The 41,205-nt window shown below is 71.3% G+C and carries 34 protein-coding genes and 2 pseudogenes (1 of these 36 cut by a window edge); 31 read left to right on the top strand and 5 right to left on the bottom strand.

The genetic code is table 11. The features are described 5' to 3' along the window. Window positions 1-193: 193 nt before the first annotated feature. Together smc and ABEA26_RS02835 are read left to right on the top strand one after the other, a co-directional pair. Complete coding sequence (smc, locus tag ABEA26_RS02840) at window positions 194-3,796, top strand: chromosome segregation protein SMC (RefSeq protein WP_345588845.1); 3,603 nt, start codon at window positions 194-196, stop codon at window positions 3,794-3,796. Window positions 3,797-3,998: 202 nt separating this feature from the next. Continuing rightward, on the top strand, window positions 3,999-5,417 hold the full coding sequence (locus ABEA26_RS02835) for a sugar porter family MFS transporter (protein ID WP_345588844.1): 1,419 nt from the start codon (window positions 3,999-4,001) through the stop codon (window positions 5,415-5,417). A gap of 184 nt (window positions 5,418-5,601) precedes the next feature. On the opposite strand, the gene ABEA26_RS02830 is transcribed toward ABEA26_RS02835, so the two are convergent. Next, on the bottom strand, window positions 5,602-7,056 hold the full coding sequence (locus ABEA26_RS02830) for a cytosine permease (protein WP_345588843.1): 1,455 nt from the start codon (window positions 7,054-7,056) through the stop codon (window positions 5,602-5,604). Between the two features lie 378 nt (window positions 7,057-7,434). Here ABEA26_RS02830 and ftsY point away from each other — a divergent pair, with 378 nt between their 5' ends. Beyond that, entirely contained in the window at window positions 7,435-8,649 is a 1,215-nt protein-coding gene (gene ftsY / locus ABEA26_RS02825) for a signal recognition particle-docking protein FtsY (RefSeq protein WP_345588841.1), read from the top strand. A 138-nt stretch (window positions 8,650-8,787) separates the two neighbouring features. Here the strand turns inward: ftsY and ABEA26_RS02820 are convergent, their stop codons facing one another. Continuing rightward, window positions 8,788-9,459, bottom strand: coding sequence for a bifunctional DNA primase/polymerase (locus ABEA26_RS02820; RefSeq protein ID WP_345588839.1), 672 nt, complete (start codon window positions 9,457-9,459; stop codon window positions 8,788-8,790). A 444-nt stretch (window positions 9,460-9,903) separates the two neighbouring features. On the opposite strand from ABEA26_RS02820, the gene nsdA reads away from it, so the two are divergent. The 6 genes from nsdA to ftsH all read left to right on the top strand — a co-directional run bounded on the left by nsdA (window position 9,904) and on the right by ftsH (window position 19,815). Beyond that, entirely contained in the window at window positions 9,904-11,397 is a 1,494-nt protein-coding gene (gene nsdA, locus ABEA26_RS02815; protein ID WP_345588837.1) for a transcriptional repressor NsdA, read from the top strand. Window positions 11,398-11,786: 389 nt separating this feature from the next. Continuing rightward, a complete protein-coding gene (locus tag ABEA26_RS02810) occupies window positions 11,787-13,133 on the top strand; it encodes an ammonium transporter (protein ID WP_345588835.1) in 1,347 nt (448 codons plus the stop codon). Beyond that, on the top strand, window positions 13,130-13,468 hold the full coding sequence (locus ABEA26_RS02805; protein ID WP_055421751.1) for a P-II family nitrogen regulator: 339 nt from the start codon (window positions 13,130-13,132) through the stop codon (window positions 13,466-13,468). The genes ABEA26_RS02810 and ABEA26_RS02805 overlap by 4 nt, the downstream gene beginning before the upstream one ends. A gap of 26 nt (window positions 13,469-13,494) precedes the next feature. After that, complete coding sequence (locus ABEA26_RS02800; protein ID WP_345588832.1) at window positions 13,495-15,981, top strand: [protein-PII] uridylyltransferase; 2,487 nt, start codon at window positions 13,495-13,497, stop codon at window positions 15,979-15,981. Between the two features lie 217 nt (window positions 15,982-16,198). Continuing rightward, entirely contained in the window at window positions 16,199-17,749 is a 1,551-nt protein-coding gene (gene ffh, locus ABEA26_RS02795) for a signal recognition particle protein (protein WP_345588830.1), read from the top strand. Window positions 17,750-17,868: 119 nt separating this feature from the next. Next, complete coding sequence (gene ftsH, locus ABEA26_RS02790) at window positions 17,869-19,815, top strand: ATP-dependent zinc metalloprotease FtsH (protein WP_345588828.1); 1,947 nt, start codon at window positions 17,869-17,871, stop codon at window positions 19,813-19,815. Between the two features lie 9 nt (window positions 19,816-19,824). On the opposite strand, the gene ABEA26_RS02785 is transcribed toward ftsH, so the two are convergent. Then, window positions 19,825-20,424, bottom strand: coding sequence for a hypothetical protein (locus ABEA26_RS02785; protein ID WP_345588826.1), 600 nt, complete (start codon window positions 20,422-20,424; stop codon window positions 19,825-19,827). A 108-nt stretch (window positions 20,425-20,532) separates the two neighbouring features. Beyond that, complete coding sequence (locus ABEA26_RS02780) at window positions 20,533-21,468, bottom strand: SAM-dependent methyltransferase (protein WP_345588825.1); 936 nt, start codon at window positions 21,466-21,468, stop codon at window positions 20,533-20,535. 670 nt (window positions 21,469-22,138) lie between these two features. Between ABEA26_RS02780 and ABEA26_RS02775 the strand changes: the two genes are divergently transcribed. From ABEA26_RS02775 to ABEA26_RS02695, 17 genes and pseudogenes are all read left to right on the top strand, one after another. Further along, entirely contained in the window at window positions 22,139-22,735 is a 597-nt protein-coding gene (locus ABEA26_RS02775) for a hypothetical protein (protein WP_279561947.1), read from the top strand. Window positions 22,736-22,968: 233 nt separating this feature from the next. Further along, window positions 22,969-23,388, top strand: coding sequence for a 30S ribosomal protein S16 (gene rpsP / locus ABEA26_RS02770; RefSeq protein ID WP_345588821.1), 420 nt, complete (start codon window positions 22,969-22,971; stop codon window positions 23,386-23,388). A 2-nt stretch (window positions 23,389-23,390) separates the two neighbouring features. After that, on the top strand, window positions 23,391-23,630 hold the full coding sequence (locus tag ABEA26_RS02765; protein ID WP_005479813.1) for an RNA-binding protein: 240 nt from the start codon (window positions 23,391-23,393) through the stop codon (window positions 23,628-23,630). Between the two features lie 240 nt (window positions 23,631-23,870). After that, complete coding sequence (gene rimM, locus ABEA26_RS02760) at window positions 23,871-24,461, top strand: ribosome maturation factor RimM (protein ID WP_345588819.1); 591 nt, start codon at window positions 23,871-23,873, stop codon at window positions 24,459-24,461. Next, window positions 24,461-25,294 (top strand): tRNA (guanosine(37)-N1)-methyltransferase TrmD, encoded by an 834-nt coding sequence (trmD, locus tag ABEA26_RS02755; protein WP_345588817.1) that lies wholly within the window; start codon window positions 24,461-24,463, stop codon window positions 25,292-25,294. Before rimM ends, trmD begins: the two co-directional genes overlap by 1 nt. Before the next feature lie 136 nt (window positions 25,295-25,430). Beyond that, on the top strand, window positions 25,431-25,781 hold the full coding sequence (rplS, locus tag ABEA26_RS02750; protein ID WP_030041016.1) for a 50S ribosomal protein L19: 351 nt from the start codon (window positions 25,431-25,433) through the stop codon (window positions 25,779-25,781). A gap of 45 nt (window positions 25,782-25,826) precedes the next feature. Next, window positions 25,827-26,528: pseudogene (gene lepB / locus ABEA26_RS02745) on the top strand (signal peptidase I); the annotation flags it as partial. Between the two features lie 175 nt (window positions 26,529-26,703). After that, window positions 26,704-27,789 (top strand): annotated as a pseudogene (gene lepB / locus ABEA26_RS02740) (signal peptidase I); the annotation flags it as partial. Then, window positions 27,680-28,672: a signal peptidase I gene (gene lepB / locus ABEA26_RS02735; protein WP_345588814.1), complete on the top strand. Its 993-nt coding sequence runs from the start codon at window positions 27,680-27,682 to the stop codon at window positions 28,670-28,672. The pseudogene lepB (ABEA26_RS02740) and the gene lepB (ABEA26_RS02735), both read left to right, overlap by 110 nt. 174 nt (window positions 28,673-28,846) lie before the next feature. Then, entirely contained in the window at window positions 28,847-29,623 is a 777-nt protein-coding gene (gene lepB / locus ABEA26_RS02730) for a signal peptidase I (RefSeq protein WP_345588812.1), read from the top strand. Next, window positions 29,613-30,137, top strand: a complete 525-nt coding sequence (locus ABEA26_RS02725) for an NUDIX hydrolase (RefSeq protein WP_345588811.1) — start codon at window positions 29,613-29,615, stop codon at window positions 30,135-30,137. The genes lepB (ABEA26_RS02730) and ABEA26_RS02725 overlap by 11 nt, the downstream gene beginning before the upstream one ends. Window positions 30,138-30,193: 56 nt before the next feature. Then, window positions 30,194-30,502, top strand: a complete 309-nt coding sequence (locus ABEA26_RS02720) for a DUF2469 domain-containing protein (RefSeq protein ID WP_003965949.1) — start codon at window positions 30,194-30,196, stop codon at window positions 30,500-30,502. Window positions 30,503-30,619: 117 nt separating this feature from the next. Next, window positions 30,620-30,982, top strand: coding sequence for a YraN family protein (locus ABEA26_RS02715; RefSeq protein WP_345588808.1), 363 nt, complete (start codon window positions 30,620-30,622; stop codon window positions 30,980-30,982). Beyond that, the gene (locus tag ABEA26_RS02710; RefSeq protein WP_345588806.1) at window positions 30,982-32,607 is read left to right on the top strand and encodes a YifB family Mg chelatase-like AAA ATPase; all 1,626 of its coding nucleotides are present in this window, start codon (window positions 30,982-30,984) and stop codon (window positions 32,605-32,607) included. Before ABEA26_RS02715 ends, ABEA26_RS02710 begins: the two co-directional genes overlap by 1 nt. Window positions 32,608-32,639: 32 nt before the next feature. After that, entirely contained in the window at window positions 32,640-34,052 is a 1,413-nt protein-coding gene (dprA, locus tag ABEA26_RS02705) for a DNA-processing protein DprA (protein WP_345588804.1), read from the top strand. A 259-nt stretch (window positions 34,053-34,311) separates the two neighbouring features. After that, window positions 34,312-35,154, top strand: coding sequence for an RNA polymerase sigma factor WhiG (whiG, locus tag ABEA26_RS02700; RefSeq protein ID WP_345588802.1), 843 nt, complete (start codon window positions 34,312-34,314; stop codon window positions 35,152-35,154). Window positions 35,155-35,281: 127 nt separating this feature from the next. After that, window positions 35,282-35,839, top strand: coding sequence for a TetR/AcrR family transcriptional regulator (locus ABEA26_RS02695; RefSeq protein ID WP_345588849.1), 558 nt, complete (start codon window positions 35,282-35,284; stop codon window positions 35,837-35,839). Window positions 35,840-35,897: 58 nt separating this feature from the next. Here ABEA26_RS02695 and ABEA26_RS02690 read toward each other — a convergent pair whose 3' ends face one another. After that, window positions 35,898-36,557 (bottom strand): murein hydrolase activator EnvC family protein, encoded by a 660-nt coding sequence (locus ABEA26_RS02690; RefSeq protein ID WP_425587778.1) that lies wholly within the window; start codon window positions 36,555-36,557, stop codon window positions 35,898-35,900. A gap of 327 nt (window positions 36,558-36,884) precedes the next feature. On the opposite strand from ABEA26_RS02690, the gene rpsB reads away from it, so the two are divergent. From rpsB to ABEA26_RS02665, 5 genes are all read left to right on the top strand, one after another. Continuing rightward, window positions 36,885-37,856 carry a 30S ribosomal protein S2 gene (gene rpsB, locus ABEA26_RS02685; protein WP_345588798.1) on the top strand — a complete coding sequence of 324 codons (972 nt, stop codon included), beginning with the start codon at window positions 36,885-36,887 and terminating at the stop codon, window positions 37,854-37,856. Between the two features lie 158 nt (window positions 37,857-38,014). Then, a complete protein-coding gene (gene tsf, locus ABEA26_RS02680) occupies window positions 38,015-38,851 on the top strand; it encodes a translation elongation factor Ts (RefSeq protein WP_345588796.1) in 837 nt (278 codons plus the stop codon). A gap of 203 nt (window positions 38,852-39,054) precedes the next feature. Next, on the top strand, window positions 39,055-39,816 hold the full coding sequence (gene pyrH, locus ABEA26_RS02675) for a UMP kinase (protein WP_345588794.1): 762 nt from the start codon (window positions 39,055-39,057) through the stop codon (window positions 39,814-39,816). A 181-nt stretch (window positions 39,817-39,997) separates the two neighbouring features. After that, window positions 39,998-40,555, top strand: a complete 558-nt coding sequence (gene frr / locus ABEA26_RS02670; protein ID WP_345588792.1) for a ribosome recycling factor — start codon at window positions 39,998-40,000, stop codon at window positions 40,553-40,555. After that, a protein-coding gene (locus ABEA26_RS02665) for a phosphatidate cytidylyltransferase (protein WP_345588790.1) crosses the window boundary here: on the top strand, window positions 40,555-41,205 show its 5' portion. The gene runs 516 nt beyond the window's last position; only the first 651 of its 1,167 coding nucleotides appear in the window; its start codon is at window positions 40,555-40,557; the stop codon falls past the right edge of the window. The genes frr and ABEA26_RS02665 overlap by 1 nt, the downstream gene beginning before the upstream one ends.

Here is a 41,205-nt window from a genome sequence, read left to right as displayed (position 1 = left end):
CGCTTCGGCGTCCCTTCTTTCTTGCCCCCGCCTTCGCCCCGGGGTCGCCGCCCCGCCCGCTCCCGCCTTTTCCTCCCCCGCGCATCCTTTCACCCTCTTCAACGTCTGATGTGCCCTGCGCGTTCACCGGTGAAACCGCGGCGGTTCACCGGTTCATGGAGTGAGACAGCCGTGAAAGGTAGAGTCCGGCGGCGTGCACCTGAAGGCCCTGACCCTCCGCGGATTCAAGTCGTTCGCCTCGGCGACCACGCTCCGGTTCGAGCCCGGCATCACCTGCGTCGTCGGTCCGAACGGTTCGGGCAAGTCCAACGTCGTCGACGCGCTCAGCTGGGTCATGGGCGAACAGGGCGCCAAGTCGCTGCGCGGCGGCAAGATGGAGGACGTCATCTTCGCCGGCACCACCGGTCGCCCGCCGCTCGGCCGGGCCGAGGTGTCGCTGACCATCGACAATTCCGACGGGGCGCTGCCCATCGAGTACGCCGAGGTCACCATCACGCGGATCATGTTCCGCAACGGAGGCAGCGAGTACCAGCTCAACGGCGACACCTGCCGCCTCCTCGACATCCAGGAATTGCTCTCCGACTCCGGCATCGGCCGCGAGATGCACGTCATCGTCGGCCAGGGCCGGCTCGACTCCGTCCTGCACGCCGACCCGACGGGACGCCGCGCCTTCATCGAGGAGGCCGCCGGCGTCCTCAAGCACCGCAAGCGCAAGGAGAAGGCGCTCAGGAAACTGGACGCGATGCAGGCCAACCTCGCGCGCGTGCAGGACCTGACGGACGAACTGCGGCGCCGGCTGAAGCCGCTGGGGCGTCAGGCGACGGTGGCGAGGCGGGCCGCCGTCATCCAGGCCGACCTGCGGGACGCACGGCTGAGGCTCCTCGCCGACGACCTCGTACGGCTGCGCGAGGCGCTGCAGGCCGAGATCGCCGACGAGGCCGCGCTCAAGGAACGCAAGGACACCGCCGAGGCGGAGCTGGGCAGGGCGCTGCGTCGTGAGGCGGAGCTGGAGGACGAGGTGCGCCGGCTCACGCCGCGCCTTCAGCGGGCCCAGCAGACCTGGTACGAGCTGTCCCAGCTGGCCGAACGGGTGCGCGGCACGATCTCGCTGGCCGACGCGCGCGTGAAGAGCGCCAGCTCCGCGCCCCCCGAGGAGCGGCGCGGCCGCGATCCGGAGGAACTGGAGCGAGAGGCCGCCCGCGTCCGTGAACAGGAGGCCGAACTCGAAGCGGCTCTGGAGGCGGCCGAGCACGCTCTGGAGGACACGGTCGCCCACCGCGCCGACCTCGAACGCGAACTGGCTCTGGAGGATCGCCGTCTCAAGGACGTCGCCCGCGCCATCGCCGACCGCCGGGAGGGGCTGGCCCGGCTCAGCGGCCAGGTCGGCACGGCCCGCTCCCGCGCCGCCTCGGCCCAGGCCGAGATCGAGCGGCTGGCCGAGGCACGGGACGAGTCCCGGGAGAGGGCCGCCGCCGCGCAGGAGGAGTACGAGGCGCTTCAGGCCGAGGTCGACGGCCTCGACGCCGATGACCAGGAACTCGCCGAGCGGCACCAGGCCGCCAAGCGCGCACTGGCCGAGGCGGAGGCCGCCCTGAGCGCCGCCCGGGAGGCGGCCACCGCGGCGGAACGCGAGCGCGCGGCGACGCACGCCCGCCGCGAGGCCCTCGCGCTCGGGCTGCGCCGCAAGGACGGCACAGGCGCCCTGCTCGCCGCGAAGGACCGGCTCACCGGCCTGCTGGGTCCGGCCGCCGGGCTCCTCACCGTGACGCCCGGCCACGAGGTCGCCCTGGCAACCGCCTTCGGCGCCGCCGCCGACGCGCTCGCGGTGACCTCCCCGGCGGCCGCCGCCGACGCCATCCGCCTGCTGCGCAAGCAGGACGCCGGCCGGGCCGCCCTGCTGCTCGCGGGCGCCCCCGACGACGTGGTGCGGGAGCCACATGGTGACGCGACGCGGGAGTCGTGTGGCGAAGTGGCACGGGAGCCGCGCGGTGACGGGTCGCCGTACGCCGCCGACCTCGTCCGCGGGCCGGGAGACCTGATGCCCGCCGTCCGGCGGCTGCTGCGCGGGATCGTGGTCGTCGCCACCCTGGAGGACGCCGAGGACCTGGTCTACGCCCACCCGGAGCTGACCGCCGTCACCGCCGAGGGCGATCTGCTGGGCGCGCACTTCGCGCAGGGCGGCTCCGCCGGTGCGCCCAGCCTGCTGGAGGTGCAGGCGTCCGTGGACCGGGCCGCCGCCGAGCTGGCGGAACTGGGCGTGCGGTGCGAGGAGCTCGCGAAGGCACAGGACGCGGCCGTCGAGCGACGCCGGGAGTGCGCGGCGCTCGTCGAGGAGCTGGGGGAGCGGCGCCGGGCCGCCGACCGGGAGAAGTCGGCCGTGGCCCAGCAGCTGGGCCGGCTCGCGGGACAGGCCCGTGGCGCGGCGGGGGAGGCCGAGCGGTCCGCCGCCGCGGCGGCCCGGGCGCAGGAGGCGCTCGACAAGGCGCTGACGGACGTCGAGGAACTGGCGGAGCGGCTCGCCGTCGCCGAGGAGATGCCCGCCGAGGAGGAGCCCGACACCTCCGCCCGCGACCGGCTCGCCGCCGACGGCGCCAACGCCCGGCAGACCGAGATGGAGGCCCGCCTCCAGGTCCGTACCCACGAGGAGCGGGTCAAGGGCCTGGCCGGGCGGGCCGACTCCCTGGACCGGGCGGCCCGCGCGGAACGCGAGGCACGCGCGCGTGCCGAACAGCGGCGGGCCAGGATGCGGCACGAGGCGGCCGTGGCCGAGGCGGTCGCCGCCGGCGCCCGGCAACTGCTCGCGCACGTGGAGGTCTCCCTGACCCGCGCCGACGAGGAGCGCACCGCCGCCGAGGCCGTCAAAGCCCGGCGTGAGCAGGAGCTGACCGCCGCGCGCACCGCCGGGCGTGACCTCAAGGCCGAGCTCGACAAGTTGACGGATTCAGTCCACCGGGGCGAGGTACTCGGCGCCGAGAAGCGGCTGCGCATCGAGCAGCTGGAGACCAAGGCGCTGGAGGAACTCGGTGTGGAACCGGCGGGGCTCGCGGCCGAGTACGGCCCCCATCAAGAGGTGCCGCCCTCGCCCCCCGCCGAGGGCGAGGAGTTCCCGCACGACCCGGAGCACCCGCGCAACCGGCCGCGGCCCTTCGTACGCTCCGAACAGGAGAAGCGACTGAAGGCCGCCGAACGCGCCCACCAGCAGCTCGGCAAGGTCAACCCGCTGGCCCTGGAGGAGTTCGCGGCGCTGGAGGAACGGCACCAGTTCCTCAGCGAGCAGCTCGAGGACCTGAAGAAGACCCGCGCCGACCTGCTCCAGGTCGTCAAGGAGGTCGACGAGCGTGTGGAGCAGGTCTTCACCGAGGCCTTCCGGGACACCGCGCGGGAGTTCGAGGGCGTCTTCAGCCGGCTGTTCCCGGGCGGTGAGGGGCGGCTGGTGCTGACCGAGCCCGAGAACATGCTCACCACGGGCGTGGACGTGGAGGCCCGGCCGCCGGGCAAGAAGGTCAAGCGGCTCTCGCTGCTCTCCGGCGGGGAGCGCTCGCTGACCGCCGTGGCGATGCTGGTGTCGATCTTCAAGGCGCGGCCCAGCCCGTTCTACGTCATGGACGAGGTCGAGGCGGCGCTCGACGACAGCAACCTGCAGCGGCTGATCCGCCTCATGCAGGAGCTGCAGGAGGCCTCGCAGCTGATCGTCATCACGCACCAGAAGCGGACGATGGAGGTCGCCGACGCGCTGTACGGCGTGTCCATGCAGGGTGACGGCGTGTCGAAGGTCATCAGTCAGCGGCTGCGTTAGTACCGAGCACACCAGCTTCATTTCTTGAACACATAACCTCCTGTGTCGCCATCGCGCATCTTCAAACTCACATCTCTCGACCTATTGACTTCGACACTTGAAGACATAGTCTCTGCAACGTTGCTTTTGCCTTCAGGTTCCTTCGGTGGCACCTCGAAGGCGAACCACCCCGGCAGCGTTGCCGGTAGCCCGAGGAGTACACGTGGCCAGCACATCGCAGGCGCCCAGTTCAGGAGCCAGGACGGCTCATCCCGATCATCTCGGGCACGTCATCTTCATCGCGGCGGCGGCCGCCATGGGCGGTTTCCTGTTCGGCTACGACAGTTCCGTGATCAACGGCGCCGTCGAGGCCATCCGGGACCGTTACGACGTCGGCTCCGCGCTACTGGCCCAGGTCATCGCCATCGCGCTGATCGGCTGCGCCATCGGCGCCGCGACCGCCGGTCGCATCGCCGACCGCATCGGCCGCATCCGCTGCATGCAGATCGCGGCGGTCCTCTTCACCGTCAGCGCCATCGGCTCCGCACTGCCCTTCGCGCTGTGGGACCTCGCCATGTGGCGCGTCGTCGGCGGCTTCGCCATCGGCATGGCCTCGGTGATCGGCCCCGCCTACATCGCCGAGGTCTCCCCGCCCGCCTACCGCGGTCGGCTCGGCTCCTTCCAGCAGGCCGCGATCGTCGTTGGTATCGCGGTCTCGCAGCTGGTCAACTGGGGTCTGCTGAACGCCGCCGGCGGTGACCAGCGCGGTGAGCTGATGGGCCTGGAGGCCTGGCAGGTCATGCTCGGCGTCATGGTCGTCCCGGCCGTCCTCTACGGCCTGCTGTCCTTCGCCATCCCGGAGTCCCCGCGCTTCCTGGTCTCCGTCGGCAAGCACGAGCGCGCCAAGCAGATCCTCCAAGAGGTCGAGGGCAAGGACGTCGACTTCGACGCCCGCGTCGCCGAGATCGAGCACGCCATGCACCGCGAGGAGAAGTCCTCCTTCAAGGACCTGCTCGGCGGCAGCTTCCTCTTCAAGCCGATCGTCTGGATCGGTATCGGCCTCTCGGTCTTCCAGCAGTTCGTCGGCATCAACGTCGCGTTCTACTACTCCTCGACGCTGTGGCAGTCGGTCGGCGTCGATCCGACGCAGTCGTTCTTCTACTCGTTCACGACGTCGATCATCAACATCGTCGGCACCGTGATCGCGATGATCTTCGTGGACCGCGTCGGCCGCAAGCCGCTCGCTCTCGTCGGCTCGGTCGGCATGGTGATCAGCCTGGCGCTGGAGGCCTGGGCGTTCTCCTTCGACCTGGTCGACGGCAAACTCCCGGCGACGCAGGGCTGGGTCGCCCTGATCGCCGCCCACCTGTTCGTCCTCTTCTTCGCCCTGTCCTGGGGTGTGGTCGTCTGGGTCTTCCTCGGCGAGATGTTCCCGAACCGGCTCCGCGCCGCGGCCCTGGGTGTGGCCGCAGCCGCGCAGTGGATCGCCAACTGGGCCATCACTGCGAGCTTCCCGTCGCTGGCCGAGTGGAACCTCTCCGGTACCTACGTGATCTACACGATCTTCGCCGCGCTCTCCATCCCCTTCGTCCTGAAGTTCGTGAAGGAGACGAAGGGCAAGGCCCTGGAGGAGATGGGCTGACCGCCCCACCCCCGAACCCGGGGAGAAGGGCCAAGTCCCCGCCGCCCCTCTCCCCGTACCGTCCGCCGCCGCCCCCGATCCCGGCTCACCGCCCGGAACGGGGGCGGCGGTGTCGTACGTCCGGGACCGGGCGGCGGCTCACCGGATGACGACACTCCGGAAGGGGACGCGTCGGCCGCGTACGTCAGACGGTCGCGGCCTCGGGCCGATCGGGCCGGCCCGAGGCAGCCGCCGCGGGAACGACCACGGCGGGCTTCGGCAGCACCGCGTACAGCAGACCGGAGATCACGACCGTGGCCACCCAGCCGAGGCCGTACTCGCCGACGACGTTGTTCGCGGCGAGGGGGCCGGTGAACCAGTCGGACGTCGTGAACATCAGGCCCGCGGCCAGCCCCACCGCCCACGCGGCGACGGCGGCGGGGGAGAAGCCCCCGCGGTACCAGTAGGCGCTGGTGCGGCCGGTGTCGGCGAGGGCCTCGCCGTCGTACTCCCTGCGGCGCAGCATGTCCGCTCCGAAGACGCCGACCCAGGCGGAGAAGGCGACCGCGAGCAGCGAAAGGAAGGCGATGAAGGAGCCCATGAAGCTGGTCGCCACCAGCATCAGCACCCCGCCGAAGACCAGCGAGATCACGGCGTTGACCGAGACCGCCCAGTGCCGCGGGACCTTGATGCCCAGGGTCTGCGCGGTGAAGCCGGCCGAGTACATCGACATCGAGTTGATCAGCAGCATGCCGATCAGCGCGATCAGCAGGTACGGCACCGCGATCCAGGTCGGCAGGATCTCGCCGAGGAAGGAGACCGGGTCGGCGGCCGAGGCCAGGTCCGGCGTGGAGACGGCCATGACCATACCCATCAGGACCATGGGCAGTACGACGATGCCGGCGCCGCCGATCGTCACGCCCACGATCCCCTTCGAGGAAGCCGTGCGCGGCAGGTACCGGGTGAAGTCCGGGGCGGACGGGATCCAGCTGACACCGCCGGCCGCGATCAGACCGACACCGGTGATCATCGCCGCCACGGAGCCGGCGGATCGGTCGAAGACCGCCGACCAGTCGGTGTCGACGACCAGGTAGCCGAGGACCAGCACCGAGAAGGCGCCGAAGAGGTACGCCGCGTACTTGTTGCACTTCTGCACGGCGTTGATCCCCAGCCCGGAGATCGCGAACGTCGCCACGACGAAGGCGAACAGCGTCACCATGTCCAGCATGCTGTTGGCCCGGATGCCGAACACGATGTCCAGTACGGTGAGCAGCGCGTAGGCGCCGGTCACCGCGTTGATCGTCTCCCAGCCCCAGCGGGCGACCCAGATCAGCGAACCCGGCAGCAGATTGCCCCGCTGGCCGAAGACCGCCCGGGACAGCGCCATCCCGGGCGCGCCCCCGCGCTTGCCCGCGATGCCGATCAGCCCGACCAGGCCGTACGACACGACCGGCGCGGCGGCCGCGACGACGAGCGCCTGCCAGAAGTTGAGCCGGTAGGCCACGACGAGGCTCGCGCCCATCGTGAGCAGCAGCACGCTGATGTTGGCACCGACCCAGGTCGGGAAAAGGTCGCGGGTCCGGGCGGTGCGCTCCTGATCGGGCACCTGCTCGATGCCGCGGGTTTCCAGGGCGCCTTCGGTCTCGGCGGTCTTGCTCATGCGGGGGTCCGTGCCTCGATCGTGGGGAGAAGAGGGGGGCGGTCGGGACTCTACGCGCGTTGACGTGGCCTCCTCCATCGTACTTTGATCCGACTCCTTCCTTCCAGGGGCCTTTGTCCTTTGGAGGAAGCCACAGTGACGCGAAAGGCGTGGGCACGGCTCACCGCATGAGCCATGCCACGCCTTGGGTGTGCCTCGCCCCCCTCGGCCCAGTCCTCCGTGCATCAAGCGCGCGCTGATACCGGACGGGTTGTGACTCCGCTCGAACGGGCTTCCCGCCGGCCATGAGCCAGGCAGCGGGCCGGCCCGGCCCGGAGGCACGCCTGCGCCGCCGACCAACGAAGGGCCGGGACAGGGGTCACGCATACTGGAGCCGTTATGGAAATCGTCATCCTTGCTGTAGTCATCGCCGTGGTCGTGATCGGCGCGCTCGGCGGGCTGATCGTGGGCAGTCGCCGTAAGAAGCAGCTGCCTCCGCCGCCTCCCGCCACGCCCGACATCACCGCCCCTCCGGCCGAGCCGCACGTCGGCGAAGAGGCCGAGACACCGCGCGACGAACCGCGCCGGACGATAGAGGAGGTCGACCTTCCGGACGGCGGCACCGCTGCCGCCACCGTCGAGGAGCCGCCCGTCGTCGAAGAGCTCGAGATCCCGCAGATCGAGGTTCCCGAGCCCACCGCCGGCCGTCTGGTCCGGCTCCGTGCCCGCCTCTCCCGCTCGCAGAACGCCCTCGGCAAGGGCCTGCTCACCCTGCTCTCCCGGGAGCATCTCGACGAGGACACCTGGGAGGAGATCGAGGACACGCTGCTCACCGCCGACGTCGGCGTGCAGCCCACCCAGGAACTGGTCGACCGGCTCCGCGAGCGGGTGAAGGTGCTCGGCACCCGCACCCCCGACGAGCTGCGGACCCTGCTGCGCGAGGAGCTGATCACGCTCCTCGACCCCGACATGGACCGCGAGGTCAAGACCGAGCCGGCGAACACCAGGCCCGGCATCGTGATGGTCGTCGGCGTCAACGGCACCGGCAAGACCACCACCACCGGCAAGCTCGCCCGCGTCCTGGTCGCCGACGGCCGCAGCGTCGTCCTCGGTGCCGCCGACACCTTCCGTGCCGCGGCCGCCGACCAGCTGCAGACCTGGGGCGAGCGCGTCGGCGCCCACACCGTGCGCGGCCCGGAGGGCGGCGACCCGGCCTCCGTGGCCTTCGACGCGGTCAAGGAGGGCAAGGAGATGGGCTCGGACGTCGTGCTCATCGACACTGCCGGCCGCCTGCACACGAAGACCGGTCTCATGGACGAGCTCGGCAAGGTCAAGCGCGTCGTGGAGAAGCACGCGCCGTTGGACGAGGTGCTGCTCGTCCTCGACGCCACCACCGGTCAGAACGGCCTGATCCAGGCCCGGGTCTTCGCCGAGGTCGTCGACATCAGCGGCATCGTGCTCACCAAGCTGGACGGTACGGCCAAGGGCGGCATCGTGGTCGCCGTGCAGCGTGAGCTGGGCGTGCCGGTCAAGCTGATCGGACTCGGCGAGGGCGCGGACGACCTGGCGCCGTTCGAGCCCGCGGCGTTCGTGGACGCCCTCATCGGCGAGTGACGCCACCGCGCGTACCGCGGTGCGCGCACCGTCGGAACGCGAACACGCGCGGAACGCGCGAAAGAGCGCCCGCCTCCCGTGACCGGGGGACGGGCGCTTCGCCGTGCCCGGCCGGGCGGGCGCCGGTCGCCGCCGGCGCTATGTCCGCGACCGGTGGGCCACGTACGCCAGTGTCCCCAGCAGCAGCCGTGCCGTCGGCGGCCTGGTCGCCGAGTCGAGGGCCGGCGGACGCAGCCAGCGCACCGGGCCCAGGCCGCCGCGGTCGCAGGGCGGGGCCGTGATGTACGTACCGGGGCCGAGGCCGCGCAGGTCCAGGGCGGACGGGTCGTCCCAGCCCAGGCGGTAGAGCAGCCGGGGCAGCTCGGCGGCGGCGCCGGGGGCGACGAAGAAATGGGCGCGGCCCTGCGGGGTCGCCGTGACCGGGCCGAGCGGGATGCCCATGCGCTCCAGCCGGGCCAGTGCCCGCAGCCCCGCGGGCTCGGCCACCTCGATGACGTCGAAGGACCGCCCGACCGGCAGCATCGCGGCAGCGCCGGGGACCTGGGCCCAGGCCTCGCCGGCCTCGTCCAGCGTGGCGCCCGCGGGCACCTCGGGTGCGAGATCCAGTGGATGCGCGCCCGGCGCCGGACAGTCGCGTCGGCCGCAGGAGCAGGCGCCCGCGGCGGCCCGGGCCCCCGGCACCACGGCCCAGCCCCACAGCCCGGTGAACTCGGCCACCATGGTGCACGCCGACGCGCGGCCCCGACGACGTGTGCCGGGCCGGGTGTCGCGCGTGCCCCGACTGCTGCCGATGCCGATCGTGAAGCCCATGCCCCCTCCAACGGGTCCGACGCAGCGGCGGTTACGCAGCGGACGTGCGACGTGACTCTCTGCTTGCAACTCCCCAGTCCGGCGCGGTTCACGCGGCGTCCGGAAGCGCATCGGGTGGTGCGCTCGACCGCGCACGCCCCGGTATGCACCGTTGCGCCGACTCACGGTCGGCTTATGTCAAGTGAATCGTGTGCGGGCCACTGGGGGTTCACCCGAAGGGGTGGCGAATGGTGGCGATTCCGCGATCGCCATGGCTGGACCGTGATCACGGGATTACTTTGTGTGCATGGAGCCTTGGGGCACATGCACTCGCGGGTATGCCGGAGGCAACTCGGCTTTCCGTTCGAAGGGCGGCATCCGCCGGACGGACGACTGTCATCACCGGCAGTCTGATAGGGCTTGGCGCACTCGGCGACAGGTGGTCTCAGGGATGGGGGCGTTCCAGTGAGTGGCAACGGCGGAAGCGGTACGAGCGCGGGAAGCGCGTCGTCCGCCGAAAAGCGCCCCAACGAGCTGCTCACCTCCTGGTTCGCCCGCAGCGGCTGGTCCAAGGGCGAGCTGGCCCGCCAGGTCAACCGCCGGGCACGCCAGCTGGGCGCCAACCACATCTCCACGGACACCTCACGCGTGCGCCGCTGGCTCGACGGCGAGAACCCGCGCGAGCCGATCCCGCGGATCCTGTCCGAGCTGTTCTCCGAGCGCTTCGGCGTCGTCGTCTCCGTCGAGGACCTGGGCCTGCGCTCCACCCGCCCGACACCGTCCGCGACCGGCGTCGACCTGCCCTGGACGGGCCCGCAGACCGTGGCCCTGCTCAGCGAGTTCTCGCGCAGCGACCTGATGCTCGCGCGGCGCGGCTTCCTCGGGAGCTCGCTGGCCCTCTCGGCGGGCCCGTCCCTCATCGAGCCCATGCAGCGCTGGCTCGTCCCCGCGCCCCCGGCCACCGCGTCCGGACGCGAGCCCGCGCCCACCACGCGCGCGCGTGGTCGCCTGTCCGGGCCGGAGCTGGACCTGCTGGAGTCCACTGCCGTGATGTTCCGCCGCTGGGACGCCCAGTGCGGTGGCGGCCTGCGCCGCAAGGCGGTGGTCGGCCAGCTGCACGAGGTGACCGACCTCCTGCAGGAGCCCCAGACGGACGCCACCCGGTCAAAGCTGTTCCAGGTCGCCGCCGAACTCGCCGAGCTGGCCGGCTGGATGTCGTACGACGTGGGACTCCAGCCCACCGCTCAGAAGTACTTCGTCCTCGCCCTGCACGCCGCCAAGGAAGCCGGCGACCGGCCGCTCGGCTCGTACATCCTCTCCAGCATGAGCCGCCAGATGATCCACCTCGGCCGGCCCGACGACGCCCTGGAGCTGATCCACCTCGCGCAGTACGGCAGCCGGGACTGCGCGAGCCCCCGCACCCAGTCGATGCTGTACGCGATGGAGGCCCGCGCCTACGCGAACATGGGCCAGCCAGGCCGCTGCAAACGGGCGGTGCGCATGGCCGAGGACACCTTCGCCGAAGCCGACGATTGGGACGAGCCGGACCCCGACTGGATCCGCTTCTTCTCCGAGGCCGAGTTGCACGGGGAGAACAGCCATTCCTTCCGGGACCTCGCCTACGTCGCCGGCCGCAGTCCCGCCTACGCCTCGCTGGCCGAGCCGCTGATGCGCCGCGCGGTGGAGCTGTTCGCCAAGGACGACGAACACCAGCGCTCCTACGCGCTGAACCTGATCGGCATGGCCACCGTGCACCTGCTGCGCCGCGAACCCGAGGAGAGTACCGGCCTGGCCGTCGAGGCCATGAGAATCGCCAAGAAGGTCCGCTCCGAACGAGTCAACACCCGCATCCGCAAGACCGTCGACACGGCCGTACGCGATTTCGGCGACCTCGGTGAGGTCGTCGACCTCACCGAACGGCTCGCCGTCGAACTGCCGGAGACCGCCGAAGCGGTCTGACCCCCACCAGCCCCGGCCGCGGCCGGCCCTCCCGAACTGCCCGACTCGGCTCCCCCATGCCAGGTCACTCGGAGGCCGCCGCGGCCGGCCCCCCTTGTGCGCCTAAGCCGGCGCCGCTCTCGCGGACCTGGTTGCTCGCCGTAGGGGTTGCTCAATTGATGGTTGCGGCGGTCGTCGGGAAGGCCGCGTCGCGATATCGGTGACCTGGCCCGCGACCCGGTAGTTCATCGACGCGTAACACGCACGGCGCCTTCGTCACGGCGGCGAAACAACGAGGGGCGTCCACCGAAACCGCGCTGCGCCAATCTCATGGCGCATAACCGGCCCACCCCTCACAGCCCGCTCAGGCTTCGCCCGCACGGGGCCGTACCAACGACGAGGAGACGCCGATGGCTCCAGCCATCACGCTCGCCGCAGAGACGGAGCTCTCTGCCGCCAACACGGGCTTCATGCTCATCTGCTCCGCCCTCGTGATGCTCATGACCCCGGCCCTGGCCTTCTTCTACGGAGGCATGGTCCGCGTCAAGAGCACCCTGAACATGCTGATGATGAGCTTCATCAGCCTCGGTATCGTCACCGTCCTGTGGGTGCTGTACGGCTTCTCCATGGCGTTCGGCACCGACACCGGCAGCCTCGTCGGCTGGAACTCCGACTGGATCGGGCTCAGCGACATCGGCCTGACCGAGCTGTGGGACGGATACACCATCCCCGTCTTCGTCTTCCTGGTCTTCCAGCTGATGTTCGCCGTCCTCACGCCCGCCCTGATCAGCGGCGCCCTCGCGGACCGGGTGAAGTTCACGGCCTGGGCGCTGTTCGTCGCCCTGTGGGCCACGATCGTCTACTTCCCGGTCGCCCACTGGGTGTGGGGCGCGGGCGGCTGGGCCTTCGAACTCGGTGTCATCGACTTCGCCGGCGGTACGGCCGTGCACATCAACGCCGGTGCCGCCGCGCTCGGCGTGATCCTGGTCATCGGCAAGCGGGTCGGCTTCAAGAAGGACCCGATGCGTCCGCACAGCCTGCCGCTGGTCATGCTCGGCGCGGGCCTGCTGTGGTTCGGCTGGTTCGGCTTCAACGCCGGCTCCTGGCTCGGCAACGACGACGGCGTCGGCGCGCTGATGTTCGTCAACACCCAGGTCGCCACCGGCGCGGCCGTCCTCGGCTGGCTCGCCTACGAGAAGATCCGCCACGGCGCCTTCACCACACTGGGCGCCGCCTCCGGAGCCGTCTCCGGCCTGGTCGCCATCACCCCGGCGGGCGGCGCGGTCTCCCCGCTCGGCGCGATCGCCGTCGGCGTCGTCGCCGGTGTGCTCTGCGCCATGGCGGTCGGCCTGAAGTACCGGTTCGGCTACGACGACTCCCTCGACGTCGTCGGCGTCCACCTCGTCGGCGGCGTCCTCGGCTCCCTGCTCGTCGGCTTCCTCGCCACCGGCAAGGGCCAGTCCGACGTCGAGGGCCTCTTCTACGGCGGCGGCCTGGACCAGTTCTGGAAGCAGTGCGCCGGTGTCCTCGGTGTCTTCGCCTACTCCCTGATCGTCTCCGCCCTTCTCGCCCTCGTCCTGCACAGGACGATCGGCATGCGGGTGCCGGAGGACGACGAGGTGGCCGGCATCGACCAGGCCGAGCACGCCGAGACCGCGTACGACTTCAGCGGCGCCGGTGGCGGCGCCGCCCGGACGACCGCCGCGCCGGCCACCTCCACGGCCGCGCCGGCCCAGAGCAAGAAGGTGGACGCATGAAACTCATCACCGCCGTCGTCAAGCCGCACCGGCTCGACGAGATCAAGGAGGCCCTCCAGGCCTTCGGAATCCACGGCCTGACCGTCACCGAGGCCAGCGGCTACGGCCGCCAGCGCGGCCACACCGAGGTCTACCGGGGCGCCGAGTACACCGTCGACCTGGTGCCCAAGATCCGCATCGAGGTGCTGGTCGAGGACGACGACGCCGAGCAGCTGATCGAGGTCGTGGTCAAGGCGGCCCGCACCGGCAAGATCGGCGACGGCAAGGTCTGGTCCGTCCCGGTCGACACGGCCGTACGGGTCCGGACCGGCGAACGCGGTCCCGACGCCCTCTGACACGACGGACGAACAGGAGTCGCCGGGTGACGAGTACGGACGTGACGAAAGAAGCGGAGGACTCCGGACCCGGCGGCTACGCGGCGGCCCGGCTGCGCCTCCTCACCGAGCGGGCGCGGTCCGGGCCGCCGCGCCGTACGGCCCTCGCCGGACTGACGGACGACTGGCTGTCGGGCCTCTTCACCGCGGCCGGCGCCCCGCCCCGGGGCGTCTGTCTGATCGCCGTCGGCGGTTACGGACGCGGCGAGCTGTCCCCGCGCAGCGACCTGGACCTGCTCCTGCTGCACGACGGCAGCGACGACAAGGCGGTCGCCGCCCTCGCCGACCGCCTCTGGTACCCCGTCTGGGACCTCGGCCTCGCCCTCGACCACTCCGTCCGCACACCGGCCCAGGCCCGCAAGACCGCGGGCGAGGACCTGAAAGTCCAACTCGGCCTCCTGGACGCCCGCCATCTCGCCGGCGACCTGGGACTGACCGCCGCACTGCGCACCACCGTCCTCGCCGACTGGCGCAACCAGGCACCCGGACGCCTCCCCGAACTCCAGGAACTCTGCGCCGAGCGCGCCGAACGCCAGGGCGAACTCCAGTACCTGCTGGAACCCGACCTCAAGGAGGCCCGGGGCGGCCTGCGCGACGCCACCGCCCTGCGTGCCGTCGCCGCCTCCTGGCTGGCCGACGCCCCGCGCGAGGGCCTCGCCGACGCCCGGCGCCGATTGCTCGACGTACGCGACGCACTCCACCTGGCCACCGGCCGGGCGACCGACCGGCTGGCGTTGCAGGAGCAGGACCAGGTGGCGGCCGAGCTGGGCCTGCTGGACGCCGACACACTGCTGCGGCAGGTGTACGAGGCGGCGCGCGTCATCTCGTACGCGGGCGACGTCACCTGGCGCGAGGTGGGGCGCGTACTGCGGGCGCGTTCCGCGCGGCCGAGGCTGCGCGCCCTGCTGGGCGGCGGCGGGAAACCGGTCGCCGAGCGCTCACCGCTCGCCGAGGGCGTCGTCGAGCAGGACGGCGAAGTGGTGCTCGCCCGTACCGCGCGCCCCGAACGCGACCCCGTGCTCCCGCTGCGGGCCGCGGCCGCCGCCGCGCAGGCCGGACTCCCGCTCTCCCCGCACGCCGTACGGCGCCTGGCCACCTCCGTACGCCCGCTGCCCGCGCGCTGGCCGGCCGAGGCACGGGAACAGCTGGTGACCCTGCTGGGCTCGGGCCGGCCCACCGTGGAGGTCTGGGAGGCGTTGGAGGCCGAGGGGCTGATCACCCGGCTCCTGCCCGACTGGGAACGGGTGCGCTGCCGCCCGCAGCGCAACGCCGTCCACCTGTGGACCGTCGACCGGCACCTGATCGAGACCGCCGTGCGCGCCTCCGGGTTCACCCGCCGCGTCCACCGGCCCGACCTGCTCCTGATCGCCGCGCTGCTGCACGACATCGGCAAGGGATGGCCGGGAGACCACTCCCTGGTCGGTGAGACCATCGCCAGGGACGTGGCCGCCCGCATCGGCTTCGACCGCGCGGACGGGAGCGTCCTCGCCACCCTCGTACGCCACCACCTGCTGCTCGTCGAGACGGCCACCCGGCGCGACCTCGACGACCCGGCCACCGTGCGCTCGGTCGCCGAGGCGGTCGGCACGGAACACACCCTGGAGCTGCTGCACGCCCTGACCGAGGCGGACGCGCTGGCCACCGGGCCGGCCGCCTGGTCGTCCTGGCGCGGCTCCCTCGTCGCCGATCTGGTGAAACGGGTCTCGGCGGTGCTCGCGGGGGGCCGGCTGGAGGAACCCGAGGCCGCCGCGCCCACCGCGGAGCAGGAACGGCTCGCCGTCGAGGCCTTCCGTACGGGCCAACCGGTGCTGGCACTGCGCACGCAGACCGAGCCGCCCACCGGTCGGGAGCGGGCCTCGGACGCGTGGCACGCCGCGGTCCTGGAGCGGGCCGCCGATCCGGAGCCGCTCGGCGTGGAGCTGCTGATCGCCGTACCCGACCAGGCGGGCGTACTCCCGGCGGTGGCCGGGGTCCTGGCCATGCACCGGCTGACCGTCCGCACCGCCGAACTGCGGTCCCTTCCGCTGCCGGACGGCGTCGAGGGCTCGGTCCTGCTGCTGGACTGGCGGGTCGCCGCCGAGTACGGCTCCCTGCCTCAGGCCACCCGTCTGCGCGCCGACCTGGTCCGGACCCTGGACGGCACCCTGGACGTCGCCGGCCGGCTCACCGAACGGGACGCCGCCTACCCACGGCGCAGGGGCGTGGAGCCGCCGCCGCCCCGCGTGACGGTCGCGCCGGCCGCGTCCCGGCTGGCCACGGTGATCGAGGTCCGCGCCCAGGACGCGCCGGGTCTGCTGTTCCGACTCGGGCGGGCGCTGGAGCGGGCGGGGGTGCGGGTGCGAAGTGCGCATGTCAGCACGTTGGGGGCGAACGCGGTGGACGCCTTCTACGTGACGGGAGGCGAGGGCGCGCCGTTGCCGGGCGATGAGGCGGCGGCTGCGGTCCGGGAGCTGGAGGAGTCGCTGCGGGCATGACCTCATGGGCGCCTGGTGCGTTCAGCCGGGTGCGCTCCCCGCCGCAGCGGGGATGTTCCAGATGTCGTCCGGCGAGACAGCCTCGCTGATGTGCTCCCCGCCGCTGCGGGGACCTGACCCTGTCCGCTCTCTCCAGCGGGCAGGGACTATTTGCTTGCCGGGCCGGATACCCTGGAGGGCGACCCACACCAACGCCGACGCGAGGACCTACGCCGCCGTGTTCGATACTCTCTCCGACCGCCTGTCAGCCACCTTTAAATCCCTCCGGGGCAAAGGAAGGCTGACCGAGGCGGACATCGACGCCACGGCCCGCGAGATCCGCATCGCGCTCCTCGAGGCCGACGTGGCCCTGCCCGTCGTGCGTGCCTTCATCAAGAAGGTCAAGGAACGCTCCCTGGGCGCCGAGGTCTCCAAGGCACTCAACCCCGCGCAGCAGATCGTCAAGATCGTCAACGAGGAGCTGGTAGGCATCCTCGGCGGCGAGACCCGCCGCCTGCGCTTCGCCAAGCAGCCGCCGACCGTGATCATGCTGGCCGGTCTCCAGGGTGCCGGTAAGACCACCCTCGCGGGCAAGCTGGGCCGGTGGCTCAAGGAGCAGGGCCACTCGCCGCTCCTGGTCGCCTGTGACCTCCAGCGCCCCAACGCCGTCAACCAGCTGAGCGTCGTCGCCGAGCGCGCCGGCGTCGCGGTCTACGCGCCCGAACCGGGCAACGGCGTCGGTGACCCGGTCAAGGTCGCCAAGGACTCCATCGAGTTCGCCAAGGCCAAGGTCCACGACCTGGTCATCGTCGACACCGCCGGCCGCCTGGGCATCGACCAGGAGCTGATGCAGCAGGCCGCGGACATCCGCGACGCCGTCTCCCCGGACGAGATCCTCTTCGTCGTCGACGCGATGATCGGCCAGGACGCCGTCAACACGGCCGAGGCCTTCCGCGACGGCGTCGGCTTCGACGGCGTGGTGCTCTCCAAGCTCGACGGCGACGCCCGCGGTGGTGCGGCCCTGTCGATCGCGTCCGTGACCGGCAAGCCGATCATGTTCGCGTCCAACGGCGAGAAGCTCACGGACTTCGACGCCTTCCACCCTGACCGGATGGCCTCCCGCATCCTCGACATGGGTGACCTGCTCACCCTGATCGAGCAGGCGGAGAAGACGTTCAGCCAGGAAGAAGCCGAGGCGATGGCCTCCAAGCTGGCGTCCAAGAAGGGCCAGGACTTCACCCTGGACGACTTCCTGGCCCAGATGGAGCAGGTCCGGAAGATGGGCTCGATCAGCAAGCTGCTCGGCATGCTGCCGGGCATGGGCCAGATGAAGGACCAGATCAACAACCTCGACGAGCGCGACGTCGACCGCACCGCCGCCATCATCAAGTCGATGACCCCGGCCGAGCGCCAGGAGCCGACACTCATCAACGGCTCGCGCCGCGCCCGTATCGCCAAGGGCTCCGGCGTCGACGTCAGCGCGGTCAAGTCGCTCGTGGAGCGGTTCTTCGAGGCCCGCAAGATGATGTCCCGCATGGCCCAGGGCGGCGGCATGCCGGGGATGCCGGGCGTCCCGGGCATGGGCGGCGGACCCGGCCGGCAGAAGAAGCAACAGAAGAAGACCAAGGGCAAGCAGCGCTCCGGCAACCCGATGAAGCGCAAGCAGCAGGAGCAGGAGGAGGCCGCCCGCCGCGCCGCAGCCGCGCAGAACGGGGGCGCCTTCGGACTGCCCCAGCAGGGCGACCAGAACTTCGAGCTGCCGGACGAGTTCAAGAAGTTCATGGGCTGACCGCCCGACCGGTTCGCGGGACAGGACCGTACGGCGCTGGGGGCGCCCCTCACCCGAGGGGCGCCCCCAGCGCCGTACACCCACATGCCGGGACGGCGTTCCTGGCGTAACGTCCGGATATGGCCAATCCGTCCCCGCCGCGCAAGGCCCCCGAGCCGCCCTGGCGCACCGAGGGCACGCCCGACGAGCCCCCCAAGCCGCCGCCCGGCGGCAGAAGGCCGCGCGGCGGATGGTGGAACCTGGTCCTGGCCGCGCTGATCGTCTTCCTCATCGCCAACCTCGTGCTCTCCTTCTTCAACGAGGGCGACGAGCCGACCATCTCCTACACGGAGTTCAGCAAACAGGTCGACGAGGGCAACGTCAGCAAGATCTACGCCAAGGGCGACGCGATCCAGGGCCAGCTGAAGAAGGCCCGGGACAATCCGGAGGGTGACGGGACCTACACCAAGTTCATGACCGAGCGGCCGACCTTCGCGGACGACCAGCTCTGGAACGACCTGACCGAGCACAACGTCACCGTCACGGCCGAGCCGGTCGTCCAGCAGCGCAGTCTCCTGGTCAATCTGCTGATCTCGCTGGCGCCGATGCTGCTCCTGGTGGTGCTGTGGGTCGTCATCGCGCGGCGTATGCGGGGCGCCCTGGGAGGCGGGGCGGGCGGCATGCTCGGCCGCAAGGCGCCGCCCAAGCCGGTCGAGCTGGAAGTCGGCGAGCCGCGCACCACGTTCGCCGACGTGGCCGGGATCGACGAGGTGGAGGGCGAGCTCAGCGACGTCGTCGACTTTCTGAAGAACCCCGACGCCTACCGCCGCATGGGCGCCAAGATGCCCCGCGGCGTCCTGCTGTCCGGCCCGCCCGGCACCGGAAAGACCCTCCTCGCGCGCGCGGTCGCCGGCGAGGCGGGCGTGCCGTTCTTCTCCGCGTCCGCGTCCGAGTTCATCGAGATGATCGTGGGCGTGGGCGCCTCCCGGGTGCGGGAGCTGTTCGCCGAGGCCCGGAAGGTGGCGCCGTCGATCATCTTCATCGACGAGATCGACACCATCGGCCGGGCCCGTGGCGGTGGCTCCGGGATGGGAGGTCACGACGAGCGCGAACAGACGCTGAACCAGATCCTCACGGAGATGGACGGCTTCTCCGGTGCCGAGGGCGTGATCGTCATCGCCGCCACCAACCGTGCCGACATCCTGGACCCGGCGCTGACCCGCCCCGGCCGTTTCGACCGGGTGGTCGACGTCTCGCCGCCGGACCGGGCCGGCCGGAAGGCGATCCTGGAGATCCACACCCGCGAGATCCCGCTCGCCCCGGACGTGGACCTGGCCCAGGTCGCCCGTACGACCCCGGGCATGACCGGCGCCGAACTCGCCAACCTCGCCAACGAGGCGGCGCTGCTCGCGGTCAAGCGCAAACAGGTCCGGGTGACCCAGGCCAACCTCTCCGAGGCCATGGAGAAGGTCCAGCTGGGGGCCGAACGCCCGCTGGTGATGCCCGAGGAGGAGCGCCGGCGCACCGCCTACCACGAGAGCGGGCACGCCCTGCTGGGCATGCTGCGGCCTGGCGCCGACCCCGTTCGCAAGATCACGATCGTGCCGCGGGGGCGGGCGCTCGGGGTGACGTTGTCGACGCCGGACGCGGACAAGTACGCGTACACGGAGGAGTACCTGCGCGGCCGGATCATCGGCGCGCTCGGCGGCATGGCGGCCGAGCAGGTGGTCTACGACGTGATCACCACCGGCTCGGAGAGCGACCTGGAACAGGTCACCCGGATCGCGCGCGGCATGGTCGGCCGCTGGGGCATGAGCGAGCGGGTCGGCCGGCTCTCCGCCCTCCCCGGCGACGCCCAGCAGGCCTACGGGCCGGCCGCCGCCCCGGGGACCCTCGACGCCATCGACGGGGAGATGCGGCGGGTCGTCGACGAGTGCTACGAGGAGGCCGTCCGCAAGCTGACCGACCACCGGGGGCAGCTCGACGCGCTGGCCGAGGCGCTGCTGGCGAACGAGACGCTGGAGGAGGCGGACGCGTACCGGATCGCCGGGATCACCCGGCTGACGAAGAACGGCCGGGAGACGTGAGGACCGTCCCTACTTCCGCGGGTACTTCCAGACGTAGGGCTCGCCGTCCTCCTCCTCCCACTGCACCTCCACGCTCGTGGCGTCCGCGGGGATCAGGTACGTCTCACAGAAGACGTGGCTCTCGCCCTGCTTCCAGCTCCGCACGTCGTACGGGTCCTCGCAGCCCGGGGCGTCGCCCGGGGCGCCGCCTACCAGGACGCCGCCGCGCTGCCCGTCGGCGAAGACCGTGGTGCCGTCGTGCACGTCGGAGCCCTCGGTGAGGGCCGGGCCGCCCTTGTGGGTGTACTTGACGTGCGCGACGGCCGGTACCCTGCCCTCGGCGTCCGCCGCGTCCGCCACCGCCCTCGCGGCCTCCGCCTCCGTGCCGACCTCCACCTTCTGTGCCACGACGTCGTAGGTGACCTCTCCGGGGCCCTCCACGACCTTTCCCGTCGCGCTCTCGCCCGTCGCCAGGTTGCCGCCCGAGGCCGCCCGGGAGGGAGAGGCGGACACCTCGGGGCTCGCCGGGCCCTTCGCGGCGGTATCGTCTCCGCCCCCGCACGCGGTGAGGGCCAGGACGAGGACGGCGACGGGCGCGGCGAGACGCAGCGCGGTCTTGTGGTGCGGCACTACAGGGCTCCCGTGCGCAGATGTGTCTGTCCCCCGAACGGTGGATCAGCGTAGAGGCCCAGGATCCACTGGGGAATAACCCCGCACCCACCCGATCGGAACCGGTCGTCAGGGAAGACGGGCGATCAGGTACCGGAACACGTTCGGCATCCACACGGTCCCGTCCGGCCGCTGGTGCGGATGCAGGGCCTCCGACAGCTCTTTGCCGACCTGTTCCTGGTCGGTCGCCGCGATGGCCGCGTCGAACAGCCCGGTCGACAGCAGCCCGCGCACCGCGCTGCCGGCGTCGGCGTATCCGAAGGGGCACGCCACTCGTCCCGAACCGTCCGGCGTGAGTCCGGCCCGCTGGGCGACCTCCTCCAGGTCGTCGCGCAGGGCGGGGCGCCAGCTGCCCGCGCCACGCAGCGGGTCCGCGAGTTTGGTGGCCACCCGCAGCACCGATGTCGTGGCACACCGCTCCGGCGGGCCCCACCCGGCCAGCACCACGGCGGCCCCGCGGCGGGCGAGCGGCGTCGCCTGGGCGAGCAGCTCACCCAGCCCCTCCGAGTCGCCCGCGAGGCACCCGATGGGCTCGAAGGCGGTCACCAGGTCGAAGACCGGGTCCGGCGGGTCGGCCGAGTCCCGGGGCGTACCTTCGAGGACCCGCGCGCCGTCTCCCCGAGCGCCGTCCGCCCGTACGCCGTCCCCCAGCGCGCGCGTGCCCCGCGCGTCGGGCGACACGGGACCGCCGGGCGACACGGGACCGCCGGGCACTTCGGGAAGCAGCCGCTGCCGCGCCAGGGTCAGGCGCTCCGGGAAGCGGGAGTCGACACCGGTCACCGCGGCGCCGCGCGAGGCGGCCATCAGCAGGGCCAGCCCGGAACCGCAGCCCAGCCCCAGCATCCGTGTGCCGCCGCCCACGTCCAGTCGCTCGTAGACCGCCTCGTAGAGCGGTACGAGCATCCGCTCCTGTATCTCGGACCAGTCACGCGCGCGTGCACTTGGGTCCACCCGAGGCGTCGCCCCCGAGTGAGATGAGTGCTGCCGCACGAGCGTAGGTGTCATAGGAAAGCGCCCCAATCGCCGAGTGTTGCCGCTGTGCCCGTTTCCGTGGCCCCCGTGCAGTGCGCTCGTACTTCCCCCGTATGCCAGGAAACTCCGGGCTCGCCGTGGCGTCCAGTGGTAGCGGCGGCCGGTTTGCCCGATCCCCGCCCCAGTGGCGAGATTTCACTTCCCGGCAACGTGGGCCTGGCCGCGTGGTACTTCCGGTAGCCCCGTCCCGACCCCTTCGGTGGATGGCCTGATCGCGCCGCTCGGTGATGACAGCGGGTGGCGGTGGCGCCGCCGAGGCGGTTCTGGCCAAGGTCGGGGAGCCCGGTGGCGGGCCCCCGGGGGCGGGGGCCGACCGGGGGCGGGGCGGTGCCGCACGCCGGCGGCACACCCGGTAACGTCGCACCCGTCGACGCGCCCGATCGGGTGGCGTACTTCCGGGGAGACGGCGACCGAAACGCCCCTTGCGCACCCGCCGGTCACACGCCTCCCGCGCGTGGACAAGGTCTACGCGCCGGCGCGTACGTCGGACTACGCACCAGCTTGGTACGAGCTGTGAGGCTTCTCCGCAGATCAGCGCACCCGCCCTCGTCGGGACGCATCAGCGGCAACTGACGGGTACGTGCAAATTATTTGGGATGCCCCGGAATAGGAACACAGCGGCACTCAGGCTCGTTGTCATTACGTGAGCACGACACCACCTGTTCTCGCCGCAGAGCTGGCGCAGGCGTGGGCCGACATTCAGCGGCACCACACCGAGCTGCCCGATCTTGCCGCGCCCGAGTCCCTGATCGGAGAGTCGTCGTCCGCCTGCGGGCACGAGCTCTCCTTCGAGCGACTGCTCCATGAGGCAGTCCACGGCATCGCTGCCGCGCGTGGAGTACGCGACACCTCCCGCGCGGGGCGCTACCACAACCGACGATTCCTCGCGATCGCCGAGGAGCTGGGCCTCGACCACCCCGAGGAGCCGCATCCGAGCAGCGGCTTCTCGCTGGTCACGCTCACTCCCGAGGCGAAGCGCCGCTACCGCCCGACGATGGAACGCCTTCAGCGCGCGCTGAAGGCCCACACCGCAGCGACCGCGACCGACTCCGTCCGGAGTTTCCGCGGCCCGGCCGCCCGGCACGGCTCCTCCGGGGGAGGGGTGCGCGTGAAGGCGGTGTGCGACTGCGGACGCAACGTACGGGTCGTTCCCTCGGTCCTGGCCCAGGCTCCGATCATGTGCGGCGGCTGCGGCAAGCCGTTCCGGATTCCGGAGGTGGTCGGCGCGGCGGCGAGCTGACGGTCCGGCTGCTCGTGGCAGCCGGACCCGGGCGGGGTGCCCTCGGTCCGCCTCCGGTCCGCCCTCGGTCCGAAGGGCCCGCCCGCGTGTGGCACAATGGCTAGCTGTACTCGACAGTCGCACAGGACCCCTCTCTCCTCCGGCTGACGCGTCCATCGGGCACTCGGGTACCGCAACCCCACGCGGCTCTCCCGCCGTGCCCAATCACGTCAAAACCAGGAGAACCCACTCCAGTGGCAGTCAAGATCAAGCTGAAGCGTCTGGGCAAGATCCGTTCGCCTCACTACCGCATCGTCGTCGCCGACTCCCGTACCCGCCGTGACGGCCGGGCCATCGAGGAGATCGGCAAGTACCACCCGACGTACAACCCGTCGGTGATGGAGGTCGACGCCGAGCGTGTCGCGTACTGGCTGCGTGTCGGCGCCCAGCCGACCGAGCCCGTGCTCGCCATCCTGAAGAAGACCGGCGACTGGCAGAAGTTCAAGGGCGAGCCCGCCCCGGCACCGCTGCTGCAGCCGGCCGAGAAGTCGGCCCGTCCGTCCTTCGAGGCGATCGGTGGCGACGACGCGGGCAAGGGTGAGGCGATCACCCAGAAGAAGAAGGCCGACAAGAAGGACGAGGCTGCCGCCGAGTCCGAGTCGACCGAGGCCTGAGCATGCTCGAGGAGGCTCTCGAGCACCTCGTGAAGGGCATCGTCGACAATCCTGACGATGTGCAGGTCGCCTCGCGCGACCTGCGTCGCGGGCGTGTGCTCGAGGTCCGGGTCCACCCGGACGACCTCGGCAAGGTGATCGGTCGCAACGGCCGCACCGCACGCGCTCTGCGCACCGTCGTGGGCGCCATCGGCGGCCGTGGTGTCCGCGTCGACCTCGTCGACGTGGACCACGTCCGCTGACGCCAAACGCAGCACCGGCTCGGGCCGGGGAGGGCCACTGGGCCGTCCCCGGCCCGTAGTCGTACAGCCGTGACCGTAGGCGTATGCGCGGGGAGCCGGCGCGGTATGTGTCGTGAGCGCGCGTCGCGTGCGTCGTGAACCGGCGTCGTGTGTGCGTCATGACCGGCGTCGTACGTGCCATGACCGGCGTCGTACGTGCCATGACCGGCTCGTCGTAGTTCCGACAGGAGATCAAGCACAGTGCAGTTGGTAGTCGCGCGTATCGGCCGCGCCCACGGAATCAAGGGCGAGGTGACCGTCGAGGTCCGCACCGACGAGCCGGAGCTGCGGCTCGGGCCCGGTGCCGTACTGGCCACCGACCCCGCCTCCACCGGGCCGCTCACCATCGAAACCGGCCGGGTCCACAGCGGCCGTCTCCTGCTGCGCTTCGCCGGTGTCCACGACCGCACCGGAGCCGAGGCGCTGCGCAACACCCTCCTGATCGCCGACGTCGACCCGGACGAACGTCCCGAGGACGACGACGAGTACTACGACCACCAGCTGATCGACCTCGACGTGGTGACCAAGGACGGTGACGAGGTCGGCCGGATCACCGAGATCTCCCACCTGCCCACGCAGGACCTCTTCGTGGTGGAGCGTCCCGACGGCAGCGAGGTCTACGTGCCGTTCGTGTCGGAGATCGTCACCGAGATCGACCTGGACGAGCAGCGCGCGGTCATCGACCCGCCGCCCGGCCTGATCGACGACCGTGCCGAGATCGCCTCCGCGCGGGACGCCGCGGCGGACTCCTCGGCGGACGCACCCGCGGGCTCTTCGGAGGACGAGGCGTGATGCGGCTCGACGTCGTCACGATCTTCCCCGAGTACCTCGAACCGCTGAACGTCTCCCTCGTCGGCAAGGCACGCGCGCGTGGACAGCTGAACGTCCACGTGCACGACCTGCGCTCCTGGACCTACGACCGGCACAACACCGTCGACGACACGCCCTACGGCGGCGGCCCCGGCATGGTCATGAAGACCGAGCCGTGGGGCGACGCACTGGACTCCGTCCTGGCCGACGGCTACGAGACGGGCTCCGGCGAGCCCGTCCTCATCGTGCCCACGCCCAGCGGCCGGCCCTTCACCCAGGAACTCGCCGTCCACCTCTCCGAGCGGCCCTGGCTGGTCTTCACGCCCGCCCGCTACGAGGGCATCGACCGCCGTGTCATCGACGAGTACGCGACCCGGATGCCCGTGTACGAGGTGTCCATCGGCGACTACGTCCTGGCCGGCGGCGAGGCGGCCGTACTCGTCGTCACCGAGGCCGTGGCGCGGCTGCTGCCGGGCGTCCTCGGCAACGCCGAGTCCCACCGGGACGACTCCTTCGCCCCCGGCGTCATGGCCAACCTGCTGGAGGGCCCCGTCCACACCAAGCCGCCGCAGTGGCGCGGCCGTGGCATCCCCGACGTGCTGCTCAGCGGCCACCACGGGAAGATCGCCCGCTGGCGCCGCGACGAGGCCCTGCGGCGCACGACGGCGAACCGGCCCGACCTGATCGAGCGGTGCGACCCCAAGGTCTTCGACAAGAAGGACCGGGAGATGCTCTCCATCCTGGGTTGGGAACCCGACCCGGAGGGGGAGCCGTACGGCCGGTTTTGGCGTAGGACGCCGGGCGTGGAACAATAGGGCGCTGTTGTGCGTCCGTCCGGAGCGCGCCCCTGCCACAGGGGGACACGACGCCCGTCCCGACCCGCACATCCCAGATTCCGAAACACCTAGTTTCCGTTGATGACCTGTGGCATCAACGAGGAAAGCAGACGAAATGTCTCACCTGCTCGACTCCGTCGACTCCGCGTCGCTGCGCAGTGACGTCCCGGCCTTCCGCCCCGGCGACACCGTCAACGTCCACGTCCGTGTCATCGAGGGCAACCGCTCCCGTGTGCAGCAGTTCAAGGGCGTGGTCATCCGCCGCCAGGGCGCCGGCGTGCGCGAGACCTTCACGGTCCGCAAGGTCTCCTTCTCCGTCGGCGTCGAGCGCACCTTCCCGGTGCACACCCCGATCGTGGAGAAGATCGAGCTCGTCACCCGTGGTGACGTCCGTCGCGCGAAGCTGTACTACCTGCGCGAGCTGCGCGGCAAGGCGGCGAAGATCAAGGAGAAGCGCGACAACTGAGCGCCCTGAGAGGTCCACACCGGGGCCGGATAACATCTGGCCCCGATGGACACCGAAGCACAGCACACGGAGCGCGACCGCTCCTCCCGCCCTTCCGACTCCGAGCACCCCTCGGACACGGACGGCCCGGAGGAACGGTCGCGTTCCGCGTTTGCGGGGCGGATCACGGACTGGGTGCCGGGCGGCCGGATCACCGTGACCCTCCTGACCCTGCTGCTGTTCCTGCTGCTGCTCAGTACCTTCGTGCTGCAGCCGTTCCAGATCCCCAGCGGATCCATGGAGCGGGGATTGAGGATCGGTGACCGGGTTCTCGTAAACAAGTTGGCGTACCGTTTCGGTGACCGGCCGCAGCGGGGCGACATCGTCGTGTTCGACGGCACCGGGCTCTTCGGGCACGGCGACTACATCAAGCGCGTTGTCGGTGTGGGCGGCGACCATGTGGTGTGCTGCGACAGGGAGGGGAGGGTCCGGGTGAACGGCCAGTCGGTCGACGAGTCCGCGTTCCTGTACCCGGGCGACCGCCCGTCCACGGTGCGCTTCGACGTCGTGGTCCCCGACGGCGCCCTCTTCGTCCTCGGTGACCACCGGGCCAACTCCAGCGATTCCCGCGACCACCTGGGCTCGCCGGGCGGCGGCATGATCCCGGTGGACGAGGTGATCGGCCGAGCCGACTGGATCGTCTGGCCCTTCGACCACGCCACCCACCTCGACCGGCCCGACGCCTACGCGCGCGTGCCGGACGCGGACACGGACGTCGGCCGGCCCGCCGACGCGGCGGACGAACCGACGACCACGGCGGCCCAACCGACGACCACGGCGGACGCACCGGCCAACGTGACGGCCGGACCGGCCGCGGAGGCCGAACCTACCGCGACGGGACCGGCGGCTGACGCGCACCGGCCCGAGGGCGCCGAGGGCGCCGATGGGTAGCCGGGGCAAACCGCGTGGGGCGCCCAGCAGCCCCACGGAGAACCTGCTGCCCACCGGCTCACGGCGCACCGGTGGCGCGCAGCCCGGCGGCCGGTCCCGGGCCGAGCGGCGCAAGCTGCAGCGCAAGGTCAAACGGCGCCGCAGACGCGGCGCGGTCAAGGAGGTACCCCTTCTCGTCGGCGTCGCCGTCCTGATAGCGCTGGTGCTGAAGACCTTCCTCGTCCAGGCGTTCGTGATCCCGTCGGGCTCCATGGAACAGACCATCCGGATCGGTGACCGGGTGCTGGTGGACAAGCTCACCCCTTGGTTCGGCGCCGAGCCGCAGCGCGGGGACGTCGTGGTCTTCCGCGACCCCGGCGGCTGGCTGCGGGGCGAGCAGACCGCCAAGAAGGACGATCCCGTTGTCATCAAGCAGGTCAAGGAAGGCCTCGCCTTCATCGGCCTGCTGCCGTCCGACGACGAGAAGGACCTCATCAAGCGGGTCGTCGGTGTGGGCGGGGACCGGGTCACGTGCTGTGACACGCAGGGCCGGGTCACCGTCAACGGCTTCCCCCTGACCGAGGACTACCTCTATCCCGGCGACGCCCCGTCCAGGACGCCGTTCGACGTCACGGTCCCCGAGGGGCGGCTGTGGGTGATGGGCGACCACCGGTCCAACTCCGCCGACTCCCGCTCCCACCAGCAGGCCGACTTCGGCACCGTCTCCGAGGACGAGGTGGTCGGGCGGGCCGTGGTGATCGCCTGGCCTTTCGGGCACTGGACCACCCTGGACGAACCGAAAACGTATGCGTCCGTGTCCAACTCGGCCTCCGGTTCGACTGCCGCCCCCCGGCTGTCGCATAGGGTTGCCCCCTACGATCCGAACACGATGATTCGACTCCCGACCCCTGCGGAACTCCCGCTCGTTATGGGAGTGGTGGGCCTGCATCGCGTACGGGGCAGGCGGCGGCAGAAAGTAAGGAGTTGGCGTGGGGGATGTGGCGGTTGGCGCACGGTCCGGACACGACGGCGAGGAGAACCGCGGACGCCCCGTGGAGACAGCCGGCCCGGCAGCGGACGGCGCTCCGGCCTCCGGGCGCGACTCCGGGACCGAGGACGGCAGGGTGACGGACGAACAGAGCGGAACGCAGGACGAGGGAGTCGGCGGGACGCCCCCGGCGACACCCCCCGCGGCCAAGAAGCCGCGCTCCTTCTGGAAGGAACTGCCGATCCTGATCGGCATCGCGCTGGTACTGGCGCTGCTGATCAAGACGTTCCTGGTCCAGGCGTTCTCGATTCCGTCCGCCTCGATGCAGAACACCCTCACGATCGGTGACCGCGTCCTGGTCGACAAGCTCACGCCCTGGTTCGGCTCGGAACCCGAGCGCGGCGAGATCGTCGTCTTCCACGACCCGGACGACTGGCTGGCGGGCGAGCCGACGCCCGATCCGAACGCGCTGCAGACGGTCCTCAGCTGGATCGGCCTGATGCCGTCCGCCGACGAGAAGGACCTGATCAAGCGGGTCATCGGGGTCGGCGGCGACACCGTCGAGTGCAAGGGCACCGGCCCGCTCAAGGTCAACGGCGAGGCGCTGAACGAGCAGGATTACGTCTACCCCAACAACACGCCGTGCAGCGTCGACGACCAGGGCGGCCAGTTCAAGGTCGAGGTTCCCGAGGGCTCCATCTGGGTCATGGGCGACCACCGGCAGAACTCCCGGGACTCCCGCTACAACCAGTCGGACAAGCACGGCGGCATGGTCCCGGTGAAGGAGGTCGTCGGCCGCGCCGTCGTGATCGCCTGGCCGATGAACCGCTGGGACAACCTCCCGGTCCCCGACGCCTTCGGCCAGGAGGGCCTGCAGTCCCAGTCGTCGGCCGCCGCCGCGCTGTCGGTCGCGCCCCAGGGACTGGCCCTCGCCGGAGTCGTCCCGGTCGTCTGGTGGCGCCGCAGGCGCGTCGCGCCCGCCGAGACCCGCTGAGCGCCTCGGACCCGTACGCGCTTCCCCCGAGGCAGCTCCTCCCTGAGGCAGCACCTCGCCGAGGCAGCTCCTCGTTGAGCCCACGGGTCGCTGAGCCAGCCCTTCCAGCCCCTCCCGGGCCAGGCCTCGGGAGGGGCTGCCGCGTTCGGGTACTGCCGGGTAAGGTGCGGATCCATGGGTGGCGAGAGCACGACACGTACGGTCCCGCCCGGCGGCGGCACGAACAAGGGCCCGGCGGGCAGCCGGACCGGGCAGCGACTGTCCGGTCTCGCCGTGGCGCTGGGTCTGGTGCTGTTCCTCGGAGGCTTCGCCTGGGGAGCGGTGGTCTACCGGCCCTACACCGTGCCGACCCGCTCGATGGAACCGTCGATCGACGCGGGTGACCGGGTGCTGGCACAGCGCGTCGACGGCGGTGACGTCCGCCGCGGTGACGTCGTCGTCTTCAAGGACGAGACCTGGGCCAACGCCCCGATGGTCAAGCGCGTGGTCGCGGTCGGCGGGGACACCGTCTCCTGCTGCCAGGAGGGCAGGCTCAAGGTCAACGGCAAGGTCATCGACGAGCCGTACCTGCCCGACGGTACGTCGGCCGAGATCGGCGACTTCCCGACCGTGACCGTCCCCGAGGGCCGCCTGTTCCTGCTCGGCGACCAGCGCGACACTTCCCTGGACTCCACCGCCCACCTCGCCGATGCCGCCGGCGGCACCGTTTCGCGCGGTGCCGTGGACGCCCGGGTCGACGCCGTGGTCTGGCCCGTGAAGGGCATGCTGGAGCGGCCGACCGGGTTCGGGACACTGGGTGACCTCTCCTCGCCGGGCCCGCTGCGGACGGTCGTCGTCCTGGTGGTCGCCGGGACCGTGCTGATCTTCGGGGGCGCGGTCTACGGGCCCCTCGCCAAGCGGGCCGCGGTCTCCCGCGCCCGGACCGGAAAAGGGGCCACCGATGCCCGCTGAGCCGGCGGAGGCGGGACAGGACACCTACGAGGGCGGGCTGCGCAGGGTGGCACGGGTGGTGCTGCTCGACCCCGACGACCGCATCCTGCTGCTGCACGGACACGAACCGGACGATCCGGCCGACGACTGGTGGTTCACCCCCGGCGGCGGCGTGGAGGGCGACGAGACCCGTGAGGAGGCCGCCAGGCGGGAACTCATCGAGGAGACCGGCATCACCGACATCGAACTCGGCCCGGTGCTGTGGCGGCGCAGGTGCTCGTTCCCCTTCGCGGGGCGCCGCTGGGACCAGGACGAGTGGTACTACCTGGCCCGTACGGCCCAGACCGCGACGGAGGCCGTGGGCCTGACCGAACTGGAGCGGCGCAGTGTCGCCGGATCGCGCTGGTGGACGTGTCAGGAACTGACCCGGGCACATGAGACGGTGTATCCGACCAGACTCGCCGGGCTGCTGCGCACGCTGCTCGACGAAGGGCCCCCGGCCGGGCCGGTGACCCTGGACACCGAAATCGTCTAGAGGTGCACGGGACTGGCGCACAATGGTGGGACCGCACGGCTGAAGGGGAACATGCCATGAGCGCCGAGGACCTCGAGAAGTACGAGACCGAGATGGAGCTCAAGCTCTACCGGGAGTACCGCGATGTCGTCGGTCTGTTCAAGTACGTGATCGAGACCGAGCGGCGCTTCTATCTCACCAACGACTATGAGATGCAGGTGCACTCGGTCCAGGGCGAAGTCTTCTTCGAGGTGTCCATGGCCGACGCCTGGGTCTGGGACATGTACCGGCCGGCCCGGTTCGTGAAGCAGGTGCGAGTGTTGACGTTCAAGGACGTGAACATCGAGGAGCTGAACAAGAGCGACCTGGAGCTCCCCGGCGGCTGACCGGCCAGGAGCTTCACTCGTGTGGGTGACGGGGTTGTCCACAGCCGTCTGACCGTCCACCAAGATCCACAAGCTCGCTGAGCTGCCCTCATCGTTGGCGCCGGAGGTGGTGCCGACATGAACGCACGAGGTGCGATGGGCAAGTACGGCGAGACACTCGCCGCCCGCAGGCTGGCCGAGACCGGAATGACGGTCCTGGAACGCAACTGGCGCTGCGGCCGGACCGGCGAGATCGACATCGTCGCCCGGGACGGGGACGCCCTGGTCGTCTGCGAGGTCAAGACCCGCAGGGGCGGCTCCTTCGAACACCCGATGGCCGCGGTGACCCCCGAGAAGGCGGAGCGGCTGCGGCGGCTCGCCGATCGCTGGATCCAGGCCCACGGAGGTGCCCCGCCCGGCGGCGTCCGCATCGACCTGATCGGCGTGCTCCTCCCGCAGCGCGGTGCCCCCGTGGTCGAGCACGCGCGGGGGGTGGCGTGATGGGGTTCGCGCGTACATGCTCCGTGGCGCTCGTCGGCGTCGAGGGCGTGGTGGTCGAGGTGCAGGCCGACCTCGAACCTGGCGTGGCGGCGTTCACGCTGGTGGGATTGCCGGACAAGAGCCTGACCGAGAGCCGCGACCGGGTACGGGCGGCGGTGGTCAACTCGGGTGCCGAGTGGCCGCAGAAGAAGCTGACGGTGGGACTCAGCCCGGCGTCGGTGCCCAAGAGCGGCAGTGGATTCGACCTGGCGGTCGCCGCAGCGGTCCTCGGCGCCGCCGAGCGCGTCGACCCCAGGGTGCTCGCCGACATCGTGATGATCGGGGAGCTGGGCCTGGACGGACGGGTGCGGCCGGTGCGCGGCATCCTGCCGGCGGTGCTGGCAGCGGCGGAGGCCGGTTACGAACAGGTCGTCGTCCCGGAGTGCGCCGCGACCGAGGCATCCCTGGTCCCCGGTGTGTCGGTGCTTGGCGTGCGCAGCCTGCGCCAACTCATCGCAATCCTCGCCGACGAGCCCGTGCCGGAGGAGGAACCGGACCAGGAGGGCCGGCCCGACCCCCTCCTCGCCGGCCTGCGCATGCCCGGCACGGGCGCCGCCACCGGGATGCGCGGCATGGGATCGGCGCACCACGACCACGGCCACGACCTCGCCGACGTCGTGGGCCAGGAGCCGGCACGCACGGCGGTGGAGATCGCGGCGGCCGGCGGCCACCACCTGTTCCTGGAGGGGCCACCCGGCGCCGGGAAAACCATGCTCGCCGAACGGCTGCCCGCAGTCCTGCCCAAGCTCTGCCGGGCGGAGTCGCTGGAGGTCACCGCGGTCCACTCCGTGGCGGGTCTGCTGCCACCGGGCAGGCCCCTGATCGACGCGGCTCCCTACTGCGCGCCGCACCACTCGGCCACGATGCAGGCCCTTGTCGGCGGTGGTCCCGGCATCGGGCGGCCGGGCGCCGTGTCGCTGGCACACCGAGGTGTGCTCTTTCTGGACGAGACACCGGAATTCAGCAGCCACGCGCTGGACGCCCTGCGCCAGCCGCTGGAGTCCGGGCACGTCGTCATCGCGCGCAGTGCGGGCGTGGTGCGGTTCCCGGCACGGTTCCTGATGGTGCTGGCCGCCAATCCCTGCCCCTGCGGGCGGTTCTCGCGGAAGGAGGACCTGTGCGAGTGCCCGTCCTCGGCGATCCGCCGCTACCAGGCCAGGCTGTCCGGCCCGCTCCTCGACCGGGTCGACCTCCGGGTCGAGGTGGACCGGGTCACCCGCAGCCAGCTGGCCGACACGGCTGTCCGGGGTGACACCACCGCGACGGTCGCCGACCGGGTGCGGGCGGCGAGGGACCGGGCGGCCGCGCGCCTCGCGGACACCCCGTGGCGCTCCAACAGCGAGGTGCCCGGACGGGAGCTCCGCAGTCGCTGGCGCGCCGCGCCCGGTGCGCTGGAGGACGCGGAGCGCAGCCTGGAACGGGGCGTGCTCACCGCCCGCGGCCTCGACCGGGTCCTACGTGTCGCCTGGACCGTCGCGGATCTCGTCGGCCATGACCGGCCCGGCGCGAGGGACGTCGCCCTGGCACTGCAACTGCGCACGGGGGTGCCGAGGGGCGTCCCCATGGCCCTTGGAGCGCTGACGTGACCGGGGGAGACGCGGCACCTGAGGACGACGCCATGCCCCAGGGAGGCGGCGCTGTCTCCAAGGGCGAAGATCCGGCCGCGCGCGGTGCCGCACGCAGGGGCGGCACCGTTTCCCAGGCGGACGCCGTGCTTGGGGGCGACGCCGTTCACGGGGGCGACGGCTTTTCCCGGGGCGACGGCGCGGCCCGGGGAGACGCCGTGCCGCGGGGCCTCGACGCCAGGGGCGGGGGCGCGACCCGGGGCGGTGACCGGATCGGGGACGACGAGCCGGGCGGCGGCAGCGACGAGGCGTCGGGTGGGCAGGCGGACGGCGAATCGCTCGGCAGGGTCTTCCTCACCCGGGTTCTCGAGCCCGGCGACGAGACCGGCGGGCGATGGGTGCGGGAGCGCGGCGTCGCGGAAGTGGTGCGCAGGCTGCGCGAGGGCGGCCGGGCCCTGCCGGGGGTGAGCGAGAAACGGTGGGCAGGGCTGTGTGCCCGGGCGGGCCGGGCCGAGCCCGGCCGGGACCTCGCCGTCGCCCGGAGGGCGGGGGTGCGCTTCGTCGCTCCCGGGGCGGCCGAGTGGCCGCGCCAGCTCGACGACCTCGGGGACGCCAGGCCCCTCGGGCTGTGGGTACGCGGCGGACCCAGTCTGCGTATGTGGGCGCTGAGGTCGGTGGCCGTCGTCGGCGCCCGAGCCTGCACCGACTACGGCGCCCACATGGCGGCCACCCTCGCCGCCGGACTCGCCGAACGCGGCTGGGTCGTCGTGTCCGGCGGCGCCTACGGGGTCGACGGCGCCGCCCACCGGGGCGCCCTGGGCGCGGGCGGCGCCACCGCCGCCGTCCTCGCCTGCGGCGTCGACCGCCCCTACCCGCCCGGGCACACCGGGCTGATCACCCGGATCGCGGAACAGGGACTGGTCGTCGGGGAGCTGCCACCGGGCGAACACCCGACGCCGAGCAGGTTCGTCCTGCGTAACCGTGTGATCGCCGCTCTCACCCGCGGCACCGTGGTCGTCGAGGCCGCCTACCGCAGCGGCTCGCTGGTCACGGCACGGGCGGCACAGCGCCTGGGCCGGCACACCATGGGCGTGCCCGGACCGGCCACCAGCGCACTGTCGGCGGGGGTGCACGAACTGCTGCGCGGCGACGCGGTGCTCGTCAACGACGCCGCCGAGGTCGTCGAACTGGTCGGCGACATGGGCGAGCTGCCCCCGGACCGGCGCGGGCCGGTGCTCCCCACCGACCTGCTGGAACCCCGCACCCGCCAGGTGCTGGCCGGGCTGCCCGCACGCGGAGCGGCGCCGGCGGCCGATGTGGCGCGCCGCGCACAGACCACCCAGGACGACGCGATCGCGAGACTGTACGAGCTTCGAGCGCTTGGTTACGTCGAACGACACGGCGACGGCTGGAAGTTGACACGCCAGATGATGATGTCGGTCCGCGACGGCCGCGCCCCGTCCTGACCCAGCGTGTTCGGCCGTCCGGGGGAACCCCGACGCCCTTGGGAACAGTGGCAGTTGAGGTATTCGAGTGATCACGTAGAGCGATCATCGTCCCCCCTGGAGAGCGTTCGGCGGAACGTATCTGCGTACGGTCCCACCCCGCTCTTCGCGCACCGCGACAGTCCAGTCACGCTACGCTCACGAGGACCCCCACGTAGACAGCAGACCGGCGGCCTCACCCAGGCTCACCACATCACGGCAGAACGGCACAAGGCGACGAATGCCCCAGCACACCTCCGGGTCCGACCGGGCGGCGCTCCCCCCAGCCGCCCGCGACGGTGGCAGCGTGCGACCGCCCGCCCCCTCGACGCTCGACGAGCTGTGGCGGTCGTACAAGGCGACGGGGGACGAGCGGCTGCGGGAACAGCTGATCCTGCACTACTCGCCCCTGGTGAAATACGTGGCGGGCCGGGTGAGCGTGGGACTGCCACCCAACGTCGAGCAGGCGGACTTCGTCTCCTCGGGTGTGTTCGGACTGATCGACGCGATCGAGAAGTTCGACGTCGACCGGGAGATCAAGTTCGAGACGTATGCGATCACCCGGATCCGCGGCGCGATGATCGACGAGCTGCGAGCGCTGGACTGGATCCCGCGCTCGGTCCGGCAGAAGGCGCGGAACGTGGAGCGTGCGTACGCGACGCTGGAGGCACGGCTGCGCCGCACCCCCTCGGAGAGCGAGGTGGCCGTCGAGATGGGGATCGCGGTGGAGGATCTCCACGCGGTGTTCAGTCAGTTGTCGCTGGCCAACGTGGTGGCGCTGGAGGAGTTGCTGCACGCCGGCGGCGAGGGCGGGGGCCGGCTGAGTCTCATGGACACGCTGGAGGACACCGCCGCCGACAATCCGGTGGAGGTCGCCGAGGACCGGGAACTGCGGCGGTTCCTGGCACGTGCGATCAACACACTGCCCGAGCGGGAGAAGACCGTCGTCACGCTGTACTACTACGAGGGCCTCACACTCGCCGAGATCGGAAACGTGCTGGGTGTGACGGAGAGCCGGGTCAGTCAGATCCACACCAAATCGGTGTTGCAGCTGCGGGCGAAGCTGGCGAGTTTCGGCCGCTGACCTGGTCTTATGGCACACGGTCGGCCCCCTGGTGACACTGTCGGCGGTCGTGCGGTCGGGTGAGTGACTCCCGTCCGGGGCGGTGCGTCCGTAAAGTGGTGACGTGCCAAGGATTCGAGCGGCCTCCGTGGCCGAGCACCGGTCGATGCAGCGTGCCGCCCTGCTGGACGCGGCACGCTCCCTGTTGTCCGACGGCGGGACGGAGGCGCTGACCTTCCCCGCCCTCGCCGAACGGACGGGTCTTGCCCGGTCGTCCGTCTACGAGTACTTCCGGTCGCGGGCGGCGGTCGTCGAGGAGCTGTGCGCCGTCGACTTCCCGGTCTGGGCCGCGGAGGTCGAGGCGGCGATGGAGCGCGAGGCGACCCCCGAGGCCAAGATCGGGGCGTATGTGCGCAAGCAGCTCGACCTGGTCGGAGACCGGCGACATCGAGCCGTCGTGGCCATCTCCGCGAGCGAGCTCGACGCCGGCGCGCGGGAGAAGATCCGGGCGGCGCACGGTGGGCTGATCGCGATGATCGTCGAGGCGCTGGGAGAGATGGGGCATGCCCAGCCGCGGCTTGCGGCGATGCTGCTCCAAGGGGTCGTCGACGCGGCCGTGCGGCGGATCGAGCTGGGCGCGGCGGAGGAGCCGCCGGCGATTACGGAGGCAGCGGTTTCCATGGCGTTGCGGGGCGTGCGGGGCTGATCGTCCGGGCGGACGGGGCCTCGAGGTCGCGGCCGCCCACGCAGGTGTGCCCAGACCGTCAGTGCGCCGGGGGAGTCACCTGTGCCCGCGGTGGGGTCGGCAGGGGGACTCCCAGAACCGGCAGCAACCTCGACGGGCCCCCGGCGAGCAGCCACGGTGGGAGCACCGACAGCGGGTTCAGGTAGACGTCGCCTCGCAGCAGGCCCCAGTGCAGGCAGGCCGTGCAGTGGGAGCCCGTCGGTTCCAGCGTGCCGAGTACCTCTCCCGCCGCCACCTCCTCGCCCTTTCTCACCGACACCTCGACCGGCTCGTACGTCGTCCGCAGCGGTGGGTCACCCGTTCCCGTCAGCTCCAGCGAGACGACGCCCCTCCCGGCCACCGGCCCCGCGAACGACACCCTCCCCGCCGCCACCGCCCGCACCGGGGCGCCGCCCACTGCGGCGAGGTCCACGCCGCGGTGGCCCGGGCCGTACGGAGTCGCCGGCGGCTCCCAGCCCCGTAGGACCGTGGGCCTGGGGCCGACCGGCCAGTGGCGGGCCACCGTCGGCACCACCGGGCCCGGGCCCAGGCCCTGCCCGGCGTTCGCCCCCACCACCGGCGCCGTCGTCCCCACCGGCGCCGTCCCCACCACCGGTACCGCCATCGCCACCGGTACCGGCGTCGACAGGGCCGACACGGCCGACACGGCCGGTGTCGGTCGCGGCGGTCCCGGGGCCATGACGGTCAGCAGCACGACCACCCACGTACACGCACTCGCACATCGCCTCGCTCGCATGCGAGAACCGTCCCGCGCCGGCGCCGATCGCGACCGGACCTGTGCACAGCTGCCCCCTTGTGGACAGCCGCGTCACCCGGTACCCCGCGGGTCCCGTACACTTCTGATGGCGATCCGGGTCACCGGGTCGACTTCGCACGCCCCGACACGAGGCCCTTCCGGGCTGGTGTCAGCGCCCCTCGGTCCTTTGCGGCAGGCGCAACGCGGGCGTCAGGCGCGGGAGCCGTCCGGCTTCCGCGGCACAACCGAGAAACTCGAGGAGATACGGCCATGGCCGTCGTCACGATGCGGGAGCTGCTGGAAAGCGGCGTCCACTTCGGTCACCAGACCCGTCGTTGGAACCCGAAGATGAAGCGGTTCATCTTCACGGAGCGCAACGGCATCTACATCATCGACCTGCTCCAGTCGCTGTCGTACATCGACCGCGCCTACGAGTTCGTCAAGGAGACCGTCGCCCACGGCGGCACGGTCATGTTCGTCGGCACGAAGAAGCAGGCGCAGGAGGCCATCGCCGAGCAGGCCACCCGCGTCGGCATGCCCTACGTCAACCAGCGCTGGCTGGGCGGCATGCTCACGAACTTCTCGACCGTCTACAAGCGCCTGCAGCGCCTGAAGGAGCTCGAGCAGATCGACTTCGAGGACGTGGCCGCCTCCGGCCTCACCAAGAAGGAGCTGCTCGTCCTCTCCCGCGAGAAGGCCAAGCTGGAGAAGACCCTCGGCGGTATCCGCGAGATGTCCAAGGTGCCCAGCGCCGTCTGGATCGTGGACACCAAGAAGGAGCACATCGCGGTCGGCGAGGCCCGGAAGCTCAACATCCCGGTCGTCGCCATCCTCGACACCAACTGCGACCCCGACGAGGTCGACTACAAGATCCCGGGCAACGACGACGCGATCCGCTCCGTCACCCTGCTCACCCGCGTGATCGCCGACGCCGTCGCCGAGGGCCTCATCGCCCGCTCCGGCGCCGCTGCCGGTGACAAGGGTGACAAGGCCGCCGGCGAGCCGCTCGCCGCGTGGGAGCGCGACCTGCTCGAGGGTGAGAAGGCCGAGAAGAAGGCCGACGCCGAGACGGCCGAGAAGCCCGCCGAGGCTCCGGCTGCCGAGGCCGCCCCCGCCGAGGAGGCCCCCGCCGAGGAGGCCCCCGCCGAGGAGGCCCCCGCCGCCGAGGCTGCGGCCACCGAGGCTCCGGCCGAAGAGGCGCCCGCCGCCGAGGCTCCGGCCGCCGAGGGCGAGCAGGCCTGACCGTCCCGTCGGAGTGGACGGCGGGAGCGGTGACATCGAAACCGCCCCCGCCGTCCACCCGTAGGTCGGTGGAAGGTCATGGACCTGCAGCTTCATATGCAGGTCCGTGATCCCGCAGATCTTCGATCTTCCACACTTCCAGAAAGATTCACAGACTCATGGCGAACTACACCGCCGCCGACGTCAAGAAGCTTCGTGAGCTCACCGGCGCCGGCATGATGGACTGCAAGAAGGCACTGGACGAGGCCGAGGGCAGCGTCGAGAAGGCCGTCGAGGCGCTCCGCATCAAGGGTCAGAAGGGCGTCGCCAAGCGCGAGGGCCGCTCTGCCGAGAACGGCGCCGTCGTCTCGATCATCGCCGACGACAACACCTCCGGTGTCCTCGTCGAGCTGAAGTGCGAGACGGACTTCGTCGCCAAGGGCGACAAGTTCCAGAACGTCGCCAAGGCCATCGCCGAGCACGTCGCCAAGGCCGCCCCGGCCGACCTCGAGGCGCTGCTCGCCTCCGAGATCGAGTCCGGCAAGACCGTCCAGGCGTTCGTGGACGAGGCCAACGCCAACCTCGGCGAGAAGATCGTCCTGGACCGCTTCGCGCAGTTCTCCGGCGGCTTCGTGACCGCGTACATGCACCGCACGATGCCCGACCTGCCCCCGCAGATCGGTGTCCTCGTCGAGCTGGACAAGCCCAACGCCGAGATCGCCAAGGGCGTCGCCCAGCACATCGCCGCCTTCGCGCCGAAGTACCTCTCCAAGGAGGACGTCCCGGCCGAGGTCGTCGAGTCCGAGCGCCGCGTCGCCGAGGAGACCACCCGCGCCGAGGGCAAGCCCGAGGCCGCCCTGCCGAAGATCGTCGAGGGTCGCCTCAACGGCTTCTTCAAGGACGCCACGCTGCTGGGCCAGCCCTACGCGCTCGACAACAAGAAGTCGGTCCAGAAGGTTCTGGACGAGGCCGGTGTCTCCCTGAAGCGCTTCTCGCGCATCAAGGTCGGCATCTGAGTCCGTACCGCGACGGACGTGCGACCCCGGTAGGGTCGACAGCAGTCGTCGGCGCCGTTCGCGCATGCCCTCGGGCACGCGCGTGTGGCGCCGGGCGACAGCAGATCTGACGAGGAGGCCATTGCCGCGTATGGGATGCGAATCACGCCCCACCGGCAGTGGCCTTCTTCGTGTGTGACCCACGTAGAAGAGGCGAGATCTCCATGACCACCACCAAGGCCGAGAAGAGCGACGACGGCAAAGTACGCGGCCGTTTCATGCTGAAGCTGTCCGGAGAGGCCTTCTCCGGCGGTGGGGGCCTGGGCGTCGACCCCGACGTGGTGCACGCCATCGCCCGCGAGATCGCGGCCGTCGTCCGGGACGGCGCGCAGGTCGCGATCGTCATCGGCGGGGGCAACTTCTTCCGTGGCGCCGAGCTGCAGGTACGCGGCATGGACCGCGCCCGCTCCGACTACATGGGCATGCTCGGCACCGTGATGAACTGCCTGGCCCTCCAGGACTTCCTGGAGAAGGAGGGCGTCGACTGCCGCGTGCAGACCGCCATCACCATGGGCCAGGTCGCCGAGCCGTACATCCCGCTGCGCGCCGTGCGCCACCTGGAGAAGGGCCGCGTGGTCATCTTCGGCGCCGGCATGGGCATGCCCTACTTCTCCACCGACACCACCGCCGCCCAGCGCGCCCTCGAGATCGACGCCGAGGCCCTGCTCATGGGCAAGAACGGCGTGGACGGGGTCTACGACTCCGACCCGAAGACCAACCCGGACGCCGTGAAGTTCCACGCGCTCGGCTACGGCGAGGTCATCACCCGTGACCTGAAGGTCGCCGACGCGACGGCCGTCACGCTCTGCCGCGACAACAGCCTCCCGATCGTGGTCTTCGAGCTCCTGAAGGAGGGCAATATCGCCCGCGCCGTCAAGGGTGAGAAGATCGGCACGCTTGTGGGTGACCAAGGCAGCCGGGACTGACCGGCGAACCACCCCCCGTCCGCGGACGCCACCTGTCCGGGGGACGGACGGGACGGGGCCGGACCGGGGGATGGACAATGTCCCGGCGGTCGGGAACCGTGCAGGAAGAACGCGACGCAGCCGGCCGCCTCCCCGACAGGGAACCGCAGCCGGGCCTACTCAAGACACGCAGGAGCAAGTGGTGATCGAAGAGACCCTCCTCGAGGCCGAGGAGAAGATGGAGAAGGCCGTCGTGGTCGCCAAGGAGGACTTCGCCGCGATCCGCACCGGCCGTGCGCACCCGGCGATGTTCAACAAGATCGTGGCCGACTACTACGGCGCGCTGACGCCGATCAACCAGCTGGCCTCGTTCTCCGTGCCCGAGCCGCGCATGGCCGTGGTGACCCCCTTCGACAAGAGCGCCCTGCGCAACATCGAACAGGCGATCCGCGACTCCGACCTGGGCGTCAACCCGAGCAACGACGGAAACATCATCCGGGTGGTGTTCCCCGAGCTCACCGAGGAGCGCCGCCGCGACTACATCAAGGTCGCCAAGAGCAAGGCCGAGGACGCCAAGGTCTCCATCCGTTCCGTGCGCCGCAAGGCCAAGGACACCATCGACAAGATGGTGAAGGACGGCGAGGTCGGCGAGGACGAGGGCCGCCGCGCGGAGAAGGAGCTCGACGACACCACCGCCAAGTACGTCGCCCAGGTGGACGAGCTCCTGAAGCACAAGGAAGCGGAGCTGCTCGAGGTCTGATGAACGACTCTTCCTGGGGAGCGCCGCCGCCACAAGCCGGGTACTGGGGGCCGTCCGACCAGGGACCTGTCCGGGGCGCTGCCCCGGCGGGTCCCACGTACGATGCGCACTACGCGCAGCAGACTCGCCCCATGCCCATCGTGCCCGGCGTACCTGAACACGGCGGAGACCAGGATGACGAACAGGGGACCGCTCGGCTGAGTGGTCCCCTGTTCCGAGACGAGCCACCGCGCGACGACGCGTACCGCGGCGGGAATCCGTCGGCGCGGCCGTATGCGGCGGTGCCGCGGAATCCGGAGCCCATGCCCGACGCCCCCCAGCCGGCGCAGCCGCAGCCGCAGCCGCAGAAGAAGACCGCGGGGCGTGACCTGGGTGCCGCGATAGGGGTGGGCCTCGGACTCGCCGCCGTGATCGTGGCGTCGCTGTTCGTCGTGAAGGCCGCCTTCGTCGGCGTGATCGTGGTCGCCGTCGTGGTGGGCCTTTGGGAGCTGACCAAGCGGCTCCAGGAGCGCAAGGGCATCAAGGCGCCCCTCGTGCCGCTCGCGATCGGCGGAGCGGCGATGGTGGTCGCCGGGTACGTCCGGGGCTCCGAGGGCGCGTGGGTCGCCATGGCGCTCACGGCACTGGCGGTCCTCGTCTGGCGGATGACC

Source organism: Streptomyces marokkonensis (genome assembly GCF_039539045.1).
In the GTDB taxonomy this organism is placed as follows: Bacteria; Actinomycetota; Actinomycetes; order Streptomycetales; family Streptomycetaceae; genus Streptomyces; species Streptomyces marokkonensis.
The sequence above is the reverse complement of the archived record's forward strand: the minus strand, read 5'-3'. Positions and strand labels throughout refer to the sequence as shown.

Excerpts from the sequence above, each read along its gene's own strand:
- pyrH (WP_345588794.1), top strand. The coding sequence starts at position 39,055 with ATGACCACCACCAAGGCCGAGAAGAGCGACGACGGCAAAGTACGCGGC.
- ABEA26_RS02780 (WP_345588825.1), bottom strand. The coding sequence starts at position 21,468 with ATGACACCTACGCTCGTGCGGCAGCACTCATCTCACTCGGGGGCGACG.
- ftsH (WP_345588828.1), top strand. The coding sequence starts at position 17,869 with ATGGCCAATCCGTCCCCGCCGCGCAAGGCCCCCGAGCCGCCCTGGCGC.
- ABEA26_RS02810 (WP_345588835.1), top strand. The coding sequence starts at position 11,787 with ATGGCTCCAGCCATCACGCTCGCCGCAGAGACGGAGCTCTCTGCCGCC.
- dprA (WP_345588804.1), top strand. The coding sequence starts at position 32,640 with ATGCCCCAGGGAGGCGGCGCTGTCTCCAAGGGCGAAGATCCGGCCGCG.
- ABEA26_RS02765 (WP_005479813.1), top strand. The coding sequence starts at position 23,391 with ATGCTCGAGGAGGCTCTCGAGCACCTCGTGAAGGGCATCGTCGACAAT.
- trmD (WP_345588817.1), top strand. The coding sequence starts at position 24,461 with ATGCGGCTCGACGTCGTCACGATCTTCCCCGAGTACCTCGAACCGCTG.
- ABEA26_RS02725 (WP_345588811.1), top strand. The coding sequence starts at position 29,613 with ATGCCCGCTGAGCCGGCGGAGGCGGGACAGGACACCTACGAGGGCGGG.
- ABEA26_RS02690 (WP_425587778.1), bottom strand. The coding sequence starts at position 36,557 with ATGGCCCCGGGACCGCCGCGACCGACACCGGCCGTGTCGGCCGTGTCG.
- ABEA26_RS02830 (WP_345588843.1), bottom strand. The coding sequence starts at position 7,056 with ATGAGCAAGACCGCCGAGACCGAAGGCGCCCTGGAAACCCGCGGCATC.
- rpsB (WP_345588798.1), top strand. The coding sequence starts at position 36,885 with ATGGCCGTCGTCACGATGCGGGAGCTGCTGGAAAGCGGCGTCCACTTC.
- ABEA26_RS02710 (WP_345588806.1), top strand. The coding sequence starts at position 30,982 with ATGGGGTTCGCGCGTACATGCTCCGTGGCGCTCGTCGGCGTCGAGGGC.
- ABEA26_RS02805 (WP_055421751.1), top strand. The coding sequence starts at position 13,130 with ATGAAACTCATCACCGCCGTCGTCAAGCCGCACCGGCTCGACGAGATC.
- ABEA26_RS02720 (WP_003965949.1), top strand. The coding sequence starts at position 30,194 with ATGAGCGCCGAGGACCTCGAGAAGTACGAGACCGAGATGGAGCTCAAG.
- tsf (WP_345588796.1), top strand. The coding sequence starts at position 38,015 with ATGGCGAACTACACCGCCGCCGACGTCAAGAAGCTTCGTGAGCTCACC.
- ftsY (WP_345588841.1), top strand. The coding sequence starts at position 7,435 with ATGGAAATCGTCATCCTTGCTGTAGTCATCGCCGTGGTCGTGATCGGC.
- whiG (WP_345588802.1), top strand. The coding sequence starts at position 34,312 with ATGCCCCAGCACACCTCCGGGTCCGACCGGGCGGCGCTCCCCCCAGCC.
- ABEA26_RS02715 (WP_345588808.1), top strand. The coding sequence starts at position 30,620 with ATGAACGCACGAGGTGCGATGGGCAAGTACGGCGAGACACTCGCCGCC.
- rplS (WP_030041016.1), top strand. The coding sequence starts at position 25,431 with ATGTCTCACCTGCTCGACTCCGTCGACTCCGCGTCGCTGCGCAGTGAC.
- ABEA26_RS02820 (WP_345588839.1), bottom strand. The coding sequence starts at position 9,459 with ATGGGCTTCACGATCGGCATCGGCAGCAGTCGGGGCACGCGCGACACC.
- lepB (WP_345588812.1), top strand. The coding sequence starts at position 28,847 with ATGGGTGGCGAGAGCACGACACGTACGGTCCCGCCCGGCGGCGGCACG.